This is a genomic window from Micromonospora humida, assembly GCF_016901255.1.
GTDB lineage: Bacteria > Actinomycetota > Actinomycetes > Mycobacteriales > Micromonosporaceae > Micromonospora > Micromonospora wenchangensis.
In genome coordinates this window covers 113289-170195 of the sequence record NZ_JAFEUC010000001.1, presented here as the reverse complement: position 1 = coordinate 170195, position 56907 = coordinate 113289, and the positions used below count along the sequence as shown (strand labels likewise).

Below are 56907 nucleotides of genomic sequence, written 5' to 3'. Positions count from 1 at the left end.
TCGGCCCGGATGATCCGCGCCCGGCGCAGGTCGTCGGCGGGCGGGCCGCCGACCTTCATCTTCATCGCCCGCCACCCCTGGGCGTACGCCTCGCGGGTCAGCGCCCGCACCTTGTCGTCCGGATACCCCAACCACCCCACCGAGGTGGTGTACGACGGGAAACCGTCCTGCTCCAGCACGGCGAGCCGCTCTGCCGCCCCGACCAGTCCCTTGTCGAGCAGGGTGGCCGCCTCGTCGGGGGTCAGCGCGTCGGTGATGTGGTGGAAGTCGATGTTGGCGACCAGCTCGTCGGTGGACAGCTCGGCGAGGTAGCGCCACATCGGCTTGCCGGCCAGCTTGGCCCGCAGGTCCCAGACCGCGTTGACCAGCGCCCCGGCGGCCATGTGGATGACCCCCTTCTCCGGCCCCAGCCAGCGCAGCTGCACGTCGGCGGTCAGCGAGCGCCAGAACGCCACCGGTTCGGCCGCGATCTCGGCGACGGTGCGCCCCCGGACGTGGTGGGCGAGGGCCTCGATCGCCGCGCAGGTGATCTCGTTGCCCCGGCCGTTGGTGAAGGTGAACCCGGCGCCCGTCGGGCCGTCGTCGGTGCGCAGCTCGACGTAGCTGGCCGAGTAGTCACCCCGGTTGATCGCGTCGGAGCCGTCGCCGGCCGCCGCGGTGGGGAACCGGACGTCGTGCACGTCGACGTCGGTGATCCTGGTGCTCATGCGGACCCCTCGAACTTGAAGACCTTCTTGGGCAGCCGGTACGCCAGGTCGACGACCGTCTCGGCGGCCTCGTCCTCGCTCAGCCGGTGCTCGGCGACGAGGCGGGCCAGGAATCCGGCGTCGATCCGGCGGGCCACGTCGTGGCGGACCGGGATGGAGCAGAACGCGCGGGTGTCGTCGACGAACCCGGCGGTGTTGTAGAACCCGGCGGACTCGGTGACCGCCTCCCGGAACCGGCGCAGCACCTCCGGGGAGTCCAGGAACCACCAGGGCGCGCCGAGGTAGAGCGCGGCGTAGCCGCCGGCCAGCGGGGCCAGCTCCCGGGTGAACGTGTACTCGTCGAGGGTGTAGAGCACCACCCGCAGGCGCGGGTCGTTGCCGTACGCGTCGAGCAGCGGGGCCAGCGCGTGCACGTACTCGGTGGCGTGCGGGACGTCCCCGCCGACGTCGCGGCCGTGGGTGGCGTACAGCCGGCGGTTGTGGTTGCGCACGGCGCCGGGGTGCAGTTGCAGCACCAGGCCGTCGTCGAGCGACATCCGGGCGAACTCCACCAGCATGTGCGCCCGGAACGCCTCGGCGTCGGCGGCGTCGGCCAGCCCTCGCCGGCCCCGGTCGTAGAGCCGGGCCGCCTCGTCGGCGTCGAGCACCAGCGTCTGGGCGGTGGGGTGGCCGTGGTCGGAGGAGGTCGCGCCGGCCGCGACGAACGCCGCCCGGCGGGCCCGCAGCGCGTCCAGGTAGCCGGTGTACGTGCCGGTGTCGACGCCGGCCACCTCGCCGAGCCGGGCCACGTTGTCGGCCCAGCCGTCGAACTCCATGTCGACGACGTTGTCGGGGCGGAAGGTGGTGACCACCCGGCCGCCCGGCCCGCCCCAGCCGTCGGCGGCGAGCTTGGCGTGCGCGGCGAGGTCGTCCAGCGGGGACTCGGTGGTGGCGAGCACCTCGATGCGGAACCGGGTGAACAGCGCCCGGGGCCGGAACTCCGGCTCGGCGAGCCGGGCGGCCACCTCGTCGTAGACGGCGTCGGCGGTGGCCGGGGTGAGCGCGGTGTCCACCCCGAAGACCTCACTGAAGGTGCGTTCCAGCCACAGCCGCGACGGGGTGCCCCGGAACAGGTGCCAGTGTGCGGCGAAGCGTCGCCAGATCGTCCGGCCGTCGGTCTCCACCGGGCTGCCGTCGACGCTGGGCACGCCGAGTTCGGCCGGCGGCACCCCCTGGCTGAGCAGCATCCGGGTGAGGTAGTGGTCGGGCACGATGAGCAGCCGGGCCGGATCCGGGAAGGGCCGGTCCTCGGCCAGCAGCGCCGGGTCGACGTGCCCGTGCGGCGAGATGATCGGCTGCGGGCCGGCGAGGGCGTACAGCTCGCGGGCGATGGCCCGGACGCCCGGGTCGGTCGGCAGGAGCAGGTCGGGAGAGGTCGGCACGTCGGGGGACTCCTCGGGTGCGGGCGGAGGGTCGGCGGTTCGGGGTGGCCGGGCGTGGGGCCGGCCCGGTCAGGGCAGGGTGAGCAGGTCGGCGACGCGGACCGGCTCACCGGTGTCGAAGGAGCGGTTGGCGGCAAGCCCGGTAAGCAGGGCCAGCGCCCCGTCGTGGGCGGTGGCGGCCCGGCCCAGCGGGTCCGGCTCGCCGCCGAAGATCACCCGGGTCATCCGGACATCCGCGCCGCCGTGGCCCTGCCGGGTGTAGCCCTCGACCGGGATCCGGGTGGGTGGGGCCCAGAACGGGCGCAGGGTGAGGGTGGCCTCGCCGTGCTCGGCGGCGGCCTCGTCGCCGTGCAGGGCGGCCCCCTTGAGCGCCCCGGCGGCGGCCGGGCTGACGAAGTCGCTCTCGGTGACCTCCAGTTCCAGCCGGCCACGGCTGCCGTTGACCATCACCCGGTAGCCCTCCCAGGGGGCGTAGGCGGTGAGGTGGTAGGTCATCGTCGCGCCGGTGGAGTAGCGGGCCAGCACCGCCATGTCGTCCTCGATGCTCACCCCGGGGGCGAAGACGTTGCGGTCGCGCTGGTAGCCGTCGTCGGCCTCGGCGTCGAGGTACAGCTCGCGCAGCCGGGGGTGGTCGGCCATCCGTAGGGCGAACGGGTCGTCGGCGGCGGCGGGGGAGTCGTGCGCCCGGTCGTAGTCGCGGGCGTAGCCGTGCCGGCGGCCCGCGTCGCCGTAGAAGAACAGCCGGCCGGCGGCGTACACCTCGACCGGGGTGGCGTCGAGCCACCAGTTGACCAGGTCGAAGTGGTGGCTGGCCTTGTGCACCATCAGCCCGCCGGAGCTGGCCTTGTCCCGGTGCCAGCGGCGGAAGTAGTCCGCGCCGTGCCGCACGTCGAGCAGCCACTCGAAGTGCACCGAGCCGATCTCGCCGACCGCGCCGTCGGCGAGCAGCCTTCTGACCTGCTCGTGCAACGGGTTGTAGCGGTAGTTGAAGGCGACGGTGACCTGCCGGCCGGTCTCGGCGACCGCGTCGAGGATGCGCCGGCAGCGGGCCGCGTCGACGGTCATCGGTTTCTCGGTGACCACGTCGCAGCCGGCGCGCAGGGCCGTCACGATGTACTCGTCGTGGGTGACGTCCACGCTGGTCACCAGCACCACGTCGACCCGTTCCTTGGCGAGCATGGTGGCGAAGTCGGCGGCCGGGTACGTCGGCACGGCCGGATGGCCCAGCTCGGTCAGCCACCGGTTGTGCGCGTCCATCCGGGTCTGGTTGACGTCGGCGAAGGCGACCAGCTCGGCGGTGTCGGCGTGCGCGGTGACCAGGGCCCGGACGAACATCTCCGCCCGCGCCCCGGTGCCGACGAGGGCGTGCCGTCGGCGTGGCGTGGCTGGTGGTGGCATCCGTGGACCTCCCCGGTGGCTGCAAAGGTTTGCAGTGAAGAAACCACGTCGGTGAAGAGCACGTCAACGATCGATGCCAATCCCGTGGCATAGATACCGTTTCATGCGTAAAAGGGGGCATGGTAGGAGCGCCCCCGCAATCGACCTGTAACAAACTCCCGTTGACAGTGGAGCAACCGTTTGCATTAATTGGCGGCACCCACGTGACCCCGACCACACCATCGACGAGAGGGCCGCCCGTGCCAGCCACCATCCGCGACGTCGCGCGGGCCTCGGGCGTGCACATCTCCACGGTGTCCCGGACCTTCTCGGCGCCGCACCTGGTCAACCCGGAGACCCGGGGCCGGGTGCTGGCCTGCGCCGAGGACCTCGGCTACCGGCCCAACCGGGCCGCCCGCGCCCTGATCACCGGGCGGACCCACAACATCGGCCTGATCATCGCCGACATCGCCAACCCGTTCTTCCCGCCGCTGATCAAGGCGGCCGAGGGGCAGGCCCGGCACCGCGACTACCACGTCTTCGTGGCCGACACCAACGAGGACCCGGCCGCCGAGGAGGAGCTGGTCCACGCGCTGGCCAAGCAGGTCGACGGGGTGCTGCTGTGCAGCCCCCGGATGAGCAACGGCCTGATCGAGCAGGTCAGCCGGGAAGTCCCGGTGGTGGTGATAAACCGGCAGGTCACCGGCCTGCCCTGCGTGATGATGGACGTCGGCCAGGGGGCGCGCGCCGCGATCGAGCACCTGCTCGGCCTCGGCCACCGTCGGATCGCCCTGCTCGGCGGGCCACGCGGCTCCTGGACCCACCAGCAGATGCGCCGGGCGGCCGGCGCCGCCGCCCGCTCCGGCGGGGCCGAGCTGACCGTGCTCGGGCCCAACCCGCCCACCGAGACCGGCGGCGGTGAACTGGCCGCCCGGGTACGCGACAGCGGCGTCACCGCCGTGCTCGCCTACAACGACCTGATGGCGATCGGGCTGATCGAGGGGCTCGACCAGCTCGGCATCCGGGTACCGCAGGACGTCAGCGTGGTCGGCGTCGACGACATCGCGCTGAGCCGACTCACCCGCCCCAAGTTGACGACGGTGGCCACGCCAACCGCGGCCGCCGGCCGGACGGCCGTCGACATGCTGCTGCAACACGACTCCGACCCGCGCCCGCGCGGCGGGGGACGGGCAGCGGCCCTCGGCGACCGTCGTACCACCGCACAGGTAATGCTCCAGACCGAACTGGTCATTCGCGACTCGACCGGACCCGTACCCGGTCGATCCCGTCCCGGTTCCGTTCCGGATGGCCCGGGCCCGCATCGCCTTGCGGACCCGGGCAGCCCGACCGTGACCACCGGTGGCGTCGTCGCCTCCTAACCCGAGGAGTGAGCGCATGCACCCCGCAACGTCCCCCACCGCCGGCACGCCGGCCGAACCGCACCACCGTACCCTCGCACCCCGTCGTCGATTCCTGCGCGGCCTGGTCGCCGCCGCCGTCGCCGTACCGCTGATGTTCGGCGCGGCGGCCTGCGGCGATGACGACGCCGGTGCCGACGGCCAGGTCAAGCTCTCCGTCTTCTGGTGGGGCGGTGAGGCGCGGGCCAAGCTCACCGAGGACGCCCTCGCCCTCTACACCAGGAAGCACCCGAACGTGACGTTCGAGAAGACCTGGCAGGCCAACCAGGGTTACTTCGACAAGCTGGCCACCCTCACCGCCGGCGGCAACCCGCCGGACCTGTTCCAGATCGACGACAACTACCTGGCCGAGTACGCCGGCCGCAGCACCGTGCTCGACCTCAAGAGCTACCAGGACTCCGGCAAGCTCGACGTGTCGAAGTTCCCCAAGAGCCTGCTGGAGTACGGCGTCGTCGACGGCAAGCTGGCCGGGGTGGCCGCCGGCGAGAACACCCAGGGGCTGGTCTACAACAAGACCCTGCTGACCAGGAACGGCCTCCCCGAGCCGACCACCGGCCAGAGCTGGGAGGAGCACATCGCCTGGGCCGAGCAGGTGGCCAGGAAGGCCAAGGTCCCCGGCACCCAGGACCCGAGCGCCGACTACAAGGCGTTCTGGGTCTGGCTGCGCCAGCAGGGCAAGGACCTCTACAACGGCAAGGACCTCGGCTTCACCGCCGAGGACGTGACGAAGTGGTTCACCCTGTGGAAGGGTGCCCGGGACCGGGGCGCCACCCCCACCCCCGACGTGATCCACGAGGGCAACGCCAGCGACGTGACCAAGCAGCTCGTGGTCACCGGCAAGGCCGCTACCTCCTGGGTCTGGGTCAACCAGATGCCCGACCTGAAGAAGAACACCAAGGACGAGCTGGGAGTGGTGGCGTACCCGGGTGACCCGAGCGCCCAGTGGGCCCGCGCCTCGATGTACTGGTCGGTGTTCAAGGGCAGCAAGCACCGGGACACCGCCGTCGACGTGATCAACTTCCTGGCCAACGACCCGGAGGCGGTGGCCCTGCTCGGCACCGACCGGGGCCTGCCGTCCAACATGGACCTGCGGGCCACGGTCAGTCAGACGGTGACCGACCCGGCGATGAAGCAGTCCATCCAGGTCGAGTCCGAGCTGGCGCAGAAGTTCGGCACGTCACCGCAGGTGCCCATCAAGGGACACAGCAAGGTCAAGTCCGAGCTGGTCAAGGCCGCCGAGAACGTCCAGTACCAGCGCGCCACCCCGGAACAGGCCGCCGAGCAGTTCCTCGCCGCCTGCAAGTCCGCGATCGCCTGACCGGCGCACCGCGGACGACGAAAGGAGCCGGACCCGTGGCCCTCACCACGGTGCCCGGCCGGACCGGACGCACCGGTCCCGCCCGCCCCCACGCCAAGCGGCGTCGGGGCGGGCGGGACCGGCACGCCGAAGGACTGGCGGGGTACGTATTCCTCTCGCCCTGGCTCATCGGACTGATGGGCGTCACGGCGATCCCCATGCTGCTCTCGCTCTGGCTGAGCTTCACCAACTACGACATCCTCACCCCGCTGTCCGAGGTGCAGTGGGTGGGGCTGGCCAACTACGAGCGGATGTTCACCGCCGACCCGTCGTACTGGCACGCGGTGCGGGTGACGGTGACCTTCGCCCTGGTGGCGGTGCCGCTGAAGCTGGCCGCCGCCCTCGGGGTGGCGCTGCTGCTCAACAAGGCGTGGCGGGGGGTGGGCCTGTTCCGGGCCCTGTTCTACCTGCCGTCCCTGCTCGGCGGCAGCGTCGCGCTGGCCATCGTCTGGGTCAACATGTTCAACCGGGACGGCGCGTTCAACTCGTTCCTCGCGCTGTTCGGCATCGAGGGGCTGCCCTGGGTCAGCGACCCGGACTGGGCGTTGCAGACCCTGATGGTGCTGGCCATCTGGCAGTTCGGCGCACCCATGGTGATCTTCCTGGCCGGGTTGAAGCAGGTCCCCACCGAGCTGTACGAGGCCGCCTCCGTCGACGGTGCCGGCCGGTTCCGCCAGTTCTGGCACGTCACCCTGCCGATGCTCTCCCCGGTCATCTTCTTCAACCTGGTGCTGGAGACCATCAACGGGTTCCAGGGCTTCACCGCCGCCTTCGTGCTCAGCAACGGCACCGGCGGGCCGGTCGACTCCACCCTGATGTACACGCTGAAGCTCTACATCTCGGGCTTCACCGACCTGGAGATGGGCTACGCCTCCGCGATGGCCTGGGTGTTCCTGCTCGCGATCGGCCTGATCACCGTGGTCTTCTTCAGCACCGGGCGGTTCTGGGTGCACTACTCCGACGGGGAGAAGTGATGGTGGCGGTGACCTCGACGACGCGACGGCCCGGCCGCCGGCGGCAGGGCGGCCGGCAGGCCGTACGCCTGCTGGTGCTGATCGTGATCGTGGCGGTGGTGCTCTACCCGCTGCTGTGGATGGTGGGCACCTCGGTCAAGTCGCAGGAAGAGATCGTCAACAACATCGGCCTGCTGCCCGAGCGGTTCACCCCGGGCAACTACACCGCCGGCTGGGGCAACTTCGACCTCAGCTTCGGCACGTTCTTCCTCAACAGCGCCATGGTCAGCCTGTTGACCGTGGTCGGCAACGCGGTCTCCTGCCTGCTCGCCGCGTACGCCCTGGCGCGGCTGCGGTTCCGGCTGCGGGGGGTCTGGTTCGCCGTCATGATCGGCACCCTGCTGCTCCCCGGCCACGTGCTGATCGTGCCGCAGTACATCCTGTTCCGCAGCCTCGGCCTGGTCGGCGGGGACTGGCCCTACCTGCCGCTGCTCATCCCGCAGTTCCTGGCCACCGAGGCGTTCTTCGTGTTCCTCATGGTGCAGTTCATGCGGGGCATCCCGCGCGAACTCGACGAGGCCGCCAAGATCGACGGGGCCAGCCCGTACGGCATCTTCCGGCACGTCATCCTGCCGCTGAGCCGCCCGGCGCTGGTCACCACCGCGATCTTCTCGTTCATCTGGACCTGGAACGACTTCTTCCGGCAACTGGTCTTCCTGTCCAGCCTGGACGACTACACCGTGCCGGTGGCGCTGACCCTGTTCATCGACTCCACCAGCCAGAGCGCGGTCGGCCCGATGTTCGCCATGTCGGTGCTGTCGCTGCTGCCGGTGTTCCTGTTCTTCCTGGCCTTCCAGCGGATGCTGGTCGAGGGCATCAACACCAGTGGGCTGAAGGGATGACCGCCGCCCCGCTGGCGTCCGAGGACGCCTTACCGGCCCGCCGGGACTGGCGCGACACCCTGCGCGACGCCACCGACCTGGCACTGCTCGGGTTCGCCGTGACGCTGGCCGCGCTGCCGGTGCTCACCCTCGCCCCGGCCCTGGCCACCGCCAGCGCCGCCGTGCACGACCGGCTGACCCTCGGCGGTTGGCCGGACCTGCGTACCACGCTGTCCCGGTTCGGTCGGGCGCTGCCCGCCGGGCTGGTCGCCAGCGCCGTCGGGCTGGCCGTCGCCGTCGCGCTCGGCGTCGACCTGGTCGCGCTGGCCAGCGGCCGGGTGCCCGGTGGCGGCGTCGCGCTGGCCGGCACCGCCGTGGTCACCGCCGCCCTGGCCGGGTACGCCGGGCTGACCGTGGTGGCGATCGGTCGTACCGGCGGACGGGGCTTCCGGGGGGCGGCCCGGGTCGCCGCCCGGACCGGCCTGGCCCGGCCGGGGACCTGGGCGGCGGCCGGCGGGGTCTGCGCGGTGGCCGGGGTTTTGGGGATACTGGTCACCCCGGTGGCGGTGCCGATCCTGGCCGGCTACGCGCTGGCCGCCCTGCACGCGGTCGCCGCCCGCCGGCCCACCGCCCGGATGGAGGCACCGTGACCGGTCACCCCCACCCCGTCCCGGCCGGCCCCGGCCCGGCCCCGACCCGTGCCGCCCCGGAACCGGCCGACGACGGCCCCCGGCCGCACGTCGACGAGGATCCCCGGCTGCGCCTCGGCGACGTCGAGGTGGCCCGGTACGTGGTGCGCCCCGACCTGGACCCGAAGCACGGCCCCCGGCCCTACCTGCACCCGGTCCGGACCCTGGCCGGCACCCCGGTCACCGACGCCCTGCCCGCCGACCACGTCTGGCACCTCGGGGCGTCGCTGGCCGTGCAGGACGTCGACGGCACCAACCTGTGGGGCGGCCGGACGTACGTCCGGGACACCGGTTACACCTGGCGTGACGACCACGGTGTGATCGCGCACACGCACTGGCGGGAGCGCGCGCCGGACCGGCTGGCACACGCGTTGCAGTGGCGCGACCGGGCCGGCGGGGTGCTGCTCACCGAGCACCGCCGGCTCGCCGCGAGCCCGGTGACCCCGGACGCCTGGGCGCTCGACGTCGACTACACCCTCACCGCCCCGGCCGGGCGTGACGTCCACCTGGGCAGCCCGGCCACCAACGGGCGGCCCGGCGGGGCCGGCTACGGCGGCTTCTTCTGGCGGGCCGTCGCCGACGGTGAGCCGGTGACGTTCACCGCCGACGCCGACGGCGAGCAGGCCGCCAACGGCAGCGCCGCCCGCTGGGTCGCGCTCACCGCGGTCGCGCCGGGCGGTGGGGCGTACACCCTGGTCTTCACCGGGCTGGGGCTCGGCGACCGGTGGTTCGTGCGGACGGCGATGTATCCGGGGGTCTGCGTGGCCTTCGCCTTCGACCGGCCGGCCGTGGTGCCCGCCGGTGGCCGGCGCACCGGCCGGCACCGGGTGCTCGTCGCCGACGGGGTACGCGACCGGGCCGGCGTCACCGCGCTGCTCGCCGCCGCGGAACCGCAGTGACCGCCGCCGATCCGACCGGCGGGGCCGGGCCCGGCCCGGAGGTGGTCACCGTCGGCGAGTCGATGGTGGTGCTCGGCCCCGACCCGACCGGTCCGCTGGACCGGGCCGACCGGTTGGGCGTCTCGGTCGGCGGCGCAGAGTCCAACGTGGCGTGCGCGCTCGCCGCCCTCGGCCACCGGACGGCCTGGGTCAGCCGGGTCGGCGACGACCCGTTCGGCCGGCGGGTCCGGCGGCACGTCGCCGCCACCGGAGTGGACACCGGCCTGGTCACCGTCGACCCGACCGCCCCGACCGGCGTCTACCTCAAGGACCCGACGCCCGACGGCACGGCCGTGCACTACTACCGGTCCGGGTCGGCGGCCTCCCGCCTGCACCCGGGGGTGCTCGACGAGCCGGCGCTGGCCGGGGCGCGGCTGCTGCACCTGTCCGGGGTGACCGCCGCCCTCTCGCCGTCCTGCGCGGCCCTGGTCCGCCGGGCGGTCACCGACCGGCCGCTGCCCGCCGCCCGGGTCACCTTCGACGTCAACCACCGGGCCCGGCTCTGGTCGGCGGCGACCGCCGCGCCGGTGCTGCGCGGGCTCGCCGACGCCGCCGACGTGGTCCTGGTCGGCCTCGACGAGGCGCACACCCTGTGGGGCGTCACCGAGCCGACCGCCGTCCGCGACCTGCTGCCCGGCCCGGAACTGGTGGTGGTCAAGGACGCCGCCGTCGGGGTCACCGCGCTGCCCCGCGGCGCGGCGGCCGTCTTCGTGCCGGCGCTGCGGGTGCCGGTGCACGAGCCGGTCGGGGCCGGTGACGCCTTCGCCGCCGGCCTCCTGTCGGGGCTGCTGCGCGGCCTCGACCTGGACCGCTGTCTGCGGCTCGGACACCTCTGCGCGGCCCCCGCCCTGACCGTCGCCGGGGACACCGCCCCGCCGCCGCGGCGGGCGTTGGCCGACCGGCTCCTCGCGCTGCCGGCGCAGGACTGGGCGAGCCTGGACCTGGTCGACGCCGGCCTGCTCCCCACCCCCGCCACCGGAAGGAACGGTCGATGACCGCGCACGACTTCGCACCCCTGTTCGGCACCGCACGGGTGATGGTGATCCTGCGGGACCTGCCGCCGACGGAGACCGTCCGGCTCGCCGAACGGGCCTGGAACCTCGGCATCGACGTGGTCGAGGTGCCGATCCGCACCCCGGACGCCACGCTGTCCCTGCGGGCGGCGGTGGAGGCGGGCAAGGACCGGGGCCGCCGGGTCGGGGCCGGCACGGTGCGCACCCCCGCCCAGGTACGGCAGGCCGCCAGCGCCGGCGCGGCGTTCACCGTCGCCCCCGGGCTGGACCTGGCGGTGGCCGACGCGGCGGTCAGCTACGGCATCCCGCACCTGCCCGGGGTGGCCACCCCCACCGAGGCGCAGCTCGCGCTCGACCACGGGCTGATCTGGCTCAAGGCGTTCCCGGCGGCCAGCCTCGGCACACAGTGGTTCAAGGCGATGGCCGGTCCGCTGCCGGAACTGCGGTTCGTGGCGACCGGGGGGATCGACGCGGGCAACGCCGCCGACTTCCTCGCCGCCGGGGTGCGGGTGGTGGCGGTGGGTTCGGCGCTGTCCGACCCCCGGCAGATCGACCGGCTCGCCGAGCTGGCGACGACCCCCGCCTGAACCGGTGCCGACCCCGCCCACCCACCCGCCGTGCTGCCGGCCCGGTGCGGACGGATCAGGCCGGGGCGGGGCCGAGGCTGTCCCGGACGACCAGGGTGGCCGGCAGCACCTCGACCCGGGACCGGTCGGCGGCCGGGCCCAGCGCCAGGGTCATCGCCCGTGCGCCCAGCTCCACCAGGGGCAGCCGGACGGTGGTCAGCGCCGGGGTGACGTCGGCGGCGACCGGCATGTCGTCGAAGCCGACCACCGACACCTGCCCGGGGACCGGCACGCCCCGGGCGCGCAGCAGGGTCAGCGCGCCGACGGCCATCGAGTCGTTCAACGCCACCAGCGCGGTCAGTCCGGGAAAGGCGTCGAGCAGTTCACCGGCGGCGCGGGCACCCCCGTCGCGGTCGAAGTCGGCGTACCTGACGCGTTCGGCGGGCAGCGGGTGGCCGCCCTCGGCGAGCGCGGCGCGCAGCCCGTCGAGCCGGTCGGTGATGGTGGTCAGCACCTGCGGGCCGGCGACCACCCCGATCCGGGTGTGCCCCCGGCGCAGCAGTTCCGCGCCGAGCAGCCGGCCGCCGTCCGTGTTGGCCGGCATCACCGCGTCGCCGGGGTGTTCGTGCCGGCCGACCACCGCCACCCGGCCGCCGGTCGCCTCGTAGGCGGCCAGCTTCTCGGCGAGCCGGGCGGTGAAGGTGGCGTCGTGGTAGCCGGAGCCGGCCAGCACGATCGCGGCGACCTGCTGGGCGCGCAGCAGCTCCACGTATTCCAGTTCGCGTTCCGGGTCGCGGTAGCTGTTGCAGATGATGACCAGCCGGCCGTGGTCGGTGGCGACCCGTTGCAGCCCCCGGGTCAGCTCGGCGAAGTACGGGTCGGAGACGTCGTGCACCACCACGCCGACCACGCTGCGTTGCGGCCGGGCCAGCAGCTGGGCGTGCGCGTTGGGCACGTACCGCAGGTCGGCGACGGCCCGCAGCACCCGTTCGCGCAGCTCGTCGGCGACCGGCTTGCTGCTGCCGTTGATCACCCGGGAGGCGGTGGCGGGGGAGACCCCGGCGCGGCGGGCGACATCGGCCAGCGTCGCCATGGGCACCCCCGAAAGTGTCCGGGCCCGGTCGGGGCCGCACGGTAGCGGACAGGTTACCGCAACGGGCGACGGCGGCCTCTTGCCCGTGGTGAAGCTGCCACCTAGGCTGCTAGGAAAGCGCTTACCTATGCGATGTGCAAAGGGGAAGGACGACCATGACCCGAAGGTCGATCGGCATCATCGTCAACGGCGTCACCGGTCGGATGGGCTACCGCCAGCACCTGGTCCGCTCCCTGCTCGCCCTGCGTGAGCAGGGTGGCCTGGCGCTGGACGACGGCACCCGGATCTGGCCCGAGCCGATCCTGGTGGGCCGGGACGAGACCCGGCTGCGGGCGGTCGCGGAACGGCACGGCCTCACCGACTGGACCACGGACCTCACCGCCGCCCTCGCCCGCGACGACGCGGAGATCTACTTCGACGCCCAGGTGACCCAGCAGCGGGAGAAGGCCATCCGGCAGGCCATCGACGCCGGCAAGCACATCTACACCGAGAAGCCGCTCGCCGAGTCCAGCGCCGGTGCGTGGGAGCTGGTCCGCGCCGCCGACGCCGCCGGCATCCGCACCGGCGTCGTGCAGGACAAACTCTTCCTCCCCGGGCTGCGCAAGCTCAAGCGGCTGATCGACGGCGGGTTCTTCGGCCGCATCCTCTCCGTCCGGGGCGAGTTCGGCTACTGGGTCTTCGAGGGCGACTGGCAGCCCGCCCAGCGTCCGTCCTGGAACTACCGCGCCGAGGACGGCGGCGGCATCGTGATGGACATGTTCCCGCACTGGCAGTACGTGCTGGAGGAGCTGTTCGCCCCGGTCCGGGCGGTCACCTGCGTCGCCGCCACGCACGTCCCGCAGCGCGTCGACGAGGCCGGCCGGCCCTACCCGGCCACCGCCGACGACGCCGCGTACGGCATCTTCGAACTCGACGGCGGGATCATCGCCGCGCTCAACTCGTCCTGGACCACCCGGGTGCACCGCGACGAACTGGTCGAGTTCCACGTCGACGGCACCGAGGGCAGCGCCGTCGCCGGGCTGCGCCGCTGCCGGGTCCAGCACCGGGCGGTCACCCCCAAACCGGTGTGGAACCCGGACCTGCCCGCCACCGAGGACTTCCGGGCGCAGTGGACCGAGGTGCCCGACAACGAGGAGTTCGACAACGGCTTCAAGGTGCAGTGGGAGGCGTTCCTGCGGCACGTCGTCACCGGCTCCCCGTTCACCTGGGACTTCCTGGCCGGCGCACGCGGCGTGCAACTTGCCGAGCTGGGGCTGCGCTCGGCCCGGGAGGGCCGCCGGGTCGAGGTGCCGGAGCTGTCCCGGTGACCGGCACCGTCCGGCTGCCCGACGGGAGCACCCACCGGCTGCGCGGCAGCGCCGGTCACGACCGCCCCACCGGCCCGTCCACCAGCAGAGTGGCGTACGCCGCCGCGCACGTCGTCGCCGACCCGCGCGCGGAGAACGTCCCGGGCGCCCCGGCCGCCGTCGACTGGGACACCACCCTCGCCTTCCGCCGGCACCTCTGGTCGTACGGGCTGGGGGTGGCCGAGGCGATGGACACCGCCCAGCGCGGCGCGGGCCTGGACTACCCGGCCACCCGGGAACTGGTCCGGCGCAGCGCCGCCGAGGCCCGCGCGGTCGGCGGCCGGATCGTCGCCGGGGTCGCCACCGACCAGCTCCCACCCGGCCCGGCCACGGTGCCCGAGGTGACCCGGGCGTACGCCGACCAGCTCGCCGACGTCACCGCCGCCGGCGCCCGTCCGGTGCTGATGTGCAGCCGGCACCTGGCCGCCGCCGCCACCGGCCCCGACGACTACCTGCGGGTGTACGACGAACTGCTCACCGCCGCCGACCAGCCGGTGGTGCTGCACTGGCTCGGTGACATGTTCGACCCGGCGCTGGCCGGCTACTGGGGCTCGACCGACCTCGACGAGGCCACCGATACGGTGCTGCACCTGATCAAACAGCACCAGCACCGGATCGACGGGATCAAGGTGTCCCTGCTCGACGCCGACCGGGAGATCGCGTTGCGCCGCCGCCTGCCCGCCGGGGTACGCCTCTACACCGGCGACGACTTCCACTACCCGGAACTGATCCGGGGCGACGGACAGGGCCACTCCGACGCCCTGCTCGGTGTCTTCGCGGCCATCGCGCCGGCCGCCGCCGCCGCGCTGTCCGCCCTCGACGCCGGTGACCTGGACCGTTACGACGCGGTGTTCGCCCCGACCCTGCCGCTGGCCCGGCACCTGTTCGCCGCGCCCACCTGGTTCTACAAGACCGGCATAGTGTTCCTCGCCTGGCTGGCCGGGCACCAGGAGCACTTCACCATGCTGGCCGGGCAGCAGTCCGGCCGTTCCCCGGCCCACCTGGCCCGGCTGCTCGTCCTTGCCGACGCCGCCGGGCTGCTGCCCGACGCGGAGCTGGCCGCCGCGCGGGCCCGGGCGTACCTCACCGTGGCCGGGGTGGCCCAGTGACCGGGGTGGTGCCGGCACCGGGGCTGGAACGGTTCTCGTTCAACCAGGCCACCGCCCAGCACTGGCCGCTTCAGGCGGCCGTCGCCGGCTGCGCTGCGGCCGGGGTGCCCGGCATCGGCCTGTGGCGCGAACCCGTCCAGGAGTACGGGCTCGACCGGGCGGCCCGGCTGGTCCGCGCCGCCGGGCTGACCGTCACCTCACTGTGCCGGGGCGGGTTCTTCACCACCCCCGACTGGTGGGACGAGAACCGGCGGGCCATCGAGGAGGCGGCCACCCTCGGTACCCGGGAACTGGTACTGGTGTCCGGCGGACTCCCACCGGGCAGCCGCGACGTCGACGGGGCCCGCCGGCAGGTCGCCGACGCCGTCGCCGCGCTCGCCGACGAGGCCACGGCCGCCGGGGTACGCCTCGCCATCGAACCGCTGCACCCGATGTTCAGCGCCGACCGGTGCGTGATCGCCACCCTCGGCCAGGCGCTCGACATCGCCGAACGGTTCGACCCCGCCGTGGTCGGCGTGGTGGTGGACACCTACCACGTCTGGTGGGACGACACGGTGTATACGCAGATCGCCCGCGCCGGCGACCGGATCGCCGCGTTCCAGGCGGCGGACTGGGTGACCCCGCTCCCGGAGGGGGCGCTGCTCGGCCGGGCACTGCCCGGTGAGGGCTGTGTGGAGCTGCGCCGGCTGCGCGAGGCGGTCGACGCCGCCGGGTACACCGGGCCGGTCGAGGTCGAGGTGTTCCAGGCGGCGCTCTGGTCCCGCCCCGGCCCGGACATCCTCGCCGCCACGATCGACGCCTACCTGACCCACGTGTCCTGACCGGACCGTGAGCGGGACGGCGGCGGGATTACGGCGGCCCCGTCGTCGCGGTGACCCGCCGGCCCCCGGGCCGGCGGGTCACCGGGCGGTGGCGGTGGCGCGGACGGCCTTGACGATGGCGGGGACGGAGCCGACCAGCAGGACCAGGCCCCAGACGAGGGCCACGACGGCGAAGACCAGCGCGCCGACGTCGTCGAGGATGCTGACCAGGATCACCGGGACCAGCCGGTGCAGGAACTCCAGCACCACCGTGCAGACCAGGGTGGTCAGCGCCAGCAGGACGAGCCCCTTGTTCTGCAGGAACCGGGGCTGGGCGAGCAGCAGCAGCCCGGCCCAGACCAGCTTCAACGCCAGCACCAGGCCGAGCAGCAGGCTGGCCTCGCCGACCGGGAAGAAACCCCACAGCGCCAGGTAGGCCAGCGTGCCGAAGGGCACGGCGAGGAAGAGCGACACCATCACCGTCAGTTCGACGAAGACGGTCACCAGCAGCACCAGCGACGCCAGGATCAGCAGGACGGCGAAGACCAGGGTGGCCACCCCCTGCACCCGGCCCTGCACCCGCTCGGAGAGCAGCAGGCTCAGGCAGAACAGGCCGGTGCTCCAGAGCGCCACCACGTCGACCAGCGCCAGGTAACCGGTGCCCCGACCGGACGGCTCGCTGATCCGTCCCACCTCGCCGACGTCCACGCCCAGGTCCCGGGCCCCGGCCAGCAGCGCCCCGCCCGCGTCGCCACCGCCGGTCAGCAGCGACGAGCCCAGTTCCAGCGCCACCACCAGCGCCACCGCCAGCAGCGCCAACAGCAGGAACGGCTTGCGCAGCTCACCCATGCCGGGTCACCTCCCGGACCGGTGTCACCGCGACCCGGGGCACCGACCGGCGCCCGGTCACGAGGTGGCGATGGTGACGGTGCACCCGACACCTCCCGGGCAGCCCAGGCCGACCTCGGTGGCCCGGTCGACGGCGATCGTCGCGACGGCGTCGCCCCCGTCGCCGGGCGTGACGTCGTCGCGTACGGTCAGGTCGGCGTCGCCGGGCGCGGGTGCGGTGACCGCGAAGGCCACCCGGCTGCGCAGCACCAGGGTGCGCAGCCCGCCGGGATCGTCCACCCACAGCACACAGCCGCCGACGAAGGAGAGCACGTCCCCGGTACGGTCGCAGTCCGCCCGCACCGTCGCCGGGTCCACGGTGGTGCCGTCGCCACCGAGCCGGCCCAGCCAGCCCAGCGCGCCGGCGTCGGCCGGGTCACCGCGACCGGCGTGGCCCACCCCGAGCGCGCCGACGAACGCGGCGACCAGCAGCACGGCGACCGCCACCAGCAGCAGCTTCCGCCGGCCGCTCACGGCCGGCCCGTCGACGCGGGCAGCTCGGTGAACCGGACCAGGTCCACCCCGGCGAAGTACCGCTCGGTGCCCTGGGTCCGGCCGACGGCGACCAGGGTGAGGGTGTGCGGGCCCCGACCGAGCCGGACCGTGCCGACGTACTCGACGTCACGCAGCGCCGGCTGCTTCGAGAAGCCGAGGAAGGTGCCGCCCACCTGCACCCCGTCGACCTGCCAGATGGTGTTGGCGTAGTCCGGCGCGGTGGTGCGGGACGCGGCGAACGACCAGGTGGCGTCCGCCGGCAGGGTGACGGTGAGGCTGACCCGGTCACCCACCGCCAGCCCCTGCAGGAACAGTTGCCGGCCACCGGAGAAGGCCAGCCCGCAGCAGTCCGGCTGTTCCACCACCTTCACCGCGGCACCCGCCGGTGACTCCGTCCTCGCCCCGGCGAGCAGGGACTCCGCCTCCACGGTGACCACCCGGGCGGCGGCCGGTGGTGGGGCGGCGTCGGGGCGGCTGAGCAGGTAACCGACCACCGCGCCGACCAGCACCACCAGCGCCACCGCCGCCGCGATCCACGGCCACGGGGCCCGCCGGGGCGGGGCGACCCCGGTGACCTCGTACGTCACCCGGCCGCTGGCGCGGGAACTCTCCTCCGGCGCGGTGTTCGCCGAGTAGGCGAAGCCGGTCATGTCGTACCGCCGGGGTGGGGTGCCGGCCGGCACCGCCAGCCGGACCAGGAACGACACGGAGTTCTGCCCCGGCACCACCCGCTGCGGCTCGGCCACCGTGAACCAGGCCCGTTGGCTGCCCTCGCCCGGCGCGACGTCGAAGACCACGGTGTCCGGCGCGCCGCCGGGGTTGGAGACGGTGAAGGTCAGCTCGCCCCGGTTGGCCGGGTCGAGGGTGAACTGCTCGGCGGCGGCGGCGACGGCCCATTCGGTGGTCATGACGGCTCCTCAGGCGATGGTCCGGGCGGGGGAGGAGGGCCCGGGGCGGGCACGGTGGCGCGGCCGACCGCCGGCCCGTACGACACCGGCCCACCGTCGGCGGGACGGTCCCCGGCGGGTGGGGCGTCGGCGAGGACGACCTCGGCGGTCACCGCCGCCGGTTTCTCCGCAGCGACGATCCGGGTCACCACGGTCAGCAGCCCGGCCGCCGCCGCCGGCACCCGGACGACCAGGTGGAACGGCCGGTCGGCCGGCTCGTCGAGGACGAACCCGGTGACCCCGGTGGCCAGTTCCAGCGCGGTCCGCATCCCGTACGGGGTGCCCCGCCAGCGGGCCAGCAGCGCGCCGTGCGCGACCAGGTCCCGCAGCCGGCCCACGGGCAGCGGCGGCGGGGCGTCCGGCCGGGGCGGGCCGAGCACGTGGTCCATCGCCACCCAGCGGGTCAGGTAGCCGGCGAACCCGGCCGGCGTGCGGTACGGGTCGAACAGCACGTCCACGTCGGCGAGCAGCGCCTCGTCCGGGGCGTGCAGCGTCTCCATCACGTCCAGCAGGGCGGCCAGGACGCTGCCCGGCCCGGCGGCCCGCTGGTAGGCGGCCGGCAGCAGCCGCTCAATCGCCGCTCGGCGCATCGTGGCCCACCACCTCGATGTCGTGCTCGCCGGAGCAGAGCAGCCAGGTGTCGGGGACGGTCACCACGTCGGCGGTGGCCTGGTTGGCGCTGGCCGTCCAGTCGACGGCGTCGCCGCTGCGGTACACCCCGCGTTCGCCGCCGGCCAGGATCAGCCGGCCGTTCCCGCCCGTCCCGGTGGCGCTGCCGGCGATCGCGTCCACCGGCACGAACCGGGTCCGGTCCCGCAGCGGCAGGCCGCAGTTGACCACCACCGGCTGCCACTGCGGCTGCGCGGCCAGGGTGTCGAGGCGGACCACCCCGCCGCTCTGCGTGGCGGCCACCGCCAGGGTGCCGACGAAGGCGAGGTCCCGGCAGGTCCCGCCGACCCAGCCGGCCTGCACCTGCTGCCACTTCACGTCGGACTCGAACAGCCGGGTACGGTGGCAGCCCTGCCCCGGTTTCTTCGGGTCCGGTTCACCCGCGCCCGCCCAGAGCAGCGTGGCCGGGCCGTCGTACTGCACGGCGAGGACCCGGTTGTCCACATTGGCCAGCCCGACGTGGGTGAAGCTGCCGGGGCGGCCACCGGCGGTGGACAGGTACACCCCGAAACCCGCCTGCGCCGCGACCGCCACCCCCGGCGCACCGCGCTCCGAGACGAACGACCGGACGGCGTAGAAGCCCCGGTCGGCGTCGGCCGGGTCGACCAGGATCTGCAACGGCACCGCTCCGGGCAGCAGGGACACCTCGTACAGGCCGGTGTCGGTGGCCAGCAGCAGCGCGCCCGCACCGTCCCGGTCGATCCAGGCCAGGTCGGTGATCCGCGAGTCCAGTCCGGTCAGCGGGGACCAGGTCTCACCGAGATCGGTGCTCAGGTGCACCCGGGAGCCGCCCGCCGCCCGGGTGGTCACCACGGCCACCGCGCCGGGTCGGGCCAGCACCCCGGGACGCACCGTTGCCGGGGCGGGGGCGACCCGCACCACCGTCTCGTCGTCGTCGAACCGGCCCGCCGGTTCCCAGCCCACCCCCGCGTTGGACGAGCGGAACAGCACCGGGCCCCGGCCGGCGTACCAGGTGCCGGGCTGGTACTGGTCGACGGCGACGGCGCGGACCTGCGCGTCGGGGGCCTCGTCCACCACGAACCGGACCGACTCGACGTAGCGCACCCCCGGCTCGGCGTGCTCCAGCATCCGGTACACGTTGGACGCGCGCAGCGGCTCGCCGAACGCCCAGCCGGTCGGGTTCAGCGCGGTGGGCAGCGGGCTGAGCGTCTGGTGCAGCCGGTCGTGGATGCGCCGCCGGACCGCCTCGACGTCCTCCTCCGGCCGGACCACCACCCGGGCCCGGATCGACACCGCCTTGTACCGGGCCCAGCCGGCCCGGCAGCTCGTGCCCAACGCCCGCCGTCGGTCCAGGTCCGCCTCCACCCGGCGGCGGGACTCCGCCACCTCGTGCGCGCGCAGCACCGCCACCGGCAGCCGGCCACCCGGGCGGGCCTCCGGCGGCACGTACGGCACCAGCACCACCTCGACCTCGCCGGGGCGGGCGAAACTGTAGACGGCGGCCCGGGTGAACGCCCGCGCCCGGGACACCCCGCCGGAGCCGGCGGCGAGGATCTCGAAGTCCCGGGCGGTGACCGCCCGTTGCTGGGCGAAGAACTCGTACGGGCCCCGCACCAGCGCCGAGTCGAGGCTTTCCAGCTCGCGTCCGCCAGCTGCCGGTTCCGGGTTCTCCGCCCGTACCCCGGGCAGCGGGTCCCGCAGGGTGGTCAGGGTGCCGGCGGCGACGTTGCCGGCCCGGCCACCGCCGGCCCGGTACCACAGCCGCACCCGGGCCCCGGCCGGCGGCACCGCCGCGACGGTGACCGGCCCGCCGCCCGCCCGCGCGCCGGCCGGTCCCACGTCGGCCGGTCTCGGGCCGGGCGGGTCGGCGTCGGGCGGGCGCAGGTCCAGCGCCGGGGCGAAGGTGACCAGCCCCGAGCAGCGGTCCACCAGGTAGACCTTGGCCTGCGGGCCGACCCCGGCGAAGCTGTCCACCGGCCGCCACACCTCGTACGTGGCGCCGTCGTGTTCCCGGGCCACCGCGCCCAGCTCCACCGACCCGGCCGGCACCTCCACCCCGAGCAGCAGGTCCCGTGCCTCGGCGGTACGCGTAAGCGGCGCCCGGGCGGCCCGCAGCGCCTGCCCCGGCTGGCCGGTGCCGACGCCCAGTAGCTCCGCCTCGACCGGTTCACAGTGGTGCATCCGGACGGTCACCTCGTCGGCGTCCGCGGGCAGCAGTGCCGGCTCGGTGGTGACGAAGACGACGGGCCTCGGGTCGACGCCCCGGGCCGCCGCGACCCGGGTTCCCGCCGGGATCCGCACCGCCGCCCGGTCACCGCCGGTCCGGACGAACCGCACGTTGGCCCAGGCCGCCGTCGGCGCGTGCCGGGTGACCCCGAGCAGGTTCAGGAACTGCACGTACGCCTTCTCCGGCAACTGGTTCAGCCGGAAGATCATCACTTCGGTGAGGTGCGCGAACGCCTCCACCAGGGCGATGCCCGGATCGTGCGCGGACAGGTCGGTCCAGCCGGGGCAGGACTGCCGGATGCGCTCCCGGGCCTCGGTGACCAGATCGAGGAAGGTGCGGTCGTCGAGGTGCGGCACGGGCAGCGTCATGACCGGTCCCCCTCGACCCGGCCGCCGGTCGACCGACCGGCGGCCCGGTGCGGGGGCGGGTCGGCGTCGGCGGGGAGCAGGTCGACGGAGAGCACCAGCTGACCGGGGGAGAGGCTGGCCCGCACCCGGTAGTCCAACCGGATCACCAGCCGCCACGGGTCGTCCGGATCGGGGCCGGCGTCCACGTCGATCACCTCGATCCGGGGCTCCCACCGGCGGATCGCCTGCCGCACGTAGTGGATGGCCAGCCCGGCGGTGGTGTCGTCGTTCGGCGCGAACACCAGCCGGTGCAGCCGGGAGCCGTACCCGGGGCGCATCAGCCGCTCACCCGGCGTGGTGGACAGCAGCAGGTACAACGCCTGGCGTACCGTCTCGTCGCCGTCGGTCACGGCGAGCCCGCCGGTCGCGGTCGTCGCCAGGCCACCGGCGCGGCCGGCGTCGAAGCCGGCCCCGACGAACCGCAACGCCCTCATCGGTCCGCCTCCACCAGGCGCTGCCGGGCGTCGTGCACGGTGTGCCGGACCAGGTTCGGCGGGGTGCCGTCGGTGAACCCGGCCAGGTGCGACAGGACGATCCGGTGCCCGTCGACCCGCAGCCAGTCGCTGTAGCCGACCCGCACCGCGAGGGTCTTCGTGCACGGTTTGACCGTCGGCCCGTAGTTGGGGCAGGCCACGATGTCCCGCCCCACCGGGTCGTCGTCGACCAGCACCGGCGTCCCGGCGACGGTCAGCCAGCCCTGCGACGCCCGGTTGGTGACCCGGCCGTCGTGGTCGCAGGCGATCAGCGAGTCGAGGGTGATCCAGCGCATCAGGCACCTCCGGAGTGGGCGCGGGCGAGCGTGCCGGCCTGCCGGCGGGCGGTCGCCTCGTCCTCGGTCGCGTCGGCGTGCAGGAAGTCGACGCTGCGGGCCCGCACCACCAGCGCCCGGCCCGGCGCGGACAGCACCAGGTCGGTCGCGGCGTGCAGAGTGGTCAAATCGGGGGTCAGCTCCAGGAAACTGCCGGCGTCGGTGGCCAGCCGCAGCGTCCGCGCCGCGTCGTCGACCACGATGGTCTGACCGCTGCCGGTCCGCACCGACCAGCGGCCCGCGCGCCCGTCGGCCACCCCCGCGTCGTACGGGGTGACGGTGCCGAACAGCGAACCCAGCACCACCCCGGCGACCGGGTCACCGCCCGGCAGGGCCAGCAGCACCGTGTCGTCCGGGTCGGGCAGCGCCACGATTCCCTTGTCCCGGCCCGCCCCCGGGCAGAGCACCGCCAGCCAGCCGGCGTCCAGGTCGCCGTACCCGGGCAGCCGCACCCGGACCCGGCCGAGCCGCTCCGGGTCGTCGACGGCGGTGACCACCCCGAGGGTGACCACCGCCCCGCCGGCCGCGACGCGCGGCGGGGAGGGCGGCGGGGCGGTGGCGAACCGGGTGAGGTGGCCGCTGGCGTCGACGGTGTGCACCACCTCGGTGAGGACGTACACCCCGGCCAGGTCGTCGGCCACCCCGGCCAGCGCGACCCGACGGCCGGGACGCAACGCCGGGTCACCCTCGGCGACGCCCTCGGCGGTGACCAGCGCGGCCGTCCGGTCGTCCAGGCCGGCCTGGGCGAGCGCGGCCAACTCGTCGTCGCTGCGGCCCGGCTGGTCCAGGACGGTCCGCACGCCGTCCGCGCCGACCGCCGCCGGGTCCGGACGCAACGGCACCCGCCGGCCGCTGCGCGCCGCGTCGACCCGGTGGCCGAGCGGCTCGGCCCGCTGCGGGTGCCAGCCCAGCGCGGCGCTGCCCCCGGCGGCCCGGTCCAGGTTGGCGGCCAACCGCACCGAGTGCAGCGTCCGGCCCAGGGTCAGCGGCACCGGGTCGCCGTGACCGTCCAGGCTGACCAGCCGCACCCGGTCACCGTCGACGGCCAGGTGCAGACCGGCCCGGCCGGCCACCTCCCGCAGCAGCTCCAGGTCGCTGTGCCGGTGCTGGAGCAGCCGGTCCAGCCGGGGGCCGTCGACCTCGGCGTCGACGTCGAGCCCCACCGCGCCGCACAGCTCCCGGGCCAGGTCGGCGGCGGTGACCGCCTCGAAGACCCGTAGCTGCTGCCGCTTGCGCAGCCGGTGCAGCAGGTCGTAGCCGCGCCAGCGGGACAGGGCGGTGCCGTCGGCGGCGTACTCCACCTCGACGCAGGTGACCTCACCGGTGAACAGCAGGTCGTCGCCGAGCCTGACGTCGAGCGTCGCGCCGGTCGGCACCGCCGGGCCGGGACCGGGACCCCGCGCGGCCGGGCCCGGGTCGGCGGCGTACACCACCTCGCACTGGGTGGGCTGGTCGAGGCGGGCGGCGACCCGGACCGACCGGATCCGCCGGTCCGCCGCCCCGCCCAGCGGCACGCCGTCGAGGAACACCGACGGGCGGGCACTCACCGCACACCCCCGCCGGCCTGCTCCGGGCCGGTCCCGCCCGCGACTTCCACCGGCGACGCCCCGGCGGGCTGCGGCGGCACGGTGGGCGGGGGCACCGCGAGGGCGGTGCCGGCCGGCACGGCGAACGGGTCGGTGATCCGGTTGTGCTCGGCGAGCAGCCGCCAGCGCAGCGGCGAGCCGAGCGCGTCGTGGGCGAGCAGGTCGAACCGGACCCCGGAGTAGCCGGGCGTGGCCGCACCGTCCCCGGCCGCCACCACCGCCTGCCCCGGGGGCGTCCCGGGCGCGGTGGCGGCGGCCAACTCCTCGGCGAAGCCCTGCTGCGCCTCGTCGGCCGACTCGGCCACCCGCAACAGCTTCATCCGCAGCCACGAGCGGCGGGGCGAGCCGGTACGGGTGAACACGTCGAACCGTTCGGCGACGGCCACCACCACCCCGGGCACGTTCCACGTCTTGCCCCAGACCAGCCGGACCAGCGGCGGGCGCTGCCAGCCGTGCGCCACGGCGGAGTTCTCGGCCAGCATCCACAGCGGCCGGGTGAGGGTGCGCACGTCCCCGGGTCGGTTCGGCCCCTCCACCAGGTCGGTGTCGAAGAGCAGGTCCAGCACCAGTTCGGTACGCCCGCCACCGGTGAAGGCCAGCGGGTCGTCGGCCAGCCCGATCCCGGTGAGCCGACCCTCGGCGCTGCCCCGCGGTCGTACCCCGGCGACCCGGGTGACCTGCACGGTCTGCGGATTGAGCAGGCAGTCGACGCGGACGCCGGACTCGTCGACCAGGAAGGCGACCCGTTCCATCAGTACCCCCGCTGTTCGGCGTCGAGCCGGGCGTACCGGGCGTCGTCGCGGGCGGTGCCCGTCGGCCGTCGCCACGCCCCGTCGTCGGGCAGCGCCGGCCACGGGTCGGTCCCCACCGGTCCCGACCCGTGCGGTCTTGCCGCTCCCGCCCCGGTCGTGCCGGCGTCGGGCAGCATCGGCCACGGGTCGCCGGCCGGGGGTGGGTCGTCGTCCGGCCAGTGGGTCGCGGCGATCCGCCGGGCGGGGCTGCCACGCGCCGGTGCGCCGCCGCCGGTGCCCGGCCGGGTTCCGCCGTGCCGGCCGCCGCCCGTGACCGGGCCGCCCGCCCCACCGGTGCCGTCCCCGCCGGCCCGGTCGCCGGTTGCCGCGCCGGTGCCGGTCGCCGACGCCGGGCCTAACAGCGCTGAGGTCGGTCGGCCGTCGGTCGGCCGTCGCCCGGCACCGGTTCCGGCGGCCGTCCGGTGCTCCAGGCCCGCCGACCGGACCGGTCGACCGGGGTCGTCGCGGTCCGGCCTCCCCGGCGGGACGAGGTCCGCCCGGCCGGGGGACTGCGGCGGTACGTCGGACGCCTGGTGCCGCGTGCCGGCCGGTGGGGGCGTGCCCGGGGCCCGGTCGGCGTCGGAGGAGGGACGGTGCCCCACCCACCCGGGTGAGTCAGGTGCTTGCGCCCCGGACACGACCGCCGCCTCCGGGGCACGTCGCGCCCCCGAACGGGGGCTGATCCCCGCCACCACCGCCGGGCCGGTTCCCGTCGCCGACTCCGCACCGGTCTCCGTCGTGGGTTCCGGGCCGGTCCCGGTTGTCGGAGGGCGGCGTGGGCTGGTCCGTCGCCGGCCCGGTCGCAGCAGCCACCCGAGCCCGGCACCGATCGTCCACAGCGGACCGGGACGCGCCGCCACCGGACCGGGCGGTGCTCCCGAGTCGGGGCGGACCGCCGTCGCCGGGTCCGGGCGATGGGTCCCCGACCGGTCCGGGCGGTGTGCCGAGGGCGGGTACGCCGTCGCCGGGTCCGGGCCGGGTGCCGAGGTCGGGCGCGTGCGGTGACCCGCCGATCCGTCGGTCGGGGCGTCGGTCGGGGAGTGGTCGGCCGGGCCGGCTGGTCGGGGGAGAAGGGTGCCGGCCACCGGGGTCGGTGTCGGCGACGACCCCCACGGCCCGGTCGGCGGGGTGGGGGCGGGTGGTGGCACCGGGACCGACGGGTGTGCGGGGTACCGGTCGTCGGCGGGGCTACCGGGGGCGGGCGGGTAGGCCGGGGACTCGGCGGACGCCGGGGTGGACTGTCCGCGTACCCCCGGGTGGGATGCGGGCGGCGGGCCGGCGGCCGGCGGCGGACCCGGCGGGGTGTCGGCGGCCGGCCTGACCAGGTCGTGCAGCAGGCCGGGGGCGTGCGCGGCGACCGTCCGCAGCCAGTGCTCCGGCGGCTGCACCGGCCCGCGCGACGCCGGGACCGGCCCGGCCCACCGCGCGGCGGGGTCGGTGACCGGCATGGCCGGGTCGGCCGGTGGGACGGCCGGGACGGGGGCCACCGCGTCGGCGGCGGCCCGCAGCCGGGTGGCCAGCCAGTCACGCGGTCGTGGACGCCGCGGCACTGCCGTCCTCCAACTCCAGCCCCTCGTACGCCAGCGTCAGCGCCACGATGGCGATCTCCTGGGACAGGGTGTGCAGGTGTGCGCCGCGCCACCGCATCGGCCACGCGTTGATCAGGTTCCAGCGCAGCACCTCGGCGGTGCCGGCGGCGTCCAGCAGCACCACCGACACGTTACGGCGGCTCACCGTCCCGGTCGCCGCGCTGTGCACCCAGTCCCACAGCTCGCGGGACGGGGTCAGTCCGAAGTGCAGGGTCACCGGCGCATAGTCGACCTGCCCCGGTACCGACCGGATCCGGTCGTTGCCGGCCTCCCGGTAGGCCAGCCGGCCGATGGTCAGCTCCAGGCCGCTGACCTCGGTGAAGTGCCCGTTGGTGACGCCGTTGATGAGCAGTTTGAAGTTGTACGCCCGGTACGGGTCGACCGGGGCGCCCGGCTGTGGCGTGGCCGTGGTCGGCATGTCAGCCTCCGATCGTCTCGGTCTCGGTGCCGCCGGCCCACTGGCTCAGCTTGAACACCACGAACTCCGCCGGCTTGACCACCGCGATGCCGATGTGCGCGACCACCATCCCGGCGTCGCGGACGTCGACCGGGTTGGTCTCCTCGTCGCACTTGACGAAGAACGCCTCCTCCGGGGTACGCCCCAGCAGCGCCCCGTCACGCCACACCCGGGTCAGGAACGCGCCGATGTCGCGGCGGATGGAGCGCCACAGCGAGTAGTCGTTGGGTTCGAACACCATCCACCGGGTGCCGCCCGCGATGGCCTGCTCGATGGAGATCGACAACCTGCGGACGTTGAGGTAGCGCCACTCGCTGGCCTCGGCGGCCAGGGTGCGGGCCCCCCACACCCGGATGCCCTCCCCGGCGAAGTACCTGATGACGTTGACCCCCTTGGGGTTGAGCACGTCGTGTTCCGAGCGGGTGACCAGGTACTCCAGGTCGACCGCGCCGCGTACCGGCTCGTTGGCGGGGGCCTTGTGGACGCCGCGCAACCCGTCGGTGCGGGCCCAGATGCCCGCCATGTGCCCGCTCGGCGGGGTGAGCACCAGCTCGCCGGTGAGCGGGTCACGCACCCGCAGCCAGGGGAAGTAGTAGGTGGCGTAGTCGGACTGCCGGGCCCGGTGGGCGGTGCCGGTGTCGGGGTCGGCCGGCTCGCCGGCCTTGCCGTCGGCGGGCTTGCCGTCGCCGGCCTTGCCGGGGCGCGCGGGGGTGGCCACCCGGGTCAGCGTCGAGATGTCCTCGATGCCGGGCGGCGGGTCGCAGATCGCCACCATGGTGCGCAGCCGCTCGGCCATGCTCAGCAGCGCCTCGTGCGACACCGGGTCGTGGAAGCCGGGCGCGGCGAGGATGGCCACCTCGTCGATCGCCTCCACCAGTTGCAGCCCGGTGCGCCGCTGCCCGGTGCCGGTGAGCTGCCCGTCGGCGCCGACGTTGACCACCCAGCAGCGGCTGCCGCCGTTGTCGAGGAAGCCGAAGACCGCCCGGGCCAGCGGGGTGCTCTCCAGGTCGTCGCCGTCGGCGTACAGCCGGAGGAACTCCGACCAGCTGGTGACGGCCAGCGCCCGGTCGACGTGGGCGGTGCGGTTCGGCGCGACCCCGACGAACGCGGCGACGGCCATCCCGACCGGCCCGATCGGCCGGGCGGCGCTGGGCACCTCCTCGACGTAGATGCCGGGGGAGAAGTAGTGGGGCATCGGTCCTCCTGTACGGCCGGTCCGGCTCAGCGGGCCGGGGGTTCGCAGACGATGACGATGTCCGCGTCGGCCGGGTCGACCTCGGCGGTGAGGGTGCGGCCCCGGCCGACCAGGCGCAGCCGGACCGGCTGGTCGGGGTGTTCCGGGTCGTGCGGGACACCGGCGAGCCGGAACCGCCCGCCCGCGTCGGTGTGGGTGGCGTACGGGGTGCCGACCAGTTCCACCCGCAGCGCCGCCAGGGGTTGCTGCTGCGGGCCGACCACCCGGCCGACGAGGTCACGCAGGTCCAGCCGGCGCAGCCGCAGCGGATGCAGCACCGGCGGCGCGACCGGCGGCGTGGACGTCACCTGGGCCGGCACGTCGACCAGCAGCGCCGGCCGGGGGGCGACGCCCAGCGTCACCCACAACGCCGGGTCACCGGCCTCCAGCACCAGTTCCGGTTCGCCGGCCGTGGCGGCGGCGGTCAGCACCCGGTCCAGCCCGGCCAGCGCGGCCGGGCCGGCTGCGGCGACCAGGTAGCGGATCGTGAACCGGTACGGCGCGGGCGTCCCGGTGCCCCGGGTCTGCCGGGCCGGCCGCAGGGCCAGCGGCCACAGGGTCAGCCCGACGCCCCCGTCGGCGGGCGGGCCGACCGGGACGTCCTCGCCGGCCGCCCCGGCCAGCCAGGCGGCCAGCTCGGCGGTGGCCGCCTCGACCGGTCCCGGCCCGTCGCCGGTCATCGCGGCGGCGTCCCCTGGATGCGGTACGCGATGGCCTCGTTCCACACGTGCGGGTAGACGCCGATCTCGAAGTACCTGGTGAACCGGTTGATCGGTGCGTTGGCGTGGTCGTGCCAGAGCAGCCACACCGGGGCGACGGTGAACAGCACGTAGTTGAGCGCCACCAGCGGCAGGTAGAGCGGGCCGAGCAGCCGGGCCTGGAGGATGTGCACGTCCTCGTGGCGTTGGATGCCGGGGCCGGCACCGGCGCAGACCGTGCCGATGGTGGTGGCGTACCGCGGGGACACCCCCTCGACCAGGCTGACCCGGCAGCTGTGCTGCGAGGTGGGCCGGTCCAGCGAGTGGCCGACGACGAGGTGCAGGGCGAGGTAGAGCGCCCCGGCGGCGGTGTTCGGCAGGCTCCAGGTGTGGTCGATCACGAACAGGGCCACGCCCCGGGCGTCCGGGCCGTACACCCGGGCGGCGGCGACCGACCAGCCGAACGGGACCCCGATCAGCAGGCCGACGACCGCGCCGACCAGCAGGCCCACCGGGCCACCGGTGGTCACCCCGAGCGCCGCCCCGCACAGGACGTGGACGGCGGCGCTGACGATTCCGTAGACCATGGCACGCCTCCTCAGACCCAGGAGCGGACGAAGCGGGGCTCGCGCCCCTGGGCGAGCTGGCCGGGGGTGGCCCGGGTGGGCTGCCGGTTGCCGGACGGTAGCTGGTTGACGCCCAGCGCGGCGGAGAAGATGACCAGCCCGTTGAAGAACGCGATCAGCCACTTCTCGCCGCCCGCGTCGGTGGCGAACGCCGCGGTGGCGTACGACAGGAGCAGCGCCACGCCCAGGGCGATCCATTTGCGGGCCTTGTCGTTGTCCGGGCCGAGCAGGCCACCGATGACGTTGGCGGTGAGCAGGGTGGCGGCGCTGGCACCGGCCACGGTGCCGAGGGCGGCCCAGGTGAAGAGATCGTTCACGGCGATCCCCCTTCGGATGGTGCGGGACGGGCGGGGGCGGCCGGGGTGGCGGCGGTGCCGCCCCGGCGGCGCAGCAGGACGGCGGTGACCCCGCCGGCCAGCAGGAGCAGGACGAGGACCGCCACGGACACCGGCAGCCACGGGAAACCACCCGGGTCGTCCGGGCCGCTCGCGGCGGCGGGGCTGGCCGACGGGGTGGGGTGCGGCGGGGCCTCGGCGATCGCCCGCAGCTCGGCCGGTTTCGGCTGGTTGGCGATGACCTTCCAGGTGACCGAGCGGCCGGTGAGCGTGCCGTTGGAATCGATCACCCGGCCGGGAAAGGTCACCGAGATCTCGAACGACATGAGCTGCAGGAACGTCTGCTGGTTCTGGGGATTCTGTTCGGCCACCTTCCCGCCGTACTTTTTGGGGTCGAGTGGCAGGCTGAACCGGTAGAGATCACCGTCGCGGACGAGCTTCACGCTCTCGCTCGTGAAGTTTTTCAGCGGGGTGTGCCGATAAGTGATCTGCGCGCCGTAGAAACGCTCGTCCTCGTAGACGGTCTCCTCGCCGGCGGGCAGGGCGGGGATGTTCTCCCGCAGTTCGGCGTAGGCGACCGCGAGGTTCTTGTTGCGGCTGCTGAGTACGGACTTCTCCGCGGTGAGCAGGAGTTGACCGTCGACGGTGTCGTCGGCGTTGACGGTCAGCCCCAGGTTGAGCTGCATGCATCCGGCCAGCAGGGTCAGCAGGGCCAGACACACCGTGAGTCGGGCCACCCTGCCGCGCCCGCGTCCGGTATTCATGGGCATATTGTGTGTGATCCACTTCACACCGGGCAGTCGGCGATCGGTCAGATGGCTGTCTCCGATCTTACCGATCCGCTTATCGGTCCGGCCGGCACGGATATGGTCCGGCGGTCGATATCCTGGAGGGTCGGCATCCATTACCGACCATTGTGGATGATCGCGGAAACCCTATTTCCGCGTCCGCTAGATCTGCGTTAAATCTCGGCGGCGACGGGTGCTGAACACGCCGGCCGCAGCCTGGGGACATGCATGCCGACGCCGAACAGGCAAGCCCGACCGAACCCCGCCGTCACGACCCACGACGGCCCCCTGCCCGCCCCCTCGCCGCCGTCGTCCGCACCCCCACCCCGGGTGCGACGCCGGGCATCCTCGCCACCGGTGCCTGCCTACCCGAGCAGGTGGTGACCAACGCGTCGCTGGCCGCGGCGCTCGGCGTCACGGCCGACTGGATCGTCGACCGGACCGGGGTACACGAACGGCGCGCCGCCGCCCCCGGCGAGGCCACCTCCGACCTGGCCACCCACGCCGCGCGGCAGGCCCTCGACCGGGCCGGCGTCGACCCCGCCGACGTCGGCCTGATCATCCTGGGCACCTCGACCCCGGACCTGCCGCTGCCCGCCACCGCCTGCCGGGTGCAGGCCAACCTCGGCGCGTGGGGCGCGTACGCGATGGACCTGGACGCCGTCTGCACCGGCTTCCTCTACGCCCTGGACGTCGCCCACAAGATCATGCGGTGCGACCCGGCCATCCGGTACGCCGTGGTGATCGGCGCGGACACCTACTCGCGCATCCTCGACTACACCGACCGGCGCACCTCGGTGCTCTTCGGCGACGGCGCGGGCGCGGTGGTGCTGGGCCGCTCAGCCGACGCCGCCGGCATCGCCTACACCCGGCTGGGCAGCGACGGCCGGCAGCACGACCTGGTCCGGATCCCCGCCGGCGGCAGCCGCGCCCCGGCCAGCACCGCCACCGTCGCCCACGGCGGGCACTACTTCACGATGGACGGCCGGGCGGTACGCGCGTTCGCCGAACGCAAGCTGCCGGAACTCGTCGCCGACGCCACCGCCGCCTGCGGACTGACCGTCGCCGACCTCGACCTGCTCGTCCCGCACCAGGCCAACGTGCGGCTGCTGCGCGAGGTGACCAAGGAACTCGGCTTCGTCGCCGACCAGGTGGCGATCAGCGGCACCCACTACGGCAACACCGGCGCCGCGTCCGTGCCGGTCACCCTCGACGCGGCGATCGACGCCGGCCGGGTCCGCCCCGGGGCCCGGGTCCTGCTCGCCGCCTTCGGCGGGGGGATGACCTGGGGAAGCGCCCTGATCACCTGGCCCGGCGGCACGGCCGGCCAGCCGACCCACGAGGAGCCAACGGCATGAGCATCCTGTCCGACTACGCCAAGCGCACCCCCGGCTCGAAGGAACACTTCGCCCGGGCCGGCGCGATGATCCCGGCCGGGGCGACCCGCAGCCTCAACTCCTGGCCGCCGTACCCGGTCTACCTGGACCGGGGGGTCGGCGGCACGGTCTGGGACGTCGACGGCAACGCCTACCGCGACTTCCTGGCCAACTACACCGGCCTGCCGCTGGGCTACGCCGACCCGGACGTCACCGCCGCCATCCGGGAGCAGCTGCCGCACGGCACCTCGCACTCGTTCTCCCGCACCCTGGAGGCCGAGCTGGCGGGGCTGCTGGTGGCGCGGGTGCCGAGCCTGGAACGGGTCCGGTTCACCGGCTCCGGCACCGAGGCGGTGATGTTCGCGCTGCGCCTGGCGCGGGCCCACACCGGCCGCCCGCTGGTCGCCAAGGCCGAGGGCGGCTACCACGGGACCACCGACGACGTCATGATCAGCGTACGGCCACCGGCCGACCTCGCCGGCGACGTCCGGTCGCCCGCCTCCGTGCCGGAGATGCGCGGCATCCCCGCCTCCCGCACCCGGGAGACCCTGGTGGTGCCGTTCAACGACGTCGCCGCGTCGCAGGAGATCCTGCGCGCCCACGCCGACCGGGTGGCGGCGCTGGTGCTCGAACCGGTGCTCGGCGTCGGCGGGATGATCCCGGCCACCGCCGCGTACCTGACCGCGATGCGGGCCACCTGCGACGAACTGGGCATCGTGCTGGTCTTCGACGAGGTGATCACGCTGCGGCTGGCGTACGGCGGCGCGCAGCAGGCGTACGGCGTCACCCCCGACCTGACCACCATGGGCAAGATCATCGGTGGTGGCCTGCCGATCGGCGCGTACGGCGGCCGGGCCGACATCATGGGGTTGCTCGAACCCCAGGGCGGCACCGACGTCTACGACTCCCGCTCCGGCGGCCCGGCGCTCTACCAGGGCGGCACGTTCACCGGCAACGCGCTGAGCGTCGCCGCCGGCATCGTCACCCTCGGCAAGCTCGACGCCGCCACCATCGACGCGCTCAACCGCACCGGCGACCTGCTGCGCCGCGAGTTGACCGGGGTGTTCGCCGGTGCGCCGGTCGACGCCGTCGTCACCGGCGTCGGGTCGCTGTTCAACATCCACATCGGCCCGCGCCGGGTCGAGGTGTTCCGCGACGTGCGCGCCGTCGACGCCGCCCGCCAGCAGGCCTTCTTCCTGGGTCTGCTCAACCACGGCGTGATCGTCGCCCCCCGGGGCATGGGCTGCGTCACCACCTGCACCACCCCGGATGACGTCGCGGCCTTCACCGCCGCCGTCCGGCTCACCCTGCACGACATCACCGAGGCCGGCTGAGAGGGCACGACGATGCAGATCACCTGGACACCGGAGCAACACGCCCGCCGGGAGCGGTTCCGCCGCTTCGCGGCGACGACCGTGGCCCCCGGCACCGCCGAGCGTGACCGCGCCGGGGTCTTCGACTCCAAGTCCTGGCAGGCGCTGGCCGACGAGGGTTTCTGGACCGCCCACCTGCCCCGCGAGTACGGCGGCGACGGGGGCACCCTGTGGGACTTCCTGGCCGGGCTGGAAGGGCTCGCCCAGGGCGCGGACGACTCCGGTTTCGTACTGTCCGCCGTCGCCCACGCCGGCCTGCTGCACGTATTGTGCGAACACGGCACCCCCGAACAGCGTCGACGGCTGCTCCCGGCGCTGGCCGGCGGCGCGGTGGGCGCCACCGCCGCCACCGAACCGGCCGGTGGCTCCCACGTCGCCGCCGTCGGCACCCGGGCCCGCGTGCACGGCGTCGACGACTGGCGGCTCACCGGGCACAAGGCGCACATCACCAACGCGCCCGTCGCCGACCACCTGCTGATCGTCGGCCGGCTCGACGGCATCGGCGCCCGGGACATCACCCTGTTCGTGCTGGACCGCGACCGGCCCGGCGTCAACACCGGCGTCGCCGAGGACCTGCTCGGCCAGCGCACCAGCCCCACCGGGCCGATCATCCTGGACGGGGTGCCGGTCGGCCCGGCGGACGTGGTCGGGCCACCCGGCGACGGGCTCGCCACCCTCTACTCGTTCCTGGCCTTCGACCGGCTCATGTACGGCGTCGTGGTCGCCGCCCAACTGGAGGCACTGCTCCCCGTGGTGCTGCGCCGCTGCGCCGAACGCCGGGCGTTCGGCGTCCCCATCGGCGAGCACGAGTTCATCCAGGACAAGGTCGTCGGCATCCGGACCACCATCGAGTCGGCCCGGCACCTCGCCTACGCCGCCGCCGACGCGCTGGTCCGGGGCGACGACGCCTACAGCGCGCTCGCCTCCTGCGCCAAGCTGGCCGCCTCCGAGGGCGCGGTCCGGTCCACCGTCGAACTGGTCCAGATCTTCGGGCACGCCGGCTACGACCGTGCCGGGGGCATCGAACGGCACCTGCGCGACGCGGTCGCCATCCGGATCGCCGGCGGCACCACGGAGATGCAGAAGAAGAACATCTACAAGGACGTGGTACGCCGCTACGCCGCCCCGGTCGACGCGCCGGCGGTGCCGGCGTGACCGCCCCGACGGGCCCCGGCACCGTAGCCGTTCCGGCGGGTTCCGGCGGCGTGGCCGTTCCGTCGGGGGCCGGCGGTGTGGCTGTTCCGACGGATTCCGGCGGTGTGACTTTTCCGGCGGGTTCCGGCGGTGTGGCCGCATCCGGTGCCGCGTCCGATCCGGCCGGTGCTGCCGGTGCGGGGCAGGGGCGTCGGGTCGAGGGGGAGCGGACCCGGGTGGTCCGCGAGGACGACTGCGCGACCCGGTGGGGCAACGAGGGCCTGATGGTCCTGTCCACCCCGGCCATGCTGGGCCTGATGGAACAGACCTGCGTGGAGGTGCTCGCCCCGGTGTTGTCGTCCGGCGAGATGACCGTCGGTGTCGGCGTGACGCTGACCCACGCGGCGGCGGCCGGTCGTGGTGAGCCGGTCACCTACCGGGTCGCCCTCACCGTGGCGGGCCGCGACGTCGAGGTCGACTTCACCGTGGTCGGTCCGACCGGGACGGTGCTCGGTCACGGCTCCCACCGGCGTCGGATCGTCGACCGGGCCGCCTTCCTCCGCCGACTGGCACCCCCGACCGGCTAGCCCACCCGTCCCCGGGAGCCCGGCCGGGCCCCCGGGGACGCCCGTACCCCCGCCCGCGCCGTCGTGCGGTGATCAAGAGGTTCGCGTCACCGGCCACGGTATTCCTGACGCAAACCTCTTGATCACCCGGGCGGGTTGATCACGTGGGCGGGGCGGGGCCGGGGAGGGGGTTGGGCGGGTGGGGGCGGTGGAGCGGTGGGGGTGGGTGGTGGGGTACCGAGCGTGTCGGTGGTGACTACTGTTCGTCCCCGGTGGACGGGTGGGAGGGGTGGTCGGGTGGCGACGTCGCGGGTGGACCTCTCGGGTCGGGCCGGCACGCCCTTGCGGGCGATCCTGCGGTCGCCCGGCTGGATGGGCTGGGCAATCGCCACCTTCGGGGCCCGGCTGCCGGTGGCGATGGCCCCGCTGGCACTGGTCTTCGCCGGTCGGGCGCTCAGCGACGGCTACCTGCTCAGCGGCCTACTGGTCGGCGCGCACACCATCGGCGAGGCGGTCGCGGCACCCGCCGCCGGGGCGCTGATCGACAGGTGGAACCCGCGTCGCGTGCTGGCCGGGTGCCTGGCCGCCGAGGCGCTGCTGTTCCTGGCCGCCGCTGTGGTGGTCGGCACCGGTGGCGGCACGGCGCTGCTGGTCGTCCTCGTCGCGTTGGCCGGTGCGGTGCCGGCCGGCGCGCCGGGCGGTCTGCGGTCGATGCTCACCCACCTGGTCGACGCGGCCGTGCTGCCCCGGGCGCTGTCCCTGGACACGGTGCTCAACCAGGTCTGCTGGGGGCTCGGACCGGTGCTGGTCGGGGTGACGGTCGCCGCCGTCTCGCCCGCCGCCGGTGTGGGCCTGGTCGCGCTGCCGGCCGTGATCGCCGCGGGGGCGGCCCTGCGCCTGCCCGATCCGGCGGCGGCCCGGCCCGCCGCCGGGCGCAGCCGGGTGCTGCCGGTGCTGCGCCTGCTGGCCCGCACCCTGGCGTTGACCGCCGCGCTGCGGGTGCTGCTCGGGGTGCTGACGGTGGCGGCGGTGCCGCTGTTCACCGGCAGTGGCCAGGCGTCGCTCGCCGGGCTGGCCCTCGCCGCGTACGCGGTCGGGACCGGCCTCGGCAGCGTCCTGTACAGCCTGCGGAGCTGGCCGGGCGGCCACCAGCGGCAGGCCGACGTCGCCCTGCTGGTGCTCGGCCTGGTGGTCGCGTTCGCGGTGGTCGCGCGACCGCACGCCGTCGCGCTGCTGACGCTGTACGCCGTCGCCGGGTTCTTCGAGGGGCCGACCGTGCTGGCCCGGTCGCTGCACCTGGAACGGGTCCTGCCACCCGACCGCCGGGCCACCGGCTTCTCCCTCCAGTACGCGGCGATCGGTTGGGGGTTCGCCGTGGGCAGCATGGTGCTGGCACCCCTGCTGACCCGCTGGGGCGCGGCCACCGTGGTCACCGGGGCGGGGCTGGCGGTGGCGGCGCTCGCCCTCGTGGCGACCCTTCTGCCCGCGCGCCCCGACCGGGTCCGGTGACCCGTCACCGGTACGCCGCCCCCGACCATCCGGCCGCGGCGGACCGGCGGGCGTCGGACGGCTCGCTGAGCGCCGGGTCGCCGTCGAGCACCCGCCGGTGCAGCCGCTGCAACGCCGGCCCCGGCTCGATGCCCACGCCGTCGGCAAGCGTCTGACGGAGGTCGCGGTACACCGCGAGGGCGTCGGCCCGGCGGCCCACCTGGCACAGCGCCCGCATCTGCATGTCGCGCAGCCGTTCCCGCTCGGGGTGGAGGGTGACCAGCGCGGCCAGTTCCTCGACGGCTTCGTCGTACCAGCCGAGACGCAGGTAGGCGTCGGCGCGCAGCTCGATGGCGAGCAGCCGCCGTTCACCGAGCCGTCGGCTCTCGGCCAGGATCGAGGGGGACGGGTCGACGTCGGCGAGCGGGTCCCCCCGCCAGGCGGCCAACGCCTCGGACAGGGACCGGACCGCGTCGTCGAGCCGGCCCGCCGCGAAGGCGGCCCGGCCGCGCACCACGTTGGCGTCGAAGAGGTGGCTGTCGACGTCGCCGCGTGCCAACCGCAGTTTGTATCCACCCGGGCCGGTGATGATGGACCGCCCCACCGACGGGGGCAGACTGCGCCGGAGGCGGAAGACGTACTGCCGGATCAGATTGCCGGCCGAGGCGGGTGGTTCGTCGGTCCACACCTCCCGGGCCAGGCGTTCCACCGGAATGAGCACATTTCCGTTGACCGTCAGGACCGCCATCAGATTGCGTTGCTTGGGAGCATTGATGCAGTAGTTCTGCCCGGGAAGTATCACAAATGTTCCGAGTATGCCGAACTTCACGAATCCCCCACGATGCGCGTGCCCCCGTACCGTCAGTGCCCACCACTGATTGAAGTTAATCGATCAATAATGACGGTGCCGCGCCATCTCCGTTCGGCCGCGCCGCTGCGGTAAGGGGCACATCGCGCTTGTGGCCGTGACGAAAGCGGTGTGAGATCAGCGGTGGGACGTCGGGCCCGGACGGGACACACCGGGCCGGGAAAACGACCACACCGGGAAAGCCGGGCCGGAAGGGCCACGCCAGGGGAAGAGGACCGCGCGCCGTGAACACCGCCACCGATGACCGAGCCGTCCCACCCCCGGTGGTACGGGCCGCCCGTACCGGAGTCGCGGTGGTCTTCGCCCTCAACGGCCTCGCCGTGGCGACCTGGTTCTCCCGGGTCCCGGCGGTCCGCGACGCGCTCGGCCTCAGCGCCGGCCGGCTCGGACTGCTGCTGCTGGCCATGTCCGGGGGCGCGGTGCTGGCGCTGACCACCGCCGGCCTGGTGACCCAGCGGCTCGGCCCGGCCCGCACCGTCGTCGCCTCGACCGTGCTGGTGGCGGTCGGCCTGGCCGGGGTGGGCATCGCCACCCCGCTCGGCTCGCTGCCCGGCGTCGCGGTCGGCCTGTTCGCCCTCGGCTACGGCTCCGGCACCTGCGACGTGGGCATGAACGTCGAGGGCGCGGCGGTGGAGAAACGGCTCGGTCGCACCATCCTGCCCCGCTTCCACGCCGCTTGGAGCCTCGGCTCGGTGGCCGGCGCCGGGCTCGGCGCGGGCGCGGCCCGGCTCGCGGTGCCGATCACCGTGCACCTGGCGGTGCTGGCGGCGGTGGTGCTCGGCGGCACCCTGCTCGGGGCGCGGAACTTCCTGCCCGCCCTGCCCGCCTCCACCGCCGACGGTGCCGCGTCGGCCCGCCGGGGTGGTCTGCTCGCGGCCTGGCGGGAGCCGCGCACCCTGCTCATCGGCGCGCTGGTGCTGGTGATGGCGTTCACCGAGGGCAGCGCCAACGACTGGCTGGCGGTCGCCTTCGTCGACGGCTACGGGGTCAGCGAGGCCGCCGGGGCCGCCGTCTTCGGGGTCTTCGTCGCCGGCATGACCATCGGCCGGACCGCCGGCACCGTGGCCATCGACCGCTGGGGCCGGGTACCGGTGCTGATCGGCACGATCCTGCTGGCCGCCGCCGGCTCCCTGCTGGCGGTGCTGGCCGGCTCCGGGCCGCTCGCCGTCGTCGGGGTGGTCCTCTGGGGACTCGGCGCATCGCTCGGCTTCCCGGTCGGGATGAGCGCCGCCGCCGACGACGAGGAACGCGCCCCCGCCCGGGTCAGCGTCGTCGCGGTGCTCGGCTACACGTCGTTCCTGGCCAGCCCGCCGCTGCTGGGTCTGCTCGGCGACCACGTCGGCATCCTGCACGCCCTGCTGGTGGTGCCGGTGCTGCTGATTCCGACCCTGGCCCTGGTGCCGGCGACCCGTCCGCCGGCCGGTGCCGCGCCGCAGACACCCGCCGGCCCGATACAGAAAATCTAACAGTCGTCGGCCCCGGCCGGTATCGGGTGCGCGGCCGTTACGCCGGGCCACCGCCGCTGGCTAGGGTCGCCGGATGCCAACCGAGATCACCGCCGCAGCGGCGGGCCGCTGGACCCTGGGTGACCGCACCGTGCACCGGATGGGCTTCGGCTCGATGCGGATCACCGCCCACCCCGACCGGGACCGGGCGCTGCGCGTCCTGCGCCGGGCCGTCGAACTGGGGGTCGACCACATCGACACCGCCGCGTTCTACGTCTCGCCGGGCGGCACCCTGAAGGTCGGCACCGGCCCCGCCAGGTACGCCACCGAACTGATCCGCGCCGCGCTCGCCCCGTACCCGGAAGGGCTGGTCGTCGCCACCAAGGTCGGCTTCCGGGACGACCCGACGACCGGCCTGCACGAGGAGGCCAGCCCGGCGCAGCTGCGCGCCCAGGTGGAGGAGAACCTGCGCCGGCTCGGCCGCGACCACCTCGACCTGGTCAACCTGCGGATCGTCAAGCGGCCCGCGCCGGACTCCGTGGCCGAACGCTTCGGCGCGCTGGCCGAGCTGCGCGACGCCGGCCTGATCCGGCACCTGGGTCTGTCCAACGTCCGCCTCGACCACCTCGACGAGGCGCAGACCATCGCCCCGGTGGTCTGCGTGCAGAACAACTACGCGCTGGACAACCGCGGCGACCAGGACGCCATGGTCCGCGAGTGTGGTGCCCGGGGTATCGCCTACGTGCCGTTCTTCTCCCTGACCGGCGGCAACCGCGAAGGCGGGGCCCGCACCGACCACGGCGCGGCCGTACACGCCGTCGCCCGCGCCCACGACGCCACCCCGCAGCAGGTACGCCTCGCCTGGACGCTGCACCAGGGCCCGCACGTACTGGCCATCCCCGGCACCGGTGACCCGGCCCACCTCGCCGAGAACGTCGCGGCCGCCGCGCTGCGACTCACCCCCGACGAACTGGCCGCCCTCGACCGGCGGTGAACGGGCCGCTCAGCCGGCTGTCACCGGGTTCGCAGCGCCCTTCCAGGTGGGGGTGCTCCACTGGAGGGACGCCGAGGAGAGGACGGGCAGATGGGCTGGTTCAGCCGACGGACCCGGGCTGACGAGGGCATCCCGACGAAGCTCGACCGGGAGGCCACCCGGGACGACCTGACCGCGCTGGCGGACTTCGTGGCCGCCCACCGGGGGGTGGAGTTCTATCTCGAACCCGAGACGACCGCCACCGACACCACGGTGGTGGCGATCGCGCACGACGGGGAGTGGATCCGCCGCCGTACCGGCTCCCCACGTACGGCGGCGAAGCTGGCCCACCGGCACGCGGTGCCCCTCTACGAGGCGGCGAAGACCGGATACCCGGAGCGGATGCGGGCCTGGAACCGGGCCCACCCCGAGCGTCGCCTCCGCTGACCCCGCAGCCGCGCGTGCGGCGTGGCGGGGTGGTGGCCCCCGTGGGATGTCGGCCCGTGGGATGTGGGTCCGTGGGATGTGGGTCCGTGGGGGTGCGGCCACGGCGGCGGGTGCGACCGCCGGCCGCCCCGGTCGCCTGCCACTGCGGGGCAGGGGTGTGGGGGTATGTCGTCGCGGGCCCTTTCGAGCTGATGACGGCGACGGATCGGCCCCGCCGGGTGGGACGACCCGTACCGCCAGGTCGGGGGTGGCCGGGGTGGCGCGGCACCGGATGGGCCTGTGACCGGAGGGCCTGCGGCACCGGAGGGGGCGGCCCCGCGGCACCGGGCCGGGGCCGCCGCCCTCAGGCTGCCCCGGCCCCGGCGTGTCGGGGGGCCCTACCCGGCGCGCCAACCGTCCGGTCAGGTCGGCCGTGCCGGTCCCGAGTCGTTGACATCATCAGCTCGACAGCGTGCGAGAGAGGTGTCCCGACCGACCAGGGCCGTGCCGCCCGGATCAGCTCCGTGCCGCCCAGTTCCGCGCCGTCGCGGGGCCGGTGGCCGCCGTTGACCTCGGGGTGAGGAGTGTGGCAGCATTCGCGGCCTGACGGCAGTGAAGGAAGTCGGTGCGATTCCGACGCGGTCCCGCCACTGTCACCGGGGAGCGATCCCCCCTCGTGGGTCACGACCGTGCGTGCACGGTTGGAAGGCCGGGGGTGAGCGTCGATCCGGGAGCCAGGATACTTCGGCCGTCGGAGAACCCCAGGGCGTGGACACCCGAGGAGGACCCGATGACGCACAGCGTCACTGCCGACCCGATCACGGTCGGTGATTTCCGCATCACCGTCGAGCCCGCGCCGCCGCGCGCTCCCACCTCTCCCACCGTCGCCGGCCGTCGCCGGGGCGGTCGGCCTGCCACGTACCGCTGACGGCCGGTCCGGGTGCCCCGCCGCCGGCGGGGTACGTCGGACCTCCGCCGCCGCTGACCGGCGTCCCTCCCGCCCCGCTCGGCCCGGCCCCGTGGTCGAGCCGGACGTCACTCTCCGGAGCCGAACGTGCGCATCCTGCTGCTGTCCACCGCCGACACCGATCTGCTCGCCGCCCGCGCCAGCGCCGCCGACTACCGTCTCGCCAACCCCACCCGGGTCGACGTGGCCGCCGTGCCGGCCCTGCTCGACGGTGTCGACCTGGCCGTCGTACGGCTGCTCGGCGGGCGGCAGGCGTGGCCGGACGGCCTCGCGGCGGTGCTCGGCTCCGGCGTCCCCACGATCGTGCTCGGCGGCGAGGCGGTGCCCGACGCGGAGCTGATGGCGGCCTCCACGGTGGCCTCCGGGGTGGCCACCGAAGCGCTGTCCTACCTGGTCGAAGGGGGCGCGGACAACCTCGCCCAGCTCGCCCGGTTCCTCTCCGACACCGTCCTGCTCACCGGTGAGGGCTTCGACCCGCCCACCCCCACCCCGCCCTACGGCATCCTCGACCACCACCGCCCGTCCACCCCGGTCGACGGGGCGGACCCGGTGGCCGGACCGGCCGGGCGGCAGGACGGCGGCGGGCGGCCCACGGTGGGGATCGTGTTCTACCGGGCGCACGCGCTGGCCGGCAACACCGGTTTCGTGCAGACCCTGGCCGACGCGGTCGACGCGGCCGGCGGCGAACCGCTGCCGATCTTCTGCGGATCGCTGCGCGGGCTCACCCCCGGCGACGGGCCGCTGGACCTCTTCGCCCGCTGCGACGCGCTCGTCGTCACCGTCCTCGCCGCCGGGGGGACGGTCGCCGCCGACGCCTCCGGCGGGGGCGACGAGGACGCCTGGGACGTCGGCGCGCTCGCCGCCCTCGACGTGCCGGTGATCCAGGCGCTCTGCCTGACCAGCACCCGGGAGCAGTGGGCGGCCAGCGACGCCGGGCTGTCCCCGCTGGACGCGGCCATGCAGGTGGCCATCCCCGAGTTCGACGGTCGGATCGTCACCGTGCCGTTCTCGTTCAAGCGGATCGACGCCGACGGGCTGTCGGTCTACGCCGCCGACGCCGAGCGGGCCGCCCGGGTCGCCGGGATCGCCGTCCGGCAGGCCCGGCTGCGCCACCTGCCCAACGCCACGAAGCGGGTGGCGGTCGTGCTCAGCTCCTACCCGACGAAGCACTCCCGGGTCGGCAACGCCGTCGGCCTGGACACCCCCGCCTCGGCGGTCCGGCTGCTCGCCGCCCTCGCCGACGCCGGATACCACCTCGGCGACGCGCCGCCCCCCACCGACGGGGACGCGCTGATCCACGCGTTGATCGCCGCCGGGGGCCACGACGTCGAGTGGCTCACCCCGGAACAGTTGGCCGCCGCCGAGGCCCGGGTGCCGGGGGACACCTACCGGCGCTGGTTCGACCAGGTGCCGGTCGACCTGCGGGACCGGATGCGGGAACACTGGGGTGAGCCACCCGGCCAGCTCTACACCGACGACGGGGACATCGTCCTGGCCGGGCTGCGGTTCGGCAATGTCACCCTGCTGATCCAGCCGCCGCGCGGCTTCGGCGAGAACCCGATCGCCATCTACCACGACCCCGACCTGCCACCCAGCCATCACTATCTGGCCGCCTACCGGTGGCTGGCTGCGCCGGTCGCCGACGGCGGCTTCGGCGCGGACGCGGTGGTGCACCTCGGTAAACACGGCACCCTGGAATGGCTGCCCGGTAAGGGACTCGGCCTGGCCGCCGACTGCGCCCCCGACGCCGTCCTCGGTGACCTGCCGCTGGTCTACCCGTTCATCGTCAACGACCCCGGCGAGGGCACCCAGGCCAAGCGGCGGGCGCACGCCGTCGTGGTCGACCACCTGGTGCCCCCGATGGCCCGCGCCGAGACCTACGGCGAACTGGCGAAACTCGAACAGCTGCTGGACGAGTACGCCACCGTGCAGGCCCTCGACCCGGCGAAGGTGCCGGTGGTCCGGGGGCAGATCTGGGAGTTGGTGCGCGCCGCCGAACTCCACCACGACCTGCACACCGAGGCGATGCCCGCCGCCGACGACTTCGACGACTTCGTGCTGCACCTCGACGGCTACCTGTGCGAGGTCAAGGACGTGCAGATCCGCGACGGGCTGCACATCCTGGCCGGGGTGCCCACCGGTGAGGCCCGGGTCAACCTCGTCCTGGCCGTGCTACGCGCACCGCAGGTGTGGGGCGGCAGCCGGGCGCTGCCCGGCCTGCGGCAGGCCCTCGCCGCCGGCTACGGCCTGGACGAGCAGGCGCTGCTCGCCGAGCCCGGGGCGCGGGTGGCGGTGCCGACGGCGTTGACCGACGTCGTGGACGGGCCGGCGGTCACCGCCGCCGACGCGGTGGACCTGATCGAGGGGCTGGCCCGGCGGCTCGTCCTCGGCATGGAGACCCTCGGCTGGGATCCGGACCGAGCCGACCCGGTGGTCGCGGAGGTGACCGGTGGGTCCTGCCCCGACGCCGCCGAGGTGCTGCGGTTCGCCGCCCGTGAGGTGGTGCCCCGTCTGGACCGCACCACCGACGAGATCACCCACACCCTCGGCGCGCTCGACGGCCGGTTCGTGCCGCCCGGACCCTCCGGGTCGCCCACCCGGGGGCTGGTCAACGTGCTGCCCACCGGCCGCAACTTCTACTCCGTCGACCCGAAGGCGATCCCCAGCCGCAACGCCTGGGACGTCGGGGTCGCGCTGGCCGACTCGCTGCTCGCCCGCTACCTCGCCGACACCGGGGAGTACCCGCGGTCGGTCGGGCTGACCGTGTGGGGCACCAGCGCCATGCGTACCCAGGGCGACGACATCGCCGAGGTGCTGGCCCTGCTCGGCTGCCGGCCGGTGTGGGACGACCGGTCGCGGCGGGTCACCGGCGTCGAGGTGGTGCCGGTGGCGGAACTGGGCCGGCCCCGGGTCGACGTCACGGTCCGCATCTCCGGCTTCTTCCGCGACGCGTTCCCGCATGTCGTCGCCCTCCTCGACGACGCGGTACGGCTGGTCGCCGCCCTCGACGAGCCGGCCGGGGACAACTACCTGCGCGCGCACGTGGCCGCCGACCTCGCCACCCACGGCGACGAGCGGCGGGCCACCGCCCGGATCTTCGGCTCCAAACCCGGGGCGTACGGGGCGGGGCTGCTGCCGCTGATCGACGCCCGCAACTGGCGTACCGACGCCGACCTGGCCGAGGTGTACGCCGTCTGGGGCGGCTACGCCTACGGCCGGGGCCTGGACGGGCGGGAGGCGCGGGCCGACATGGAACGGTCCTTCGCCCGGATCGCGGTGGCGGCGAAGAACCAGGACACCCGCGAGCACGACATCGTCGACTCCGACGACTACTTCCAGTACCACGGCGGGATGGTGGCGATGGTGCGCCACCTCACCGGGGCCGCCCCGGCCGCGTACGTGGGCGATTCGGCGATGCCGCACGACGTGCGCACCCGCACCCTCGGCGAGGAGACCCGGCGGGTGTTCCGGGCCCGGGTGGTCAACCCGAAGTGGATCGCCGCGATGCGCCGGCACGGCTACAAGGGCGCGTTCGAGCTGGCCGCCACCGTGGACTACCTGTTCGGCTACGACGCCACCGCCGGGGTCGTCGACGACTGGATGTACGAGCGCCTCGCCGAGGCGTACCTGTTCGACGGGGCGACCCGGGAGTTCCTGGAGCGGTCCAACCCGTGGGCGCTGCGCGGCATCACCGAACGGCTCCTGGAGGCCGCCGAACGCGGCCTGTGGGCCGCCCCCGACCCCACCACCCTGGACCGCCTCCGGGAGACCTACCTGGCCACCGAGGGCGACCTGGAGGATCTCCAATGAGCGGTTTTCCCTTCTCGGCCGTGCTCGGGATGGACGACATGCGGTTGGCGCTGCTGCTCAACGCGGTCAGCCCGGCGATCGGCGGGGTGCTGGTGCGGGGCGAGAAGGGCACCGCCAAGTCCACCGCCGTCCGCGCCCTCGCCGCCCTGCTCCCGCCGGTGGACCGGGTCGCTGGCTGCCGGTTCGGCTGCGACCCGGCCGCCCCCGACCCGACCTGCCCGGACGGTCCGCACCCGGGTGCCGCCGGGCACGAGGACCCGGCCGCCGCGCCGGTCGAGCGCCGACCCGCCCGGCTGGTGGAGCTGCCGGTCGGTGCCGCCGAGGACCGGGTGGTCGGCTCGCTGGACCTGGAGAAGGCCCTCGCCGAGGGGGTACGCGCCTTCGAGCCGGGCCTGCTCGCCGCCGCCCACCGGGGGGTGCTCTACGTCGACGAGGTGAACCTGCTCCACGACCACCTGGTCGACCTGCTCCTGGACGCCGCCGCGATGGGCCGCTGCCATGTCGAACGGGAGGGCGTCTCGGTCAGTCACGCCGCCCGGTTCCTGCTGGTGGGCACGATGAACCCGGAGGAGGGTGAGCTGCGTCCGCAGCTGCTCGACCGGTTCGGGCTGACCGTCGAGGTGGCGGCCAGCCGGGACCCGGTCGTCCGGGTGGAGGTGGTGCGCCGCCGGCTCGCCGCCGACGCGGACCCGGCCGGGTTCGCCGCCCGGTGGGCCGCCGCCGACGCGGAGGTGGCCGCCCGGGTGGCCGCCGCCCGGGACCGGCTCGACGCGGTGCTGCTGCCCGACGCCGCGTTGCGGCAGATCGCCGAGGTCTGCGCCGCGTTCGACGTGGACGGGATGCGCGCCGACATCGTCACCGCCCGGACCGCCGTCGCGCACGCCGCCTGGCAGGGGCGGGACCGGGTGACCGCCGAGGACGTGCGGGTCGCCGCCCGCCTCGCCCTGCCGCACCGCCGTCGCCGTGACCCGTTCGACACCCCGGGCCTGGACGAGAAGCGCCTCGACGAGGCGTTGCAGCGGGCCCGCGACGAGCACCCCGACGACGATCCGCCGGACACCGGCCCGGCCCGTCCGGGTGACCCCGGCGGCCCGGACGGCGGTGGGCCGGGCGGCCCCTCGGCGGGCGGCCCCGGCGGCGGGTCGGGCCCGCAGTCACCCGATGACGCCGGTGGGCCGCAGGATGCCACCGGCGGGCCGCAGGACGCCGGTGGTCCGCCGGGCCACGACGACCACCCGCGCGCCCGGACCGGTCCGGCCTCCCCACAGTCCGGGGACGACCGGTGGCCGGACCGCATCGACGACGGCGGACCGGCCGGCGACGACGGACCGGACACCGGACACCGCGCCGACGGCCGGTCGGGACGCCCCGACGACGGCTCCGCCGAGCACACCGGTGCCCGCCCCGGGCGACCCGGCCAGGGCGGTACCGCGAACCCGGGTGACCCGGCGGGCACCGGCTCGGTGGCCGTACCGCAGCGGGGGTTGACGGCCCGGTTGTTCACCGCGCCGGGGGTCGGTGACGGGGTGCCCGGCCGGCGCTCGCGGGCCCGGACCGGGCGGGGGCGGACCACCGGGGCCCGGGTGCCGGCCGGTCGGCCGGCGGCGGTGCACCTGCCGGCGACCCTGCGTGCCGCCGCCCCGCACCAGGCCCGGCGGGGCCGGTGCGACGGCCGGTTGCTGCTGCGCCCGGACGACCTGCGGGAGGCGGTCCGGGAGGGCCGCGAGGGCAACCTGGTGCTGTTCGTCGTCGACGCCAGCGGCTCGATGGGCGCGCGGCAGCGGATGTCGGCGGTGAAGGGTGCGGTGCTGGCCCTGCTCACCGACGCCTACCAGCGGCGGGACACGGTGGCGGTGGTCGCCTTCCGGGGTGCCGGCGCGCAGGTGCTGCTGCCGGCCACCTCGTCGGTGCTGGCCGCGTCGGCGCGGCTGGCCGAGCTGCCCACCGGCGGGCGTACCCCGCTGGCGGAGGGGCTGCTCGCCGCCGCCGACCTGCTGCGGGTGCAGCGGCTGCGGGACCCGCGACGGCGTCCGCTGGTGCTGGTCGTCACCGACGGCCGGGCCACCGCCGGGCACCGGCCGCTGGAGCGGTCGGCGCGCGCGGCGGCGGTGCTCGCCGCCACCGGCGCGCCCTGTGTCGTGGTGGACTGTGAGTCGGGCCCGGTCCGGCTGCACCTGGCCCACCGGCTGGCCGGTCAGCTCGGCGCGACCCACCACCGCCTGGACACGGTCACCGCCGACCCGCTGGCCGGGCTCGCCACCGTCGGAGCGAATCGGAGCGTGCGCTGATGCCGCAGGGAAAGCCGGAACACGTCCCCGCCGACGGGTTGACCACCCGGCAGCGGCGGCACCGCCCGCTGACCATCGTGCACACCGGGCAGATGAAGGGGAAGTCGACGGCGGCGTTCGGGTTGGCGCTGCGGGCCTGGACGGCCGGGCTGCCGATCGGGGTGTTCCAGTTCGTCAAGAGCGCCAAGTGGCGGGTGGGTGAGGAGAACGCCTTCCGGGCCCTGGGCCAGGTGCACGCCGACACCGGGCAGGGCGCGCCGGTGGCCTGGCACAAGATGGGCGAGGGCTGGTCGTGGATCCAGCGCGGCGGCGACGCCGACCACGCCGCCGACGCCCTGGAGGGCTGGCGGCAGATCCAGCGTGACCTGGCCGCGCAGCGCTACGGCCTGTACGTCCTCGACGAGTTCACCTACCCGATGAAGTGGGGCTGGGTGGACGTCGACGAGGTGGTCGACACCCTCACCCACCGGCCCGGCTTCCAGCACGTGGTGATCACCGGCCGGGACGCCGACCCGCGGCTGGTCGAGGCGGCCGACCTGGTCGCCGAACTGACCAAGGTCAAGCACCCGATGGACGCCGGCCAGAAGGGCCAGAAGGGCATCGAGTGGTGACCGGACCGACCCGCCGCACCGACCAGCGCCGCCCGCCGGGCAACGCGCCGGCCGGTCACCCGGGCGGCACCGTGCCGGGCGTGCCGCCGTCCGGCCCGTGGGCGCTGCCCCGGCTGGTGGTCGCCGCCCCGGCCAGCGGGCACGGCAAGACCACGGTCGCCACCGGGCTACTCGCCGCGCTGCGCCGCCGGGGCCTCACGGTCAGCCCGCACAAGGTCGGCCCCGACTACATCGACCCCGGCTACCACGCGCTCGCCGCCGGCCGCCCCGGTCGCAATCTCGACCCGTGGCTGGTCGGGGAGGACCTGGTCGCCCCGCTGCTGCGGCACGGCGCCAGCCTGCCCACCCCCGCCGACGTCGCCGTCGTCGAGGGCGTGATGGGGCTGCACGACGGCGCGGTCGGCCGGGCCGGCTACGCCTCCACCGCGCACGTCGCCACGCTGATCGACGCGCCGGTGCTGCTGGTCCTGGACACCACCGCGCAGGGCCGCTCGGCCGCCGCGCTGGTGCTCGGCATGCGCGCCTTCGACCCGGCGGTACGCGTCGGCGGGGTGATCCTCAACCGGGTCGGTTCGCCCCGGCACGAGACCCTGCTGCGCGACGCGCTCGCCGAGGTGGGCGTACCGGTGCTGGGGGCGGTGACCCGGGCCGTCGAGGTGGCCGCGCCGGCCCGGCACCTGGGGCTGGTGCCGGTCGCCGAACGGGCACCGGAGTCGCTGGCCGTCGTCGACGCGCTCGCCGGGCTCGTCGAGGCCACCGTCGACCTCGACGCCGTGCTCGCCCTGGCCCGCAGCGCACCACCGCTGACCGTCGACGCCTGGGACCCGACGGCGGCCGTCGGTGGCCGGGCCGGCGGGGACCGTCCGGTCGTCGCGGTCGCCGCCGGTGCCGCCTTCACCTTCTCGTACGCCGAAACGGCCGAACTGCTCACCGCCGCCGGGGCGACCGTGGCCCCGTTCGACCCGCTGCGTGACCCGGCCCTGCCCGCCGGCACCCGGGCCGTGGTCATCGGCGGCGGCTTCCCCGAGGTGCACGTCGAGGCGTTGAGCGCCAACACCGGGCTCCGCGCCGAGTTGGCCGGCTTCGCCGGGCCGGTGGTCGCCGAGTGCGCCGGGCTGCTCTACCTCGGCCGCTCCCTGGACGGGGTGCCGATGTGCGGGCGGCTCGACCACCACGCCCGGATGACCGGCCGGCTCACCCTCGGCTACCGCGACGCGGTCGCCACCACCGACTCCCCGGTCCACGCCGCCGGTGAGCAGGTACGCGGCCACGAGTTCCACCGCACCGTCACCGACCCCGGGCACGGCGACCGGCCCGCCTGGCGCTGGGACGACACCGACCACGGTTTCGTCACCGGGCAGGTGCACGCCTCCTACCTGCACACCCACTGGGCGGGTCACCCCCGGGCCGCCCGCCGACTGGTCGAGGCGGCGGCCCGGTGACCGGCACCGGGGCGCACCACCCACCCGTCGCCGCCACCGCCACGCTGACCGGGGTGGGGGTCGGGCCGGGGGACCCGGAACTGCTCACCCTCAAGGCGGTCCGGGTGCTGGTCGAGGCCGACCTGGTGGTCGTACCGGTGCTGGACCGGCTGGCGGCGGACCCGGCGACGCCCCCCGGCCGGGCCGAGACGACGGTCCGCGCGCACGTGCCGGCGGACCGGCTGCGCCGGCTGCCGTTCGCCCTCGAGGACCGGGGCGGGGTGACCGCGCGCCGGGAGGCCGCCTGGGACGCCGCCGCCCGCGCCGTCGTCGACGCCTTCGACGCCGGGGCCCGTTCGGTCGCCTTCGCCACCATCGGCGACCCCAACGTCTACTCCACCTTCACCTACCTGGCCGACGGCGTCCGCGCGCTGCGGCCGGCGGTACGGCTGCGCACCGTGCCGGGCGTCACCGCCATGCAGGAGCTGGCCGCCCGCAGCGGCGTCCCGCTGTGCCAGGGGCGGGAGCCGCTGACCCTGCTGCCGGCCACCGCCGGCGCGGCACCGGTCGCCGCCGCCCTCGCCGGGCCCGGCACCGTGGTGGTCTACAAGGGCTGGCGGCGGCACCGGGAACTCGTCGACGAGCTGCGCCGGCACGACCGGCTCGACGACGCGGTGCTCGGCTGCGGCCTCGGCCTGCCCGACGAACGGATCGGGCCGGTCGGCCCGGACGACGAGCTGCCCTACCTGTCGACGCTGCTGGTCCCGGCCCGCCGGGACCGCCGGGGAGGAAAACTGTGACGTCCACCGGAAAGGTGTGGTTCGTGGGGGCCGGTCCCGGCGCCGCCGACCTGCTCACCCTGCGTGCCGCCCGGGTGATCGCCGACGCCGACGTGGTGATCTGGGCGGCCAGCCTGGTGCACGCCGACGTGCTGGCCCACGCCCGCCCCGACGCCGAGATCGTCGACTCGTCGCAGCTGCCCATCGAGGGGGTGCTGCCGCTGTACCGGCGGGCCGCCGCCGACGGGCTCACCGTGGCCCGGATCCACTCCGGCGACCCGGCGCTGTGGGGTGCCGTGCAGGAGCAGCTCGACCTGTGCCGGGCCCTCGACCTGGCCGTGGAGATCGTCCCCGGGGTCTCCTCGTTCACCGCCGTCGCCGCCATCGTCGGCCGGGAACTGACCATCCCCGAGGTGGCGCAGTCGGTGATCCTCACCCGGCTGGAGGGCGGCAAGACGCCGATGCCGGCGGGGGAGCGGGTCCGCGACTTCGCCCGGCACGGCACCACCATGGCGCTGTTCCTGTCCGCCGCCCGCGCCGGGCAGGCCCAGACGGAACTGCTCGCCGGCGGCTACCCGGCCGACACCCCGGTCGTGGTGGCCTACCAGGCGACCTGGCCGGACGAACTGGTGGTGCGGTGCGCCCTCGGCGAGCTGGCGGCCACCGTCCGGGAGCACCGGTTGTGGAAGCACACCCTGTTCCTGGTCGGGCCGGCGCTCGCCGCCACCGGCACCCGCTCGCACCTCTACCACCCCGGGCACTTCCACACCTTCCGCCGGGCCGAGCCGACCGCCCGCGCCGAGCTGCGCCGGTCCCGGGCCGCCGTGGAGGACGCCACCCCGTGACGTACCCCGAGCCGCCGCTGCGCGAGCCGGACCTGCCGCGTACCGCGAAGGTCCGGCCGGTGGCGTTGCGGACCGGCTGGACCACCGGCGCGTGCGCGACGGCGGCGGCGAAGGCGGCGGTGACCGCCCTGCTCACCGGCGTACCCCAGCGGGAGGTGGAGATCGGGCTGCCCGCCGGCCGGCGGGTGACCTTCGCGGTGGCCCGCTGCGACCTGACGCCGTCGCCCGAAGCGCAGGCGGAGGCGGTCGTGGTCAAGGACGCCGGGGACGACCCGGACGTCACCCACGGCGCGCACCTCACCGCGACCGTCGGTTGGCGGCCCCGGCCCGGCCTGGAACTCGCCGGTGGGGACGGCGTCGGCACCGTCACCCGTCCCGGGCTCGGCCTCGCCGTCGGCGGGCCGGCCATCAACGACACCCCCCGCCGGATGATCGGCCAGGCCGTCGCCGAGGTGGTCGACCTGGCGGAGGTGGGCGTCCGGGTGGTGATCAGCGTGCCGGGCGGCGAGGTGATGGCCCGCAAGACCACCAACCGGCGGCTCGGCATCGTCGGCGGCATCTCCATCCTCGGCACCACCGGCGTCGTCCGGCCGTTCTCCACCGCCTCCTGGCGGGCCAGCGTGGTGCAGGCGGTGCACGTGATGGCCGCCCAGGGGCAGCGGACCGTGGTGCTGTGCACCGGCGGGCGCACCGAACGGGCCGCCCGCGCGCTGCTGCCGGAGCTGCCGGAGGTGTGTTTCGTCGAGGTCGGCGACTTCACCGGCGCGGCCGTCACCGCCGCCGTCGGTGACGCGATGACCGGGGTGGTCTTCGTCGGGATGGCCGGCAAGCTGGCCAAACTCGCCGCCGGCATCCTGATGACCCACTACACCCGCTCGAAGGTGGACCTGTCGCTGCTCGGCGCGGTCACCGCCGAGGCCGGTGGCGACGCCGACCTGGTGGCGGCGGTGCTGGCGGCCAACACCGGCCGGCACGCCTACGAGCTGTGGGAGGCCGCCGGGTTGCTGCGTCCCGCCGGTGACCTGCTCTGCGACCGGGTCCGTCAGGTGCTGCGCCGTTTCGCCGGGCCGGCGCTCACCGTCGACGTGGCGATGGTCGACTTCACCGGCGACCACCTGGTCGCCTCCTCCGGCCGGTGGCCGGCGTGACCGGGCCCGAGCCGGTTGTGGTGCTGGGGATGGACGCGGCCGGCCGGCCGCTGCCGCCGCCGGCGCTCGCCGCCCTGGCCGGGGCCGGGTTGGTCGTCGGGGCGGCCCGGCACCTGGCCGCCGTGCCGGTGCCGGCCGGCGTCGACACCGTCACCCTCGGTCCGCTCGCCCCGGCGCTGGCGCGGCTCGCCGCCGCGCACGCCGCCGGGGTTCCGGCCGTGGTGCTGGCCAGCGGCGACCCCGGCCTGTTCGGCGTGGTACGCCGGCTGCGCGCCGTCGCGCTGCCGGTGCGGGTGCTGCCGGCGGTGTCCAGTGTGGCCGCCGCGTTCGCCCGCGCCGGGCTCGACTGGGACGGCGCGGTGGTGGTCACCGCCCACGGCCGGGAGTTGGGTCCCGCGCTCAACGCCTGCCGGGCGTTGCCCGTCGTCGCCGTGCTCACCGCGCCGGACGCCGGGGCCGCCGAGATCGGGGCCGGGTTGACCGGCTGGTCCCGCCGTCTGCTGGTCGCCGAACACCTCGGCACCCCCGCCGAGCGGGTCACCTGGACCACCCCGCAGGAGGCCGCCACCCGGGCCTGGGCCGACCCGCACGTCCTGCTCAGCCTGGCCGCGACCGACGGTGACCCCGGGGCGCGGCCCGCCCGGCGTACCGGCACCGCCGAGCGGGGCGGGGTCACCGGCCGGTCGGGTGACACCGGCCCGGCGGAGGATGGTGCTCCGGCCGGCGATGACGCTCCGGTCGGGGTTGGGCGGGTGCGGGCGGACAACCAGCCGGCCGCCGCGCCCGCCGCCGGCTGGGCGCTGCCCGAGTCCGCGTACCGGCACCGGGACTCGATGATCACCAAGGCCGAGGTGCGGGCCCTGGCCGTGGCCCGGTTGCGGCCCCGGCTCGGTCGTCTGGTCTGGGACGTCGGCGCGGGCAGCGGATCGGTGGGCATCGAGTGCGCGCTGCTCGGCGCGGCGGTGATCGCCGTGGAACGGGATCCCACCGCACCGGTCGCCGGCAACGCCGCCCGGCACGGCGTCGACGTCCGGGTGGTGACCGGTGCCGCGCCGGCCGTCCTGGCCGGACTGCCCGATCCGGATGCCGTCTTCGTCGGCGGTGGCGGGACCGACGTGCTGAGCGCCGTCGCCGACCGCCGCCCCGACCGGGTGGTGGTCACCCTCGCCGCGCTGGACCGGGTGGCCCCGGCCGTGCACCTGCTGCGCGCCGCCGGCTACACGGTGACCGGCAGCCAGCTGGCCGCCGCCCGCCTCGCCGACCTGCCCGGCGGGTCCGTCCGACTCGCGGCCACCAACCCGGTGGTCGTCCTCACCGGGGAGCGTCCGTGACCACCACCGCACCACACCGGCACCGGGACACCCCCGGCACCGGCCCGCACCGGGTCGGGCTCGTCGCAGCCACCGCCGCCGGTCGCCGGCACGCCCGGACCCTGGCCGCCTCCTGGTCGCACGCCCGGCTGGTCGAGGCCGACGGGGTCGCCGACGCGCTGCGGACCGCGTGGACGACGTGCGACGCGGTGGTGGCGTTCCTGGCCACCGGTGCGGTGATCCGGGTGCTGGCGCCGCTGCTCGGCGACAAGCGCACCGATCCGGCGGTGGTGGTGGTCGACGAGGCCGCCCGGCACGCCGTCGCCCTGCTCGGCGGCCACGCCGGGGGCGCGAACACGCTCGCCGCCGAGGTGGCCGCGGTGCTCGACGCCCGGCCGGTGGTCACCACCGCCACCGACGCGGTCGACCTGCCCGGCCTGGACACCCTCGGCTGGCCGGTCGAGGGGGCGGTGGCCGCGGTGTCCCGGGCGATCCTCGACGGCGAACCGGTCCGGCTGGTCGCCGACGCGGTGTGGCCGCTGCCCGCCCTGCCGCCCAACGTCCACCGGGAACCGCCCACCGGGGAACACCGGGCCGTCGGGCCCGAACCGGAGGGCGGGTACCGGGTGCTGGTCACCGACCGGGTGGTGCCGGTCGACGACCGTACCGTCGTGCTACGGCCCCCGTCCCTGGTCGCCGGGGTCGGCTCCAGCCGGGGGGTGCCCGCCGCCGAGGTCGACGCGCTGCTGCACCGGGCGCTCGCCGACGCCGGCTTGAGCCCGGCCAGCCTGCGCTGCCTGGCCAGCGTCGACGTGAAGGCCGACGAGGAGGGCATCCGGGCCACCGCCGACGCGCTCGGCGTACCGCTGCGGACCTGGCCGGCGGCGGAGCTTTCGGCGGTGGACGTGCCGCACCCCAGCGAGGTGGTCCGGGCCGCCGTCGGCACGCCCAGCGTCGCCGAGGCGGCGGCGTTGCGCGACGGCGGCACCCTGCTGGTGCCCAAGACCGCCTCGGCGATGGCCACCGTCGCGGTCGCCCGGCACGCCCCGCGCGGCCGGCTGGCGATCGTCGGCCTCGGCCCCGGCGCGGCCGACCTGCGCACCCCGCGCGCCGTCGCCGAGTTGCGCCGGGCCGCCGTGGTCGTCGGCCTCGACCAGTACGTCGACCAGGTCCGTGACCTGCTGCGGCCGGGCACCCGGGTGCTCGCCAGCGGGCTCGGCGCGGAGGAGGAACGGGCCCGCAGCGCCGTCGCCGAGGCCACCGCCGGGCACGCCGTCGCGCTGGTCGGTTCCGGCGACGCCGGGGTGTACGCGATGGCCAGCCCCGCCCTGGAGTACGCCGACGAGCGGATCGACGTGGTCGGGGTGCCCGGGGTGACCGCCGCGCTGGCCGCCGCCGCGCTGCTCGGTGCGCCGATCGGCCACGACCACGTCTACCTGAGCCTGTCCGACCTGCACACCCCCTGGGCGGTGATCGAACGGCGGGTCGCCGCCGCCGCCGAGGCGGACCTGGTGGCCCTGCTGTACAACCCGCGTAGCCGGGCCCGGGACTGGCAGCTCGGCGCGGTGCTGGCGACGTTCGCCGCGCACCGGCCGCCGCAGACCCCGGTCGGGGTGGTCCGCAACGCCAGCCGCCCCGACGAGCAGGTCCACCTGGCCACCCTGGCCACCTTCGACCCGACCGTGGTCGACATGTACGGCCTGGTGGTGGTGGGCAGTTCGCAGACCCGGCTGGTCGGCGGGCGGATGGTCACCCCCCGGGGTTACCGGTGGCGCGGATGACCCCCGTCGTGCCGGTGCCCGGTCCGGCCGGGGTGCCGCCGCCGGTGGTGATCGACGCCTGCCAGGGCTGCGGGGCCTGCCTGCTGACCTGCCCCACCCACGCGATCCGCCCGGTGCCCGGCGGCCTGACCGTGCTCGCCGACCGCTGCACCGGCTGCCTGGAGTGCCTGGAGATCTGCCCGGTGGACGCCATCCGGACCGTCACCGACCGACGAGGAGCGCCATGACCAGCACCCACCCGGCCCGCTGCCGGCCCACCCCGGGAGGTGGCCGGTGAGCCGGGTCGTCCACCCGATCGAGCAGGAGTCGTACCGGATCCTGCGCGAGCGGGTCGACCTGGGCGGCCTGCCGCCGCTGACCCGGGCGGTCGTCGAGCGGGTGGTGCACGCCAGCGCCGACCTCGACTACGTCACCGACCTGGTCTGCGACGAGGCGGCGCTGGCCGGCGGGCTGGCCGCGCTGCGCGCCGGGGCGCCGATCGTCACCGACGTGGCGATGGTGGCTGCCGGGATCACCGGCGCCGGGCGGGAGATCGTCTGCCCGGTCGCCGAACCGGCCGCCGCCGCGCTGGCCCGGCAGACCGGGTCGACCCGGTCGGCGGCGGCGGTGCGGATCGCCCTGGACCGGGTCGGCCCGGGGGCGGTCTGGGTGGTCGGCTGCGCGCCGACCGCGCTCGTCGAACTGATCGCGGCGCACGCCGCCCCGGCGCTGGTGGTCGGGTTGCCGGTGGGCTTCGTCGGGGCCGCCGAGTCCAAGGCGGCGTTGCGGGCCAGTGGCCTGCCGGCCGTGTCCAACATCGGCGAGAAGGGTGGCTCGGCGGTCGCCGCCGCCGCCCTCAACGCCCTGCTCTACCTGGAGGAAACATGACCGCACTGGTCATCGTCGGGCACGGCACGCGCAGCGCGGCCGGGGTCGACCAGTTCGCCGCGCTCGTAGACCGGGTGCGGGACCGGGCGGGGGCCGCCGTCGGCGACGTCGAGGGCGGGTTCATCGAGCTGTCCCGGCCGCCGCTGACCGACGCGGTGACCGCGCTGGTCGCGCGGGGGCACCGGGCGCTCGTCGCGTTGCCGCTGGTGCTCACGGCCGCCGGCCACGGCAAGGGGGACATCCCGGCCGCGATGGCCCGCGAGCAGGAACGCCACGCCGGCCTGACCTACCGGTACGGGCGACCGCTCGGCCCGCACCCGCTGCTGCACACCGTGCTGGAGCAGCGGATCGACGCGGCGCTGGCCGGGGCCGACCGGGCCGGCACCTGGGTGGCGTTGATCGGGCGGGGTGCCACCGACCCGGACGCCAACGCCGAGGTGGCGAAGGTGGCCCGGTTGCTGTGGGAGGGGCGCGGGTACGCGGGGGTCGAACCGGGGTTCATCTCGCTGGCCGAGCCCTCGGTGCCGGCGGTGCTCGACCGGTTGCGCCGGCTCGGCGCCCGGCGGATCGTGGTCGCCCCGTACTTCCTGTTCGCCGGGGTGCTGCCGGACCGGATCGTGGCGCAGTCCCAGGCGTTCGCCGCCGACCATCCCGACCTGGACGTCCGGGTCGCGGATCTGATCGGCGACTGTGACGCCCTGGCCGACCTGGTGCTGGAGCGGTACGCCGAGGCGCTGCGCGGGGACATCCGGATGAACTGCGACACCTGCGCCTACCGGGTGCTGATGCCGGGCTTCGCCGACAAGGTGGGCCGCCCGCAGACCCCCCACGACCACCCCGACGACCCGGTCGACGGCCACGGCCACCACCACCAGCACGGCCACGGTCACCACGACCACGACCATCACCACGGGCACGACCACGCGCACGGTCCGGGGCAGGCGGCGACCCCGGTCCGCTGAGCGCCGGTCAGCCGGCCAGCGCGCGGGCCAGGGCGAAGCCGAGCGTCGCCGCGCCCAGCCCGGCGACCACGCTGACCAGCACGTTGGCCAGCGCGAACCGGCGGTCACCGGCCCGCGCCAGCCGGACCGTCTCGTAGCCGAAGGTGGACCAGGTGGTCAGCGCGCCGCAGAAGCCGGTGCCGACCAGCGCGGTCACCGCCGGAGCGGTGGGCACCCCGGTCACCACGCCGAGCAGCAGCGACCCGGCGACGTTGACGGTCAGCGTCCCCCACGGGAACCGGGAGCCGTGCCGGGC

General features: G+C 75.2%; 53 protein-coding genes and 1 riboswitch (2 of these 54 running past the window's edge). Of the genes, 31 read left to right on the top strand and 22 right to left on the bottom strand.

Annotation, left to right across the window (positions count from 1 at the left end):
• From JQX11_RS00775 to JQX11_RS00765, 3 genes are all read right to left on the bottom strand, one after another.
• A protein-coding gene (locus JQX11_RS00775; protein WP_204922979.1) for an enolase C-terminal domain-like protein crosses the window boundary here: on the bottom strand, positions 1–707 show its 5' portion. It extends 598 nt beyond the left edge of the window; only the first 707 of its 1305 coding nucleotides appear in the window; its start codon is at positions 705–707; its stop codon lies beyond the left edge, outside the window.
• The gene (uxaC, locus tag JQX11_RS00770) at positions 704–2128 is read right to left on the bottom strand and encodes a glucuronate isomerase (RefSeq protein ID WP_204922978.1); all 1425 of its coding nucleotides are present in this window, start codon (positions 2126–2128) and stop codon (positions 704–706) included. The genes JQX11_RS00775 and uxaC overlap by 4 nt, the downstream gene beginning before the upstream one ends.
• A 69-nt stretch (positions 2129–2197) precedes the next feature.
• Positions 2198–3526, bottom strand: a complete 1329-nt coding sequence (locus JQX11_RS00765; RefSeq protein WP_204922977.1) for a Gfo/Idh/MocA family protein — start codon at positions 3524–3526, stop codon at positions 2198–2200.
• Positions 3527–3765: 239 nt separating this feature from the next.
• Between JQX11_RS00765 and JQX11_RS00760 the strand changes: the two genes are divergently transcribed.
• The 8 genes from JQX11_RS00760 to JQX11_RS00725 are packed head-to-tail and all read left to right on the top strand — an operon-like array spanning position 3766 to position 11341.
• Entirely contained in the window at positions 3766–4884 is a 1119-nt protein-coding gene (locus tag JQX11_RS00760; RefSeq protein ID WP_204922976.1) for a LacI family DNA-binding transcriptional regulator, read from the top strand.
• A gap of 16 nt (positions 4885–4900) precedes the next feature.
• Entirely contained in the window at positions 4901–6241 is a 1341-nt protein-coding gene (locus JQX11_RS00755; RefSeq protein ID WP_204922975.1) for an ABC transporter substrate-binding protein, read from the top strand.
• Positions 6242–6276: 35 nt separating this feature from the next.
• Positions 6277–7254: a carbohydrate ABC transporter permease gene (locus tag JQX11_RS00750; RefSeq protein ID WP_204922974.1), complete on the top strand. Its 978-nt coding sequence runs from the start codon at positions 6277–6279 to the stop codon at positions 7252–7254.
• Positions 7254–8135, top strand: a complete 882-nt coding sequence (locus tag JQX11_RS00745; RefSeq protein ID WP_232376985.1) for a carbohydrate ABC transporter permease — start codon at positions 7254–7256, stop codon at positions 8133–8135. Before JQX11_RS00750 ends, JQX11_RS00745 begins: the two co-directional genes overlap by 1 nt.
• Complete coding sequence (locus tag JQX11_RS00740; RefSeq protein ID WP_204922973.1) at positions 8132–8764, top strand: hypothetical protein; 633 nt, start codon at positions 8132–8134, stop codon at positions 8762–8764. The genes JQX11_RS00745 and JQX11_RS00740 overlap by 4 nt, the downstream gene beginning before the upstream one ends.
• Positions 8761–9702: a DUF6807 domain-containing protein gene (locus JQX11_RS00735; protein WP_204922972.1), complete on the top strand. Its 942-nt coding sequence runs from the start codon at positions 8761–8763 to the stop codon at positions 9700–9702. The genes JQX11_RS00740 and JQX11_RS00735 overlap by 4 nt, the downstream gene beginning before the upstream one ends.
• On the top strand, positions 9699–10736 hold the full coding sequence (locus JQX11_RS00730; protein ID WP_307825997.1) for a sugar kinase: 1038 nt from the start codon (positions 9699–9701) through the stop codon (positions 10734–10736). Before JQX11_RS00735 ends, JQX11_RS00730 begins: the two co-directional genes overlap by 4 nt.
• The gene (locus tag JQX11_RS00725) at positions 10733–11341 is read left to right on the top strand and encodes a bifunctional 4-hydroxy-2-oxoglutarate aldolase/2-dehydro-3-deoxy-phosphogluconate aldolase (protein WP_204922971.1); all 609 of its coding nucleotides are present in this window, start codon (positions 10733–10735) and stop codon (positions 11339–11341) included. Before JQX11_RS00730 ends, JQX11_RS00725 begins: the two co-directional genes overlap by 4 nt.
• Before the next feature lie 55 nt (positions 11342–11396).
• Here the strand turns inward: JQX11_RS00725 and JQX11_RS00720 are convergent, their stop codons facing one another.
• A complete protein-coding gene (locus JQX11_RS00720; RefSeq protein WP_204923554.1) occupies positions 11397–12413 on the bottom strand; it encodes a LacI family DNA-binding transcriptional regulator in 1017 nt (338 codons plus the stop codon).
• Positions 12414–12568: 155 nt separating this feature from the next.
• Here JQX11_RS00720 and JQX11_RS00715 point away from each other — a divergent pair, with 155 nt between their 5' ends.
• From JQX11_RS00715 to JQX11_RS00705, 3 genes are read left to right on the top strand one after another with little or no spacing between them, the layout of a single operon-like run.
• On the top strand, positions 12569–13720 hold the full coding sequence (locus tag JQX11_RS00715) for a Gfo/Idh/MocA family protein (protein ID WP_204922970.1): 1152 nt from the start codon (positions 12569–12571) through the stop codon (positions 13718–13720).
• Entirely contained in the window at positions 13717–14868 is a 1152-nt protein-coding gene (locus JQX11_RS00710; protein ID WP_204922969.1) for a dihydrodipicolinate synthase family protein, read from the top strand. The genes JQX11_RS00715 and JQX11_RS00710 overlap by 4 nt, the downstream gene beginning before the upstream one ends.
• Positions 14865–15689 carry a sugar phosphate isomerase/epimerase family protein gene (locus JQX11_RS00705; protein WP_307825996.1) on the top strand — a complete coding sequence of 275 codons (825 nt, stop codon included), beginning with the start codon at positions 14865–14867 and terminating at the stop codon, positions 15687–15689. Before JQX11_RS00710 ends, JQX11_RS00705 begins: the two co-directional genes overlap by 4 nt.
• Before the next feature lie 78 nt (positions 15690–15767).
• Here the strand turns inward: JQX11_RS00705 and JQX11_RS00700 are convergent, their stop codons facing one another.
• The 16 genes from JQX11_RS00700 to JQX11_RS00625 are packed head-to-tail and all read right to left on the bottom strand — an operon-like array spanning position 15768 to position 30150.
• The gene (locus tag JQX11_RS00700; protein WP_204922968.1) at positions 15768–16517 is read right to left on the bottom strand and encodes a hypothetical protein; all 750 of its coding nucleotides are present in this window, start codon (positions 16515–16517) and stop codon (positions 15768–15770) included.
• A 57-nt stretch (positions 16518–16574) separates the two neighbouring features.
• Positions 16575–17030, bottom strand: coding sequence for a hypothetical protein (locus tag JQX11_RS00695; RefSeq protein ID WP_204922967.1), 456 nt, complete (start codon positions 17028–17030; stop codon positions 16575–16577).
• Positions 17027–17959: a hypothetical protein gene (locus tag JQX11_RS00690; RefSeq protein ID WP_204922966.1), complete on the bottom strand. Its 933-nt coding sequence runs from the start codon at positions 17957–17959 to the stop codon at positions 17027–17029. Before JQX11_RS00690 ends, JQX11_RS00695 begins: the two co-directional genes overlap by 4 nt.
• The gene (locus tag JQX11_RS00685) at positions 17956–18588 is read right to left on the bottom strand and encodes a phage tail protein (RefSeq protein WP_204922965.1); all 633 of its coding nucleotides are present in this window, start codon (positions 18586–18588) and stop codon (positions 17956–17958) included. The genes JQX11_RS00690 and JQX11_RS00685 overlap by 4 nt, the downstream gene beginning before the upstream one ends.
• On the bottom strand, positions 18569–21223 hold the full coding sequence (locus tag JQX11_RS00680; protein WP_204922964.1) for a putative baseplate assembly protein: 2655 nt from the start codon (positions 21221–21223) through the stop codon (positions 18569–18571). The genes JQX11_RS00685 and JQX11_RS00680 overlap by 20 nt, the downstream gene beginning before the upstream one ends.
• The gene (locus tag JQX11_RS00675) at positions 21220–21696 is read right to left on the bottom strand and encodes a GPW/gp25 family protein (protein WP_204922963.1); all 477 of its coding nucleotides are present in this window, start codon (positions 21694–21696) and stop codon (positions 21220–21222) included. Before JQX11_RS00675 ends, JQX11_RS00680 begins: the two co-directional genes overlap by 4 nt.
• Positions 21693–22031 carry a hypothetical protein gene (locus JQX11_RS00670; RefSeq protein WP_204922962.1) on the bottom strand — a complete coding sequence of 113 codons (339 nt, stop codon included), beginning with the start codon at positions 22029–22031 and terminating at the stop codon, positions 21693–21695. Before JQX11_RS00670 ends, JQX11_RS00675 begins: the two co-directional genes overlap by 4 nt.
• Positions 22031–23617 carry a phage baseplate assembly protein V gene (locus JQX11_RS00665; RefSeq protein WP_204922961.1) on the bottom strand — a complete coding sequence of 529 codons (1587 nt, stop codon included), beginning with the start codon at positions 23615–23617 and terminating at the stop codon, positions 22031–22033. Before JQX11_RS00665 ends, JQX11_RS00670 begins: the two co-directional genes overlap by 1 nt.
• Complete coding sequence (locus JQX11_RS00660; protein WP_232376984.1) at positions 23614–24408, bottom strand: CIS tube protein; 795 nt, start codon at positions 24406–24408, stop codon at positions 23614–23616. Before JQX11_RS00660 ends, JQX11_RS00665 begins: the two co-directional genes overlap by 4 nt.
• Positions 24408–25997 carry a hypothetical protein gene (locus JQX11_RS00655; RefSeq protein ID WP_204922960.1) on the bottom strand — a complete coding sequence of 530 codons (1590 nt, stop codon included), beginning with the start codon at positions 25995–25997 and terminating at the stop codon, positions 24408–24410. Before JQX11_RS00655 ends, JQX11_RS00660 begins: the two co-directional genes overlap by 1 nt.
• Entirely contained in the window at positions 25972–26454 is a 483-nt protein-coding gene (locus tag JQX11_RS00650) for a phage tail protein (RefSeq protein ID WP_204922959.1), read from the bottom strand. The genes JQX11_RS00655 and JQX11_RS00650 overlap by 26 nt, the downstream gene beginning before the upstream one ends.
• A gap of 1 nt (position 26455) precedes the next feature.
• Positions 26456–27688, bottom strand: a complete 1233-nt coding sequence (locus tag JQX11_RS00645) for a phage tail sheath family protein (RefSeq protein WP_204922958.1) — start codon at positions 27686–27688, stop codon at positions 26456–26458.
• Between the two features lie 26 nt (positions 27689–27714).
• Positions 27715–28407, bottom strand: coding sequence for a carboxypeptidase regulatory-like domain-containing protein (locus tag JQX11_RS00640; RefSeq protein ID WP_204922957.1), 693 nt, complete (start codon positions 28405–28407; stop codon positions 27715–27717).
• Positions 28404–29012 carry a glycine zipper family protein gene (locus JQX11_RS00635; protein ID WP_204922956.1) on the bottom strand — a complete coding sequence of 203 codons (609 nt, stop codon included), beginning with the start codon at positions 29010–29012 and terminating at the stop codon, positions 28404–28406. Before JQX11_RS00635 ends, JQX11_RS00640 begins: the two co-directional genes overlap by 4 nt.
• Before the next feature lie 11 nt (positions 29013–29023).
• The gene (locus tag JQX11_RS00630; protein WP_088646730.1) at positions 29024–29368 is read right to left on the bottom strand and encodes a hypothetical protein; all 345 of its coding nucleotides are present in this window, start codon (positions 29366–29368) and stop codon (positions 29024–29026) included.
• Complete coding sequence (locus JQX11_RS00625; RefSeq protein WP_232376983.1) at positions 29365–30150, bottom strand: LppM family (lipo)protein; 786 nt, start codon at positions 30148–30150, stop codon at positions 29365–29367. Before JQX11_RS00625 ends, JQX11_RS00630 begins: the two co-directional genes overlap by 4 nt.
• 248 nt (positions 30151–30398) lie before the next feature.
• Between JQX11_RS00625 and JQX11_RS00620 the strand changes: the two genes are divergently transcribed.
• From JQX11_RS00620 to JQX11_RS00600, 5 genes are all read left to right on the top strand, one after another.
• Positions 30399–31532, top strand: a complete 1134-nt coding sequence (locus JQX11_RS00620; protein ID WP_204922955.1) for a 3-oxoacyl-ACP synthase III family protein — start codon at positions 30399–30401, stop codon at positions 31530–31532.
• Entirely contained in the window at positions 31529–32884 is a 1356-nt protein-coding gene (locus JQX11_RS00615) for an aspartate aminotransferase family protein (protein ID WP_204922954.1), read from the top strand. The genes JQX11_RS00620 and JQX11_RS00615 overlap by 4 nt, the downstream gene beginning before the upstream one ends.
• A gap of 12 nt (positions 32885–32896) precedes the next feature.
• Positions 32897–34078 (top strand): acyl-CoA dehydrogenase family protein, encoded by a 1182-nt coding sequence (locus JQX11_RS00610; RefSeq protein ID WP_204922953.1) that lies wholly within the window; start codon positions 32897–32899, stop codon positions 34076–34078.
• A gap of 131 nt (positions 34079–34209) precedes the next feature.
• Positions 34210–34644 carry a thioesterase family protein gene (locus JQX11_RS00605; RefSeq protein ID WP_204922952.1) on the top strand — a complete coding sequence of 145 codons (435 nt, stop codon included), beginning with the start codon at positions 34210–34212 and terminating at the stop codon, positions 34642–34644.
• A 276-nt stretch (positions 34645–34920) separates the two neighbouring features.
• Positions 34921–36132 (top strand): MFS transporter, encoded by a 1212-nt coding sequence (locus JQX11_RS00600; protein ID WP_204922951.1) that lies wholly within the window; start codon positions 34921–34923, stop codon positions 36130–36132.
• 4 nt (positions 36133–36136) lie between these two features.
• Here the strand turns inward: JQX11_RS00600 and JQX11_RS00595 are convergent, their stop codons facing one another.
• Positions 36137–36913: an AfsR/SARP family transcriptional regulator gene (locus JQX11_RS00595; RefSeq protein ID WP_307825995.1), complete on the bottom strand. Its 777-nt coding sequence runs from the start codon at positions 36911–36913 to the stop codon at positions 36137–36139.
• 290 nt (positions 36914–37203) lie between these two features.
• Here JQX11_RS00595 and JQX11_RS00590 point away from each other — a divergent pair, with 290 nt between their 5' ends.
• The 15 genes from JQX11_RS00590 to JQX11_RS00520 all read left to right on the top strand — a co-directional run bounded on the left by JQX11_RS00590 (position 37204) and on the right by JQX11_RS00520 (position 56612).
• The gene (locus tag JQX11_RS00590; RefSeq protein ID WP_204922949.1) at positions 37204–38445 is read left to right on the top strand and encodes an MFS transporter; all 1242 of its coding nucleotides are present in this window, start codon (positions 37204–37206) and stop codon (positions 38443–38445) included.
• A 73-nt stretch (positions 38446–38518) separates the two neighbouring features.
• Positions 38519–39418, top strand: a complete 900-nt coding sequence (locus tag JQX11_RS00585) for an aldo/keto reductase (protein ID WP_204922948.1) — start codon at positions 38519–38521, stop codon at positions 39416–39418.
• Between the two features lie 90 nt (positions 39419–39508).
• Entirely contained in the window at positions 39509–39844 is a 336-nt protein-coding gene (locus JQX11_RS00580) for a hypothetical protein (protein WP_088646738.1), read from the top strand.
• 594 nt (positions 39845–40438) lie between these two features.
• A riboswitch (cobalamin riboswitch) is annotated at positions 40439–40568 on the top strand.
• Between the two features lie 309 nt (positions 40569–40877).
• Entirely contained in the window at positions 40878–44600 is a 3723-nt protein-coding gene (gene cobN / locus JQX11_RS00575) for a cobaltochelatase subunit CobN (protein ID WP_204922947.1), read from the top strand.
• On the top strand, positions 44597–46888 hold the full coding sequence (locus JQX11_RS00570; protein ID WP_204922946.1) for a VWA domain-containing protein: 2292 nt from the start codon (positions 44597–44599) through the stop codon (positions 46886–46888). The genes cobN and JQX11_RS00570 overlap by 4 nt, the downstream gene beginning before the upstream one ends.
• A complete protein-coding gene (gene cobO, locus JQX11_RS00565; RefSeq protein ID WP_145919775.1) occupies positions 46888–47499 on the top strand; it encodes a cob(I)yrinic acid a,c-diamide adenosyltransferase in 612 nt (203 codons plus the stop codon). Before JQX11_RS00570 ends, cobO begins: the two co-directional genes overlap by 1 nt.
• A gap of 80 nt (positions 47500–47579) precedes the next feature.
• Positions 47580–48941, top strand: a complete 1362-nt coding sequence (locus tag JQX11_RS00560; RefSeq protein WP_204923551.1) for a cobyrinic acid a,c-diamide synthase CobB — start codon at positions 47580–47582, stop codon at positions 48939–48941.
• On the top strand, positions 48938–49720 hold the full coding sequence (gene cobI / locus JQX11_RS00555) for a precorrin-2 C(20)-methyltransferase (protein ID WP_204922945.1): 783 nt from the start codon (positions 48938–48940) through the stop codon (positions 49718–49720). The genes JQX11_RS00560 and cobI overlap by 4 nt, the downstream gene beginning before the upstream one ends.
• The gene (cobM, locus tag JQX11_RS00550; RefSeq protein ID WP_204922944.1) at positions 49717–50544 is read left to right on the top strand and encodes a precorrin-4 C(11)-methyltransferase; all 828 of its coding nucleotides are present in this window, start codon (positions 49717–49719) and stop codon (positions 50542–50544) included. The genes cobI and cobM overlap by 4 nt, the downstream gene beginning before the upstream one ends.
• Complete coding sequence (locus JQX11_RS00545; protein ID WP_204922943.1) at positions 50541–51692, top strand: cobalt-precorrin-5B (C(1))-methyltransferase; 1152 nt, start codon at positions 50541–50543, stop codon at positions 51690–51692. The genes cobM and JQX11_RS00545 overlap by 4 nt, the downstream gene beginning before the upstream one ends.
• Before the next feature lie 29 nt (positions 51693–51721).
• Positions 51722–53023, top strand: coding sequence for a precorrin-6y C5,15-methyltransferase (decarboxylating) subunit CbiE (gene cbiE, locus JQX11_RS00540; protein ID WP_204923550.1), 1302 nt, complete (start codon positions 51722–51724; stop codon positions 53021–53023).
• Positions 53020–54783: a precorrin-3B C(17)-methyltransferase gene (gene cobJ, locus JQX11_RS00535; RefSeq protein WP_204922942.1), complete on the top strand. Its 1764-nt coding sequence runs from the start codon at positions 53020–53022 to the stop codon at positions 54781–54783. The genes cbiE and cobJ overlap by 4 nt, the downstream gene beginning before the upstream one ends.
• The gene (locus JQX11_RS00530; protein ID WP_204922941.1) at positions 54780–55010 is read left to right on the top strand and encodes a 4Fe-4S binding protein; all 231 of its coding nucleotides are present in this window, start codon (positions 54780–54782) and stop codon (positions 55008–55010) included. The genes cobJ and JQX11_RS00530 overlap by 4 nt, the downstream gene beginning before the upstream one ends.
• 46 nt (positions 55011–55056) lie before the next feature.
• Positions 55057–55650: a precorrin-8X methylmutase gene (locus tag JQX11_RS00525; protein ID WP_204922940.1), complete on the top strand. Its 594-nt coding sequence runs from the start codon at positions 55057–55059 to the stop codon at positions 55648–55650.
• Positions 55647–56612 carry a sirohydrochlorin chelatase gene (locus tag JQX11_RS00520; RefSeq protein ID WP_372444518.1) on the top strand — a complete coding sequence of 322 codons (966 nt, stop codon included), beginning with the start codon at positions 55647–55649 and terminating at the stop codon, positions 56610–56612. The genes JQX11_RS00525 and JQX11_RS00520 overlap by 4 nt, the downstream gene beginning before the upstream one ends.
• 7 nt (positions 56613–56619) lie before the next feature.
• Here JQX11_RS00520 and crcB read toward each other — a convergent pair whose 3' ends face one another.
• On the bottom strand, positions 56620–56907 hold the 3' portion of the coding sequence (gene crcB / locus JQX11_RS00515; RefSeq protein WP_204922939.1) for a fluoride efflux transporter CrcB. The gene runs 75 nt beyond the window's last position; 288 of the gene's 363 nt are visible here — the last part of the coding sequence; its start codon lies off the right edge, out of view; its stop codon occupies positions 56620–56622.

Coding starts and splice junctions, on each gene's coding strand:
- JQX11_RS00625 (WP_232376983.1), bottom strand. CDS start 30,150: ATGAATACCGGACGCGGGCGCGGCAGGGTGGCCCGACTCACGGTGTGT.
- JQX11_RS00650 (WP_204922959.1), bottom strand. CDS start 26,454: ATGCCGACCACGGCCACGCCACAGCCGGGCGCCCCGGTCGACCCGTAC.
- JQX11_RS00715 (WP_204922970.1), top strand. CDS start 12,569: ATGACCCGAAGGTCGATCGGCATCATCGTCAACGGCGTCACCGGTCGG.
- JQX11_RS00725 (WP_204922971.1), top strand. CDS start 10,733: ATGACCGCGCACGACTTCGCACCCCTGTTCGGCACCGCACGGGTGATG.
- JQX11_RS00720 (WP_204923554.1), bottom strand. CDS start 12,413: ATGGCGACGCTGGCCGATGTCGCCCGCCGCGCCGGGGTCTCCCCCGCC.
- JQX11_RS00765 (WP_204922977.1), bottom strand. CDS start 3,526: ATGCCACCACCAGCCACGCCACGCCGACGGCACGCCCTCGTCGGCACC.
- cobO (WP_145919775.1), top strand. CDS start 46,888: ATGCCGCAGGGAAAGCCGGAACACGTCCCCGCCGACGGGTTGACCACC.
- JQX11_RS00610 (WP_204922953.1), top strand. CDS start 32,897: ATGCAGATCACCTGGACACCGGAGCAACACGCCCGCCGGGAGCGGTTC.
- JQX11_RS00570 (WP_204922946.1), top strand. CDS start 44,597: ATGAGCGGTTTTCCCTTCTCGGCCGTGCTCGGGATGGACGACATGCGG.
- JQX11_RS00580 (WP_088646738.1), top strand. CDS start 39,509: ATGGGCTGGTTCAGCCGACGGACCCGGGCTGACGAGGGCATCCCGACG.
- JQX11_RS00690 (WP_204922966.1), bottom strand. CDS start 17,959: ATGACCACCGAATGGGCCGTCGCCGCCGCCGCCGAGCAGTTCACCCTC.
- JQX11_RS00615 (WP_204922954.1), top strand. CDS start 31,529: ATGAGCATCCTGTCCGACTACGCCAAGCGCACCCCCGGCTCGAAGGAA.
- JQX11_RS00645 (WP_204922958.1), bottom strand. CDS start 27,688: ATGCCCCACTACTTCTCCCCCGGCATCTACGTCGAGGAGGTGCCCAGC.
- JQX11_RS00685 (WP_204922965.1), bottom strand. CDS start 18,588: ATGCGCCGAGCGGCGATTGAGCGGCTGCTGCCGGCCGCCTACCAGCGG.
- JQX11_RS00635 (WP_204922956.1), bottom strand. CDS start 29,012: ATGGTCTACGGAATCGTCAGCGCCGCCGTCCACGTCCTGTGCGGGGCG.
- JQX11_RS00640 (WP_204922957.1), bottom strand. CDS start 28,407: ATGACCGGCGACGGGCCGGGACCGGTCGAGGCGGCCACCGCCGAGCTG.
- JQX11_RS00675 (WP_204922963.1), bottom strand. CDS start 21,696: ATGAGGGCGTTGCGGTTCGTCGGGGCCGGCTTCGACGCCGGCCGCGCC.
- JQX11_RS00585 (WP_204922948.1), top strand. CDS start 38,519: ATGCCAACCGAGATCACCGCCGCAGCGGCGGGCCGCTGGACCCTGGGT.
- cbiE (WP_204923550.1), top strand. CDS start 51,722: ATGGACGCGGCCGGCCGGCCGCTGCCGCCGCCGGCGCTCGCCGCCCTG.
- JQX11_RS00660 (WP_232376984.1), bottom strand. CDS start 24,408: ATGGAACGGGTCGCCTTCCTGGTCGACGAGTCCGGCGTCCGCGTCGAC.
- JQX11_RS00680 (WP_204922964.1), bottom strand. CDS start 21,223: ATGACGCTGCCCGTGCCGCACCTCGACGACCGCACCTTCCTCGATCTG.
- JQX11_RS00700 (WP_204922968.1), bottom strand. CDS start 16,517: ATGGGTGAGCTGCGCAAGCCGTTCCTGCTGTTGGCGCTGCTGGCGGTG.
- JQX11_RS00670 (WP_204922962.1), bottom strand. CDS start 22,031: ATGCGCTGGATCACCCTCGACTCGCTGATCGCCTGCGACCACGACGGC.
- JQX11_RS00620 (WP_204922955.1), top strand. CDS start 30,399: ATGCATGCCGACGCCGAACAGGCAAGCCCGACCGAACCCCGCCGTCAC.
- JQX11_RS00530 (WP_204922941.1), top strand. CDS start 54,780: ATGACCCCCGTCGTGCCGGTGCCCGGTCCGGCCGGGGTGCCGCCGCCG.
- JQX11_RS00745 (WP_232376985.1), top strand. CDS start 7,254: ATGGTGGCGGTGACCTCGACGACGCGACGGCCCGGCCGCCGGCGGCAG.
- JQX11_RS00755 (WP_204922975.1), top strand. CDS start 4,901: ATGCACCCCGCAACGTCCCCCACCGCCGGCACGCCGGCCGAACCGCAC.
- JQX11_RS00520 (WP_372444518.1), top strand. CDS start 55,647: ATGACCGCACTGGTCATCGTCGGGCACGGCACGCGCAGCGCGGCCGGG.
- JQX11_RS00740 (WP_204922973.1), top strand. CDS start 8,132: ATGACCGCCGCCCCGCTGGCGTCCGAGGACGCCTTACCGGCCCGCCGG.